Here is a 57671-nt window from a genome sequence, read left to right as displayed (position 1 = left end):
GGCAAGCTGCGGGTGGCGGCGCAGCACCGCGTCGAAGGCCCGTCCCAGCCGCTCCGCGTCCAGTGGCCCGTCGAGGTCGAGCGCGGTGAAGGCGTTGTAGGCGCTGGCCTTTCCGCCCAGCTGGCTCTGGAACAGCATGCCCTTCTGCAAGGGCAGCAGCGGCACCGCCGCCGCGACCGGGCCATGACGGGCCTCCAGCGTCGTCGGATCGACGGCGGGCGGCGCGGTGACGGTCCGGTTTTCCGGAACCAGCGCCTTCAGAGCGAGCGCCATGCGTCGCGGGTCGCGTCCGGCGAAGACATCGCGGGGGCGCAGCTCGAACCCGTGGGCGCGCAGCGCGCTGCCCAGCGCGATGGCGCTGATGCTGTCGCCGCCGAGCGCGAAGAAATCGGCGTCGGCGCCGACCATCGGCACCTGTAGAACCTTCGCCATGGCGCGGCAGAGCAGCGCCTCCCCGGGGGTGGCGGGAGCCGCACCGCCGCTCTCCGCCGCCGGGGCGGGCAGGCGCGCCCGGTCCACCTTGCCGTTGACGGTCAGCGGAAAGGCGTCCAGCACCACCAGCGCCGAGGGCACCATGTAGTCGGGCAGCCGCTCGCGCAAGCCATGCAGCAGGTCACGGGCCGTCCGATCCGACCCTTCGGCCAGGGTGCAGTAGGCGATCAGCCGGTGGCTGCCGTTCACCGCCTCCGCCACCACCAGCGCACCCGACACGCCGGGCAGGCGGTGCAGGGCGGCCTCCACCTCCGGGATTTCGATGCGGTAGCCGCGGACCTTGATCTGGTGGTCGGAGCGTCCGATGAAGTCGATCTGCCCGTCGCCGGTCCAGCGCACCAGATCGCCGGTGCGGTAGAGCCGCCCGCCCGTGCCGAAGGGGCCCGTGCTGAAGGGATTGGCGACGAAGCGCTGGGCGGTCAGCCCCGGCCGGTCCACATAGCCCGCCGCCAGACCGGCGCCGCCGATGTACAGCTCGCCGACGGCGCCGACCGGCACCGGGCGCAGCCGGGTGTCCAGCACATGCACCCGCACATTGCCGACCGGCCGCCCGACCACCGGCCGCTCCGCCGCGGTGACGGGGGCGCGCAGCGTGTCCACCGTGTTCTCGGTCGGGCCGTAAAGGTTCACCGCCATCAGATCCGCGTGGCCGCGGAGGTCCGCCCACAGGGCGGGGGAAGCCGCCTCGCCGCCGATCAGGATCAGCGTCGGCTGGTGGTGGCCCGGTTCCATCAGGCCGCAGGCCAGCATCTGCGCGCAGAAGGAGGGCGGGAGGTCCATGGCGTCGATGCGCCGGCTCCGCACCTCCCGCACCAGGGCGTGGGCGTCGCGCCGCATCTCCTCGTCGAAGACGTGAAGCTCCTGCCCCAGCAGCATCCAGAAGATTTGCAGCCAGGAGGAATCGAAGGCGAAGGAATGGGTGTGGGCGGCCCTGAGGGCGCGCGAACCGTGGCGCCGTCGGACGGCCTCCAGCGCCGGCCCATAGACCGTCGCCGTGTGCGACAGCAGCAGGTTCAGAAGCGCGCCGTGGGTGTTCATCACCCCCTTCGGGCGCCCGGTGGAACCGGAGGTGAAGATGATGGTCGCGATGTGGGCCGGCGTCAGGGGCGCCTTGCGCTCCGCCGCCGCGACGGATCCGCCGGGCAGGGCGGCGCAGGCGGCCAGCAGGTCGGCGTCGTCCAGGCAGAGCGCCTCCAGCCCGGCGGGCAACCGTCCCGCCACCGAGGTCCAGGTCAGCGCGCAGCGCGGCCCGGCGTCCTCGCACATCATCGTCAGCCGTTCGCTGGGATAGTCGAGGTCCAGCGGCAGATGGGTGGCGCCGCTCGCCAGAACCGCCAGCATGGCGACCACCGCGTCGGCGGAGCGCGGAACCGCCACCGCCACCACGTCGCCGGGACCGACGCCGCGCGCGATCAACAACCGGGCCAGCCGCGACACCGCGCCCGACAGCTCCGCGAAGGGGATGCGGGTGTCGCCGAACACCAGCGCCGTCGCCGCCGGCGTCTCGGCGGACTGGCGGTCCAGAACCTCCACCAGGGTCGCCGGGCGCTCCGGAGCGGCGAAGACGGGACCGCTGGACCAGGCGGCGATGGCTGCACCCTCATCGTCGTCCATCACCGGCAGGCCGTCCAGCGGAGCACCGGTCACCGCGGCGGCGAGCAGCCGGGTCAGGCGCCGGGCGTGGCGGGCCAGTTCAGCGGCGTCGTAGCGGGTGCGGTCGGCGCGCAGCTCCAACGCGATGCCGCCGCCGCGGGTCATCAGTCCGAACTCGAAGTCGTCCACCGGGCCGGTCGCCAGATGGTGGGTGATCGCCTTCACACCCGCGAAGTTGAGGTCGTAATCGAACAGGCGATAATTGACCACCGGACCGTAGAGCGCCTTTCCCGTCCCAACCTGTCCGAGGTCGCGGGGGATGCGCTCCGCGTCGTAGCGCTGGTGCCGGCGCGCCTCCCGCAGCGCGGCCCGCACCCGACCGGCGGCCTCGCCCAGCGTGCCGGCGCCGGTCAGGTCGATGCGCACCGGCAGCACATTGACCACCGGCGCCACCGCATGGACGGCGGCGGAGCCCATGCGCCGCATGAAAGGCACGCCCACCACCGGGCGGGAATTGCCGGACAGCCGGTGCAGATAGACGGCGATCCCGGCCATCGCCAGATCGGCAACCGATACGCCGGCTCGCTCCGCCAGTTGAGTCAGCGCGCGGGCCAGAGGGTCGGGCAGGGCGGCGGTGTGGGCCACCACCTCCGACGTGGCCTGCTGCTCGGTCGGCTTGGCGCCCTGCAACGAGAGGGTCAGCGGCGCCGGAAAGTCCCGGCACAGCCCGCTCCAATAGGCACGGTCGCGGGCCAAGGCGTCGGAGGCGAGATAGGCCGCCTCCTCCCCCGCCACCGCGGCGACGGAGACGAAGGGGCAGGGGGCCGGCGCCCGGCCTTTGATCGCCGCGCCGTACAACTCCGCGATGCGGCGGGTCAGCGCGTTGAAGCTGTAGCCGTCCAGCATGATGTGGTGATAGCGCTGGTACCAGATCCAACGCGGCGCCCCGTCCGCCCCGGTGATGTCGAACAGGATCTGGCGGCACAGCGGGCGGTCGCCATCGGCGGGCAGGTCGCCGGCCAGATCGTCGGCCATGACGGCGCGTGCCGCAGCCTCCGGATCGGTGGCGGTGCTCAGGTCCACGCGCTCCGGCTCCGCCACCGCACCGTCGCCCAGAATCTGGACGACGCTGCCGTCCCGTTCGGCGAAGCGCGCGGTCACCGTGTCGGCCTCCGCCAGCCCGTCGCGGATGGCCTGGGACAGGAGCGCGGCGTCGACGGCGCCGTTCAGCTCGATGGCGTGGGCGATGACATAGGCGTTCTTCCGGGCCGCGACCTGATCCGCCAGCCAAATGCCCAGTTGCGTGCCCAGCAGGGGGATGATGCGCATGGCCCTGTCCTCGTGAGTGCTTTGAAAAGCTGTCAGGCGGCGGCGGGGGTGAGGTCGGTCCAGGCGGCCTCGATGTGGTCGAGGCAGGCGGCGCGCCCGGCGGGGCCGAAGACCGCCGTCCAGCCCTCCGGCACCGCGGCGAAGCACGGCCACAGGCTGAACTGGCCGGCAGCGTTCATCAGAGCCAGAAAATCGTGACGTTCGTCGTCGAAGGGATTCACGTACTGGTCGTTGGTCATGATGATTCCTGGAAATGAAAGGATCAGCGCCCGAGCGTCGCCCCACCGTCCACCAGCAGGTCGGCCAGGGTGATGTGGCCAGCGGCGGGGGAGGCGAGGAAAACCACCGTCTCCGCCACGTCCCGCGGCGTGGCGAGCTTGCCGAGCGGAATGCCGAGCTTGTGCTGGCCGGGATTGCCCTGGATGGTCTTCGCCGCGCCGTCCGGCCCGCTCCACAGCGCACGCTGCATCGGCGTGTCGGTGGAGCCGGGCGAGACGACGTTGCAGCGCACGCCGTAGGGCGCCAGCTCCAGCCCCACCGTCATGGTCAGGCTGGTCAGCGCGGCCTTCGACGCGCCGTAGGCGGCCATGCCGATCCGCGGCACATGGGCGGCGTTGGACGACACGCTGACGATGGCGCCGCCGCTCCCGCCGCTTTTGAAGGCCGGGATCACCGCCCGCATCATGTGGAAGGGACCGGCCACGTTGACGGCGAAGCTGTCGCGCCAGTCGGCGTCGGTCGTCGTCTCCACCGGTCCCATGCGCAGGATGCCGGCGACGTTGGCCAGCGCGTCGATCCGCGTGCCCTCGGCGAACAAGGCCTCGCAGGTTCCGGCGACCGCGTCGGCGTCGGCGATGTCCAGCGTCACGGCGCGGTAGGGCCGCTCCCCGCCGTCGTTCCAGTGGCGGTCGAAGGCGACGACGATGGCGCCGCGGGCGTGGAACAGGTCGGCCACGGCCCGCCCGATGCCTTGCCCGGCGCCGGTCACCCAGACGGTCCGGCCCGCGAAGTCCGTCATGCCGCCACGCGCCCGGAAGCGGCCAGACGGGGCTCGATCAGCGCCCACCAGCCGTTGATGCTCGGCTGCGCGGCCAGCTCGGCGAAGCCGACCTCGACGCCCGCGGCCTTCCAGCGGTCCACCACCTGCATCACCGCGATGGAATCCAAACCGAAATCCATCAGGTTGTCGTCGTCCCCCGGCACCTCATCCAGGGAGGCGAGGAGGATGCGCCGCAGCCCCTCCTTGCTCAGCACCGCCGCGGGGGCCGCCAGCAGGCTGTCGGAATGGATTGTCCGCCCGGCGTTGCGCGCGACGTAGCGCAGCGCCATCATGTGATCCTCGCGCGAGAAGTCGGCGATGGCGTCGGCGACCAGGAAGGGCTTGATGCCGCGCATGAAGGCGTCCAACGCCGTCTGCATCACGCCGATGTGCGCGTAGATCCCGCAGATCAGGAGCTGGTCGCGGCCGGCCTCCGCCATGATTTCGGCCAGCGGGGCGCGGAAGAAGGCGCTGTAGCGCCATTTGGTCAACACTTGGTCGTCGGCGTCCGGGGCCAGCGGGGCGACGATGCCCGCGAGGTCCGGCTTGGCCGTCAGGCCCGGCCCCCACAGGTCGTTCAGCAGGCCGCGGTCGGCGTCGGACTGCACCGGCGGCTGGGCCGTGTAGACCACCGGCACGCCCAGCGCCTTCAGATGGCGCTTCAGCCGGACGATCCGGTCGATGCAACTGACGATGGCCGGGTTCGCCGCGCCGTAGAAGCCGACGAAATAGTCCTGCATGTCGTGGATCAGCAGGACCGCGCGGGCGGGGTCGACGCTCCAGGACACCTTGTCCTGCGGCAGTTCCGCGGCGGTGGGCAGGGCGTAGGGGGCGATGGATCGGATGGTCATGATGCGGTCATTTCCATGGAGGCGTTGTCTTTGCGCGCACGCTCGCGCAGGGTCTGTTTGTCGATCTTGCCGACGGCAGTCTTGGGGAGGTCCGGGACGAAGACGAAGCGGTCGGGCAGCTTGAAGTCGGCCAGCCCCTGGCCGCGCAGGAAGCGGCGCAGCTCCGACGGCCTGGTGCCGGGCGGGGCGATGACGAAGGCGCAGGACCGCTCGCCCATCAGCGCGTCGGGCATGGCGACGACGGCGGCGTGGCTCACCGCGGGGTGGGCGGCCAGCAGGTCTTCGACCTCCTGCGCGTCGATCTTCTCACCGCCGCGGTTGATCTGGTCCTTGTTGCGCCCGCAGACGACGAGGTTGCCGCCCGGCGCCAGGCTGACCAGATCGCCGCTGCAATAGAAACCCTCGGCGTCGAAGACGCGGGCGTTGTGCGCGTCGGCCTTGTAATAGCCGCGGAAGGTGTAGGGACCGCGGGTCCACAGCTCCCCCACCGCGCCGGGCGGGACCGGGTGCCCGGCGGCGTCGAGGATGCGGATCTCGTCGTCGGGGCTCATCGGGCGGCCCTGGGTGTTGACCACCGTCCAGGGATCGTCGTCGAGCCGCGTGTAGTTCACCAGTCCTTCCGCCATCCCGAATACCTGTTGAAGGCGGCAGCCCAGCCCCTCCGGCACCCGCTCGGCGACGGCGGGGCTGAGCTTGGCGCCGCCGATCTGGACGACCTCCAGGCTGGACAGATCCTCAGCGCCGCCGGCGGTCTCCAGCCAGACCGACAGCATCGGCGGAACCAGCGCGGCCCAGGTGACGCGGTGGCGCGCGATCAACGGGAAACAGGTCGCGGGGCTGGGGTCGCCGGCCATCACCACCGTGCCGCCGGCGTGGAACACGCCGAGCGCGCCGGGCGAGCTGAGCGTGAAGTTGTGCGGCGCCGGCAGGGCGCAGAGGAAGCGGCAGGACCCGTCCAGCCCACAGATCTCGGCGCTGCGGCGGACGCTGTAGAGATAGTCGTCGTGGGTGCGCGGGATCAGCTTCGGCGTGCCGGTGCTGCCGCCGGACAGCTGGAAGAAGGCCGCGCCGGACGGATCGGCGACAGGGGCCGGCCCGGCTGCGTCCTCCGCCAGCGCGCCGCCGTCGGCCCAGGCGAAGCCGCCGATCCCGTCGTCGGACGGAGCGCCGAGCAGGAGCAGCCGTTCCGGCCCGACCGCCTGCGCCATCAAAGCGACCAAAGCTTCGTCCGCCGCCGGCAGCACGGCCAGCGCCGGCGCGATCTGGCGCGCGTAGGCGGTCAGCTCATAAGCGCCGTGGCTGTTCAGCGCGTTGACCGGCACCACCCCGCAGCGCAGCAGGGCGAAGAAGACCAGATAGAATTCCGCTCGGTTGGGCAGCCGGACCAGCGCGGTGTCGCCGGGCCGCAGGCCGCGGGCGCGGAAGGCCGCCGCCAGACGGAGCGACAGGCTCTGCAGGTCGGCGTAGCGGAACCGGCGTTCCCCGCAGAGGATCGCGGTGGCCCCCGCCGCCGCGCCCCGGTGGCGGTCGATCACGTCGGTCAGCGGGTCGCCGGTCCAGTAGCCCTTGGCGCGGTAGCGCTCGACAAACTCGGCGGGCCAGGGCGTGAAGGGAATGGTCACGACGCCAGCTCCACCGGCACGTCCGCGTTGGAGGGCAGGGCGGAGCCGACGCCGAACAGGTTCAGCATGGTGGTCAGCTTCGCCGCCGTCTCCTCCCACTCCGCCGCGGGGTCGGAGTCCGCGACGATGCCGGCCCCGGCGTAGAGGCGCAGCCGCCGCCCCTGGACCAGCCCGCAGCGGATGGACAGCGCCCATTCGCCGTTGCCCCTGCTGTCCATCCAGCCGACCATGCCGCCGTACCAGTTGCGGGCGTAGCCCTCCAGCCGGTCGATGGCGTCGCGGGCGAGGTCGGTCGGCGTGCCGCAGATCGCTGGCGTCGGGTGCAGCGCGTGGGCGAGCCGCAGCGACGAAACCGCGGGATCGGCCAGTTCGCCGGTCAGCTCGGTGGACAGGTGCAGCATGGTCGGGGTGCGGATCACGCTGGGGGCGTCCGGCACGGACAACGGGTTGCAATGGGGGGCGAGCGCCGCGCGCACCGCATCGACGACGTACCGGTGTTCCGTCCGGTCCTTCGTGGACGCGAGCAGGGCGGCGGAGCGCTGGCGCTCCACCTCGGCGGACGGGCTGCGCGGGGCGGAACCGGCCAGCGGGTTGCTGACCACGGTCCGCCCGGTCTTGCGGATCAGCAGCTCCGGGCTCGCCCCAACCAGAGTCTGTCCGTAGGCGACCGGGGCCGCGAAGACGTAGGCTCCGGGATTCTGCCGCAGCAAGGCCCGCAGCAGGCGCCCTGGTGCGAAGGACTCGCGCGCTTCTACGTCGAGCGGACGCGACAGCACGACCTTTTTCAAAGCTGTGTCGCGAAACAGACCGATGGCCTGGGCCACCGCCGCTTCGAAGGCGCCGCGCCCCACCGTTTCCTCGATGGCGGTCAGCGCGACGGGGTCGGGGTCGGCGGCGATGCGGCCGGCGTCCTCGTGATCGCAGTGCTTGGGGATGAACAGGCGGGCGTGCTGGCGTCCGTCGAAGGGGACGGTGCCGACCAGGATGGGATTCTCGACACCCTGGGCCTTGCGGCGGCGGAAAGCGCGGTCCAGGGCCTCCTCCCACCGGCCATCGGCAAAGCTGCGGTCGTCGAGAGCCACGTCCAGCCGCTCGTCCACGCCGTAGGCTCTCAGGACGCGGCCGCGTGAGGCGAAGGCGAATTCCGGGTCGGAACGGCCGCCGAGCGGCCGCTCCCCGGCGGGCAGGGGTAGAACGTCCATGGAAACACGAGCCTCCACTGTCCATCCGCCAGCGCGGACGACGTTGACATGGTCGGAAAAATGCGCGCCGTTCGAAGGTCCGGGCGGGCGCGGGAATCGCCGCCGGCTTTCTGCCGGGACCGCGGATCGCGTTCGCATATATATGCGAATGATTATTATTCGCAATATAGGATTATGCTTCGAGGGTCGCAAGTATTTTTTGCATTACCGAATATGTTTCTCTCGCGTTCGGACTCAGTCGCCCGCCCCTGCCACCCTCCGGACGTGCGCAAGGGCGTTCAGCCGGTCGGACAGGCGGAAGACCAGCGACAGCACCACGGGCAGGACCGTCACCGTCACCAGACTGGAGATGAGAAGGCCGCACAGCACAACCAGCCCCAGCCCGCGGTACAGCTCCGTCCCGGCGCTGGACACCGCGACCATCGGGATCAGGCCGGCGACGGTCGTCACCGTGGTGATCAGGATGGGGCGCAGTCGGCTCTGCAAGGCGTCGGCGATGGCCTCCGCCCCGGACATGCCGTGCGCCCGTCGGTTCACGGCGGCCTGCTCAACGATCAGGATCGGGTTGTTCACCACCGTCCCGACCAGCACCAGGAAGCCCATCATGGTCAGCACGTCGAAGGGCTGGGGCGGGCCGAAGCCTCCGGACAGGCCGGCGACGAGGTTGTAGAGCCACAACCCGACCAGCCCGCCGCCGATCCCCGTGGGCACCACCGCCATGATGATCAGCGGATAGCCCCAGTGCGAGAAGACAGCGACCAGAACCAGATAGGTGATGGCGAGCGCCAGCAGGAATCCGCCGGCCAGGGAGGAGCGCAGCTCGTCCAGGGACCCGCCGGCCCCGGTGATGCGGGTGCTCATCCCGTCGGGGATCACGCCCTCGGCGCGCAACCGGTCCACCAGATCGGTCCGCACCGCGGCGATGCCGGATTCCAGCGCCTCCGACCTCGGCGGGATGATGGTCAGGGTGACCGTCCGGAACCCGTCGATCCGCGCGATGCTGGAGGAACCCACGGTTTCCCTAAGCTCGGCGAGGCTGGAGAGCGGCACCGGGGCGCCGCGGCCGGTGTGGAGCACCAGATCGGCGAAGCTCTGGCGGTCGCGGCCCAGGCCCCCGGCCAGCCGCAGATAAATGTCCAACGTCTCGTCATTCAGCAGATACTCGTCGGCGAAGGCGCCGTCCGAATAGGCGCGCAGCGTGTAGCCCAGCTCGGCCAGCCCGATGCCCATCTCGCCCGCGCGCTCCCAGTTCGGGTGCAGCTCCAAGAAGGGCTGCGACATGGCCAGCGTGGGCGGGGAGGGGTCGCTGTTGACCTGCCCGTCGGGGAACAGGTCGCCCGCGCGGTCGAGCACCGTCAGCGCCGTGGCGTAGAGCGTGGTCAGGTCGCCGCCGCTCAGCTCCAGCCGGATGGCACGGGCGCCGCCGCTGTTGCCGGAGAAGATCGACCCGCGCGCGGCGAAGCCGCGCATGCCGGGAATCGCCCGCATCCGCTTGGTGACGTTGGCGATCAGCGCGTCGGTGTCGGCGGGATCCACCGGCTCCGTCACGAAGCGGATAAAGCCGGGCCGGATGAAGCTCAGATTGACCCGCAGCGGCGGAATGCCGGTCTCGGCGTCGGTGCTTGCCGCGCCCACTTGACGGCTCAGCAGCGGGTCGATCTGCCGCCAGACCTCCTGCATCGACTCCATGCTGTAGCCGGGCGGGGCGGACATGAAGCTGAAGACGGTGGCCTCCTCGCCCTCCGGCAGATATTCGGCGGGCGGCACCATGGTGAGCATGACGGCCACCATGGCCGCGGCGGAGACGGCGAGGATCGCCAGCTCCCGCCGGGCGCTGCGCAGCATCCAGCGCACCGCCACACCCAACGCGCCCTCCTTCTGCGGAGACTTTCCTGCCGGGGACGCCACCGACCAGCGCCCGGCGACCACCGGAACCAGAACCAGGGCGGCGAACATCGACATCACGACGGCGCCGGTGATGGCGATGGCGATGTCGGAATAGAGCTGCCCGGCCTCCGCCGTGATGAAGAGCACCGGCAGGAAAACCAGGACGGTGGTGAGAGTCGAGGACAGGATCGCCGGCCACACCTCGGCGATGCCGTCTTCGGTCGCGGCGGCGCGCGATTTGCCCATGCGCAGGTGGCGGGCGATGGCGTCCAGCGCGACCACGCTGTTGTCCAGCGTCATGCCGATGGCGAAGGCGACGCCGGACAGCGAGATCACGTTGATGCTGCGCCCGGCCGCCGCCAGGACCAGCAGGGTCGCCAGCGTGCAGACCGGTATGCTCGCCGCCGCCGCCGCGGTCGCCGGGACGGAGCGCAGGAACAGCAGAAGCACCACCGCGGCCAGCACGCTGCCGGCGATCAGGTTGCTCAGCACATTGTCGATGGACCGTTCCATGTAGCGCACGTCCTCCGACAGCAGCCGCATGGACAGACCGCGCTCCTTCAGGGCGTGGCGGTTCAGCTCCTCCACCGCCTCGGTCACCGCGTCCTTGACGGCGATGACGTTGGCGCCGGCCCGTTTGCCGATGGTGACGAGCAGGGTGGGGCGCCCGTCGGCGAAGGCGACGCTGCGCGCCTCTTTCGTCGCCATGGTCACCGATCCGACGTCGCGCAGGCGGATGGCCGTGCTGTTCTCGCGCGCGACGATCAGGTCGGCCAGATCCTCCAGGTCGGAAAAGCGCCCGATGGTGCGCAGGAAATAGCGCCGCTTGCCGAAGTCACGGTCGCCGCCGGATACGTCGCGGTTGCGCGCCCGGACGGCGTCGCGCACCGTCCCCACATTCAGGTTCCGGGCGGACAGCTTCAGCGGGTCGAGCAGGATGTGGATCTCCTGCGCGGCCCCGCCGATCACCTCGGCCTTCGCCACGCCGGCCACACGCTCCAGCCGCGGGCGCAGGACGTTCTCGATCCAGTTGGTCTCGCGCTGGATGGATTCCGCGTCGGTAGAGCCGTCCAGCCGTTCGACGCCAAAGAACAGGAAGGGCTCCGCCGTCGCGGATTCGGCGACGATGCGCGGGCGGTCCACCGTCTCCGGATAGTCGGTGACCTGCGACAGCGCGTTGTCGATGTGGATCAGCGCCTCGTCGACGGAGGTGCCGGAGGGGAATTCCAACTCCACCTGACCGCCGCCGAACTCGGCGCCGGAGGAGAGGCGGACGAGGCCGGGGATGGCGCGCAGGTATTTCTCCTGCTCGATCAGGATTTCCTGCTCGACGTCCTGCGGGGTGGCGCCGGGCCAGTTGGTTTCCACCATGATCCGGCGCGGGCTGATGTCGGGGATCATCTGCACCGGAATGCGGAAGACCGACACCGCGCCCAGCAGGCACAGGATCAGGACCGACACCAGGGCGGCCAGCGGGTTGCGCAGGATCAGGCGGGTCATCGCGACTCCGGGTAAGGAAACTTGAATGCTCCCTCTCCCGCCCCGGGAGAGGGAAGGGGCCCACGCCGAAGGCGTGGGAAGGGTGAGGGTGCTGCCAAGGATTGGCGTCTTGATCCTCGCAGGACCCTCACCCGGCCCTTCGGGCCACCCTCTCCCGGGGCTCTCAGCGGCCAAAGGCCGCCTGACGCCGTCAGCGCCCGCATGCGGGCGCGAGAGGCGGGAGAGGGGTTTTTCACCCCACCATGTCCGGGACGACCGGCTGGTCGGGGCGCAGGCCCTCGTTGCCCTGGACGACCACCAGATCGTCGGGACGAAGCTCGGGACTGAGGACCTCCACGTGGTCGCCGGAATGGCGGCCCGTGCGCACCGCCACCGGGCGGGCCACCGCCCCATCGCCGCCGCGCTGGACCACCCAGACGCGGGCGCTGCCGTCGGGATGGCGCTGCACCGCGTCCGCCGGGACCTGGAGCGCGATCTCCGCCGCTCCCGGCGCCGGGCCGAGCGCGACTCTGACGCGCGCCGACATGCCGGGCATGAGCCGGCCTTCGGGGTTGGGAAGCGCGATGTGGATGCGGAAGCTGCGGCTGACCGGATCGGCGGCGGGCACCACCCGCTCGACCGCCGCACCGATGCCGGCCCCGTCCGGCGCGTCGGCGACCAGAACGGTGACCGGCGTGCCGGCGGTGATGCGCCCGTGCTGGCGCTCCGGCACATCAACGACGACGCGCAGCGGGTCGGTGGCGGTGAGCTGAAGCACAGAGACGCCCGCCCCCACCCATTGCCCGCGTTCGGTGCGCCGTTCGGTCACCACACCGGCGAAGGGCGCGGTCAGCGCGTGACGCGCCATCTGTTCCCTTTGAATGGCGACGGCGGCGCGAAGTTGGCGGACCTTGGCCTCCTCGATGGCGGCCTGGGCGAGCTGCGTGCGGTAGCGGGACTGCGAGACGCTCTGCACGCCGGCCAGCGCCTCCGCCTCGCGGGCCAGCCGCAGGGCGTCGCGTTGCAGGTGCTCCGCCTCGGCCAGGGAATGCTCCAGCCGTTCCAGATCCAGCCGGGCGAGGGTGTCGTCCAGCCGCAGCAGGGTTTGTCCAACCTCCACCCGGTCGCCGGCCTCGACCAGCAGGTCGTCCACCCGGCCTTCGACCTGGGCGGACAGGGCGCTGCTCTGCGGCGACACCAGCGTGCCGGGCAGGTACAGCGTCTGGCGGACGGGGGCGGCGACCACCGCCGTCACCTTCACCCGCGTCTGGGCGGCGGCGGGAAGCGCGGCGGCGAGCAGGGCGGCGGTCAGCAGGATCGGCATGGCGCGGGTCATCATCCGGTTCCCTCCAGGGCGGGGTCGCTCATCGGCGCTCCGCGCATCGTGGTGGCGGCGGCGGTCACGGCGGCGGCGAGCGTCAGCGCGCCCAGCCCCAGCGCCAGAATTCCGACGGCGGGGCTCAGCAGCGTCGCCAGCAGGCCCATGCCGATGGTCCCGGCGCTGTCGCCGAACACGTCCTGCGCGGTCCACAGGCTGTTGACGCGGCCCAGCAGATGGTCGGGCGTGTGGCCCTGCACCATGCTGTATTCCAGAAGCGAGGCGATGGAAGTGGCATAGCCGAACAGCACCAACACGGGCAGCGCCACATAGAAACCACTAGGGAAACCACTGGGGAAACCACTGGGGAAACCACCGGGGAGGCTTCCGGCGGCCCCGATCACGGCGACGCAGGCGAAGGCGGTCATGCAGGCGCCGCCCATCACCAGACCCGGACGCTCCAGCCGCGCGGCCCAGCCGCTGAGCGCGGCGCCCAGCGTCGCCCCGATGGGAACGGCGCTGTACATCAGCCCGGTCTCGACGGCGCCGCCGCCGAACGCCTCCTCGACCAAGGCCGGGAAGAGAATGCGGATGGAGGTGACGACCGTGGTCAGGCAACCGAGCGCGACCACGCTCAGGATGACCTTGTGGCCGAAGAGGAAGGCGAAGGCCTGTGCCATGGCGCGCAAAGGGTTCTCCCCGGCCTCGCCCTCCGGCGTCATCCGGGGCAGGCCGAGCAGGGTCAGAACGGTCAGTCCGGTGCCCAGCGCCGTCAGCAGATAGACCCAGCCGACGCCCATCCCGGCGATCAGCAGGCCGCCCAGCGCCGGCGACAGGATGGTGGCGATGCGCATCGACAGCATGCCCAGCGCGCGGGCCTGCACCAGATTGGCGCGCCCGACGAGATGGGGCATCGCCGCCATCAGGGCGTTGACGCCGATGGCTCCGAAGAAGCCGTCCCAGAAGGACAGGGCGTAGATCGCCGGCAGGGACGGGGAGGGCAGCGCCGCGTTGGCGGCCAGCCCGAGGAAGCCCAGGCCGCAGACGCCGCGGGCGACCAGGATCAGGCGGCGGCGGTCCATGCGGTCGGCCAGCACGCCGCCCAGCAGCAGGCCCAGGAACATGCCGACACCGTCGCAGGCGGCGGCGATCCCGACCTGAAGGCTCGACCCGGTGAGGGCGTAGACCTGAAGCGGCACCGCCACCGACAGCAGGCCGAGCGCCATCAGCGAGATCGTCCGGGCGATCAGGACGCGGCGGAAATCGGGGTTGGTTCTCAGAAGGCTGAGATCGACGAAAAGGTTCGACAGGATCATGGGCGGGCCTTTCCGGCACCGGCGCCCGCGGCAGAGGAACCGAAGGCGGCTTTCAGAAAGCGGGCGCGCCCGCCTCCGGAGCAAGCCGGGGGCGGGCGGCGGCGGATCAGAACCGGTAGTTGGCGGAGACGTAGTAGTTGCGCCCCACCTCCACCGACGTGAAGTTGACGTTCTTCTCGCTGAGGATGACGTCGGTGATGTTCTTGACGCCGGCCCCGATGGTCAGCGCCTCGGTCACGTCGGCGCTGACGCCCCAGTTCAGCAGGGTGTAGCCGGGCATCTTGCTGGTGCCCTGCAGCTGCGGGCCGGTGTAGCTGGTCGACACCGACGTGCTGACGGTGTCCAGCGCCTGCCAGGTCAGGGAGGCGTTGACCTTGTGGCGCGGACGGTAGTCCAGCTCCGCACCGTTGCTCTGCTCGGTGTAGAGGTAGGTGTAGTTGCCCGACAGCAGCAGCTTCGGAGTCAGGCTGACCGAGCCGGTCACCTCGACGCCCGAGATGTCCACATTGTTGATGTTGCTCCAGTTGCGGGAGGGCGGCGGCCCCGCGCTGTAGACCGCCTGGATCATGTCCTTGACCTTGTTGTGGAACAGCACGACGCTGCCGTCCCAGCGGTCATAGCGGGTTTCCAGGCCGATCTCGTAGTTGGTGCTGGTCTCCGGCTCGAGGTCCGGGTTGCCCGACAGGAAGCAGCGGCCGCCGCAGCTCACCACCCGGTATTCGCGGCTGAGCTGGTAGGCGTCCGGCGCCTTGTAGCCCTGGCTGACGCCGGCCTTCAGCGACAGCGCGTCGGTCAGCGCGTAGACGACGTTGGCGCGGCTGGTGAAGTTGCCGCCGAAGATCTCGTGATGGTCGTAGCGGGTGCCGACCGTCAGGGTCAGCCCGTCGATCAGCCCGATCTGATCCTGGAGATAGACGGCCTTCTGCCCAATCTCCGACTTGCCGGACTGCAGGAAGGTGTTGGGGTCCTCCACCGTCTGCTTGCGGTATTCCGCACCCGCGGTCAGCCGGTTGAAGCCGAGCTGGAAGTTGGAGCGGCCGTGCAGGAAGAGGTTCTTCTCCTTCAGGTGCCGCTGCTGCGGCGCGTTGAAGGACGAGTTGTAGTCGTCGATGCGGCCATCTTCGTAGTTGGCCTCCACCAGCGTGTCGCCCCAGCTCCAATTGCCGCGGTGGGCGGCACCGAAGGTGTTTCGGACGATTTCCTGCTTCTGGGAGGAGAGCCAGCGATCGTAATAGCCGCGGGGCCGGTTGTCCCGGTTCAGGCCGTAATTGGCCTCCAGCGTCTGGTTCTCGGTCACGTCGAAGGCCAGCGTGGTCAGCAGGTTCGCAAGGTTCTTCTTTTCCAGGACCGGAACGACGCCGTTGTAGCGGGAGTCGTCATACCAGGCCTGCCGGTTGTAGTACTCGGCGGCGACCGAGGCCGAGACCTTGTCCACGATCGGGCCGGCGGCGTAGAGGCCGGTGCGGTACTGGGTGCCGCCGCGGCCCGGCTCGACGACGCGGTAGTCGCCGTTGATCTCGCCCGACCACTTGTCGGTCGGCTTCTTGGTGATGATGTTGACCACGCCGCCGATGGCGTCGGAGCCGTAGAGCGACGACATCGGGCCGCGCACGACCTCCACCCGCTCGATGGCCGACATCGGGATCGAGTGGTAGTCGAAGTCGCCGCCGCGCCACAGCGCGTCGGAGGTGGACACCCGGCGCCCGTTCACCAGCACCAGCGAGTAGTTTTGGCCCATGCCGCGGATCACCACCTCGTCGCGGCCCGTGGCGTCGGTGCGGTCGTTCACGCCCACCGAGCGGCCCAGGATCTCCGGCAGGCCGGAGGAGGCCACGCCCTCCTTCTTCAGATCCTCCGACGTGATGACGGTGGTGAAGGCGGGAGCGGTCAGCGTGCTTTGTGCCGTGCCGGTCGCGGTGACCGTCACCGGACCCAACGTCTGGACCCCGGCGGGCGTCCCTTCCGTGGCGGCCTGCTGAGCCAGCGCCGGCGTTCCCCCCGCCAGCGCCGCCGCCAGAGCCGCACCCACCATGGTTGCGGATTTCGCCGCAACCATCGGACGGCTCGCTGCCGCCCCTTCCTCTGCACACGCCCCCGATGTGCGAATGGTCATGCTTGTATCCCCTGATTAGGCAAATCTGTAACTGCTAATGCGAATCATTCGCAATTACCTCTTTCGATTGTTAGTGCATATCCCTTTTCGCTGCAAGGGCTATGACTCGGTGAGGTTGTTTTTCAGGTGGGCCGCATCACTGGTCAGGGAATCACGTTCCTGGAAATCACTCTGCCGGGTGGGCCAGCGGCTGGATGCCCATCCCTGGGTCCGGGCCCTCAAGCGGGGCGGCCCAGACGCTGTCCTTCGGGCCGGTCTGGGCGCGCCGCTCCGCATTGCGGGCCATCGCGGCGAAGACCAGGGCGCCGGCCAACGCCACCAGATCGACACCGATCAGCCCATCCGACACCCAAAGACCCGGCATGACGAGACCGAGCAGCGAAGTCGCCGGAATGGCAGCGGTGGCCGCCGCACTGGCCCACAGAAGCTCCACCCCCGCACGGGACGCCCCGCGCAGGAAGGCCCAGGCGCAGGCGCCCAGGAAGGCCGCGTAGTAGACGCCCCAATGCCAGGCGTGCAGGTCGTCCACCAGCCCGCTCAGCCATTTTCCGGCGGCGATGGTCAGCGACAGGCCGCCGACGCAGCCCAGGCAGACCCCGACCGTCCCGGCGGCCAGCAGGCGGGTGGCGCGGCTCTGCTCGACCGGTCCGGTGCCCGGACGGCCTTTTGCCTGCCGCTCCGTCCGCCGCCGCGATTCGATCCACAGCAGGTTGCCGGTGTAGAACAGAGCCGCCCCGGCCAGCCCGAGCAGGAAGTAGGACCAGCGCACGATGCCGCCGCCGAAGGTCCCGAAATGCAGCGCGAAGAAGGCGGAGACGGTGGCCGACCACCCGTTCTGGTGGCCCGGCATGTATTGGGTGTCGATGATCCGCCCGTCCACCGCCCCCATCAGGACGAAGCCCTCCCGCCGCACCAGATAGCGCGGGTCGTGTCCCCAGACGCGCACGGTGGCGGCGCCGGTGCCGGCGTCGTGATACGCCAGGCTGACCGGCTGGAAGCCGGGGGCGAGGCTGTGGACGCGCGTCAGGAACTCCTTCGGCGGCAGCATGCCCGCCGGGCCCATGTCCTTCGACACCGTGCGGAAGGGGCTGCTGGCCGCCGCCACGGCACGCATCTGCCCGCCATAGACCACGCGATCCAGCGTGTCGTAGATGTGGTCGTGGAGCCCGAACACCACCGCCGACAGGGCGATGACGAGGTGGAAGGGCAGGCTGATCAACCCCAGCAGGTTGTGGGCGTCCAGCCACAGGCGCTTCACGTTCCGGGTGACGCGCAGGATCAGGAAATCCTTGACCAGCGACGGCAGCAGGATGATCACGCCCGACACCAGGGCCACGACGTAGAGCGCGCTGGCGATCCCCGTCACCATGGTGCCGATGTCGAGATCGCCTGGGATGCCCACGGTGCGGTGCAGGAAGTCCACCAGCAGGCCGATGCCCGACGGGTTGAGCTGCTCAACCGCCACGCTCCCGTCCGGCGCTAGTGTGGCGGCCCAGGGGGCCGGGTCGAAGCGTTCCTCCGTCCAGGTCAGGCGCAGCGGCGCCTCTCCAACCAGCGCCGGTTCGACCGCCAATGTGAAGTCCCGCACCTCCGGCCGCAGGGCGCGCGTGGCGGCGACCAGATCCTCTGCCCGGTCGAGCGTCGCCGGAGTCACCGCCACCGGCGGTGTGATCCAGCGTTCCAGCGGTTCCTTGAACATGGTGAGGGCGCCGGCATAGAAGCAGACGAACAGGATCAATCCGGTCAGGATGCCGGTCCAGGTGTGGACCTGCCGGTAGAGGCGCACGACGTCGGTGCGGATGGCCATGGCTCGGCTCGCGGCTGTGAGGGCGGGACGGGTGGGCGAAGGGTCAGTGCGGCAGCGAGCCGCGCGCGGCGAGCAGCGCCGTGTGGGCCAGGATGTTGGCGCAGCCCAGACACAGCCAGGCCTGACGCCCGCTGCGGAACAGGAAGCAGACGCTGACCACCCCCAGCCAGATCGGAACGACCAGCCACATGATGAATTGCAGCTTGTTCACCGCGGCCGGCCCGCCGGGGCCGATCCAGGCGAACAGTCCCGACAGGGCGATGGCCAGCGCGAAGCCCAGGACCACCCCGGCCAGGCTCTTGCTCCACCAGTCAGGGCGGATCGGCGTCGGTGTGTTGCGGGTGGAGGAGACGTCGGCCATCGCTCAACCCTCCCGGCGCGCGAGCATGGCGCCGCGGGCGGCGGCGGCGAAGGGCAGAATGGTGAGAAGCAGCATCGACACGGTGAGGCTGGTGAACAGCGCGGTCACCGGGTGCATCACCACCGACCACAGCAGCCACCCTTCCAGAAGAGCGAGCGTACCGACCAAGCGGCTGCGGCGGGCGGCAAGCGGGCGAGGCAGCCACTGCTGGCGCGGTGCCGAAAGGTAGAAGCAGGTGATTCCGGTCGCTGTCGCGGCCAATGCCAGCCCCTGACAGGCGGTTTCTGCCATCGATGCGCTTTCAATCATGGAGCGCCACTCCAATTTGGTGGATAAGCATCACGTTCTGCCAATCGGAAATTGAAATTGCAAGTGATTCCTATTTGCAAATGTAACCTCCCTTTGCAGGCGGCTGTGGTCGTCCGAGAAGACGATCCGGGCATTCCTTCTTGCGGAACAGGGGGGCAACGTTGAACGAGCGCAAGCTGGCGCTGCTTGCCTGGAACGAGACACTGGCGACCGGGGCGGCGTCCTGCCGGGAGCAGCTCGGCCTGGACATCCGGGCGGCCAAGGCGGTGACGATGCCAATCAGAATCGAGGGTGAACGGATTGCGGGCGTGCGCGGCGTGATGGTGAGGCCGTCGCGAATCTGAAGGGTCTTTGCGCCGCGCTTTACCCTCCTCTCCGAATTCCGAGACGGTCTCAATCGCAAAACCGGAACGGGACAGGAACATTCCTTCCCCGCTGCGGGCACGCTGCTGCTAGACTGCGGCCATGGTTGTGTTCGACGACTGCAAAGCCCTGTGCCGCGACTGTGCGGCGGCCCTCCGCGGAAGCGAACCGCGCTGCCCGAAATGCGGCGGCCGGCGGCTGGTCCGGCATGAGGAACTGCACGGCCTCGCCATCGGTCACATCGACTGCGACGCTTTCTACGCGACGGTGGAGAAGCGCGACCGGCCCGAGCTGGTCAGCCGCCCCCTGATCATCGGCGGCGACCGGCGCGGGGTGGTGGCCGCCTGCTGCTACATCGCGCGGATGGCCGGGGTGCGCTCCGCCATGCCGATGTGGCAGGCGATGGAGGCCTGCCCGGACGCCGTCGTGCTGCGGCCCGACATGGCGAAGTACAAGGCCGTAGGCCGGCAGGCGCGGGAGTTGATGCACGCCTTCACCCCGCTGGTGGAGCCGCTGTCCATCGACGAGGCCTTCCTCGACCTGTCCGGCGTGGCGGAGCGGCTGAGCATCAGCCCGGCCCAGGCGCTGGCCGAGCTGGTCCGCCGCTTCGAGAACCAGCTCGGCATCACCGCCTCGGTCGGGCTCAGCTACAACAAGCTGTTCGCCAAGATCGCCTCCGACCTGGAGAAGCCGCGCGGCTTCTCGGTGATCGGGCGGGGGCAGGCGCTCGACTTCCTGGCGCCGAAGCCGGTGTCGATCCTGTGGGGCGTCGGGCCGGTGCTCCAGCGCAAGCTGCAGTCGGACGGCATCCGCACGGTGGGCGACCTGCGCGGCTGGACGGAGATCGACCTCGTGCGCCGCCACGGCAAGATGGGCCGCCTGCTGCACCGCTTTGCCCGCGGCCAGGACGACCGCCGGGTGGAGCCGGAGTCGCCGAGCAAGAGCATTTCCGCCGAGACGACCTTCGACTGGGAGACCGCCGACAAGGCCGCGCTGAAGGACGCGCTGCTCCCGCTGGCCGAGACGGTGGCCCGCCGCCTGTCCGCCGCGGGTCTGCGGGGGCGCAGCGTGGTCTTGAAGATGAAGACCGTCGATTTCCAGACGATCACCCGCTCCCGCCGCGTCGATCCGCCGGCGAGGTCGGCGGGGCTGATCTGGCAGACCGGCTGCGAGATGCTGGACGCCGAGCCGGACGGGCGGTCGATCCGCCTGATCGGCGTCGGCTGCACCGACCTGCTCGACCCGGAGACCGAGGCGGAGCCGGGCCTGTTCGACGGATTCGGCCCGTCTCCGCCGGGTTGAAGCGAATTCGGACCAATCCGGTCCAGGGCCCGCTTGCCGCGGGACGGGGGAGGCGCCCACTCTTCGCCTGGACGTTTCGGAATGGAGAGACGGGATGAGTCAGGCGGTGTGCGCGGGGGCCATGATGACCTGCAGCTTCGGGGCGGCGCCGTCCGCGCTGGTGGTGCTGCCGATGAACCGGACGATGGCCGGCGGGCCGCCCATGGCGAACATCATGGACAACAAGCCATTCCTGAACGTTCCCCCGTTCGGTGTCTGCAGCAGCCCGGCCAATCCCAACGTTGCGTCGAAAATCCCGATTCCGCCGCCGGGAGTCATCAAGCCGCAACCCTGCACCCCTTGCACCGTCGCGCCCTGGGTCCCCGGCGCCCCGACCGTGATGGTCGGCAACATGCCGGCCCTGACCTCCACCAGCAAGCTGATGTGCATGTGGGGCGGGGTGATCCAGATCGTCGTGCCGGGGCAGTTCACGGTGCAGACGCCGTGAGGTGTGTGTTGGGGTGAGGTGTAGGGGGGAATTGCCCCCACCCTAACCCTCCCCCGCTATCGCAGGGGAGGGGACTGCCGCCGCTTCGCAGAAGGCCCCCTCCCCTGCGGCAGCGGGGGAGGGCCGGGGAGGGGGCAAGACCTCTCCAAGGGTTTCCCTCACCCCGCCGGGGGCTGCAGCACGGCGATTTCCTTGCCGTCCTCCGAATAGGTCCGCAGCGGTTCGATCAGCAGGCCGCGGCGGTAGACGCCGTGCTGCATCAGCGCGCCGGAGGGGAAGAAGCGGCGCAGCACCCCGTCCTGAAGCCCGTCCAGGAAGGCCGCGCGCTCGCTCACCGTGCCGTCGTCGTAATAGCCCAGCACCGGGCCGTGCAGGCGGTCGTTGGCGTAGCTCTCCCGTCGCATCGGACGTCCCTGCGGGCTGTGGAACAGCGCCTCGCCCTCGCGCTTGCCGTCGCAATACTGGAAGACGGCGGCCACCGTGCCGCTCTCGTGGAAGAAGACCGACGGGCCGTTGAGAAGCCCGTCGCGGTAGGTCATGCGGCAGGTCGGGCGGGCGTTGGCGTAGAAGGTGGTCTGGCCGTGCTGCACGCCGTCCGCATATTCCGCCACCTGGACCAGGGCGCCGCCGGGGGCGTAGTTGCGCACCTCCCCGTGCAGCTTCCCGGCGCGCAGCCGGGCGCGCAGGATCGGGTGCCCGTCCTCGCCGTAGGCGGTGAAGAGGCCGTGGAACAGCTCGCCATGCATCTCGCCGCTGCGCACGATGCGGCCCTGCTCGTCGCGCTCCTCCACGGGTTGGGGATCGGGTACAGGATCGTCCGCCATCTCAATTCACCTTCACCAGGGTGCCCTTGACGGTCATGACGGCGCCGGCGCTGACCTCGCCCATGGTCTGGGCCTTCAGCGTGGCGGACAGCCCCTCGGCGGTCAGGGCCATCCCGGCCTTCAGGTTCATCCCCATGCTGGCCTTGACGTCCATGCCCATGCCCGACTTGATCTCCATCGCCATGCCGGACTTGGCGTTGAAGGCGCCGCCGGCGTCGAGCTTCATGTCCGTCCCGGACTTGACGCCGACCTCGCCGGAGGTGGCGGTCACCTTGACCGACTTGCCCTTGATGACCACGTCGCCGGTCACGTCGATGGTCAGGTTGCCCTTCACCGTCAGGGTGTAGTCGCCGTCGGCCTTGTGGGTGAAGTCCGCCTTGTTGGTGTGGGTCTCGTTGCCCTTCACCGTCACGGCGCGCGTGCCCTTCGCGACCTCGTGCGTCTCGTTGCCTTCCGACACGGTGATGCTGTGATCGTTCTTCACGGTCAGCTTGCGGTCGTGCTGGATGTCGATGGTGCTGTCGTTCTCGACCGTCTCCACCTCGTCGTGCTTCACGAGGCGGGTCACGTCGTTCAACACCTCGACGTTCATGTCCTTCTGGGCGTGAACGAAAATCTCCTCGGCATCGGCCTTGTCCTCGAAGCGGATCTCGTTGAACTTGCCGGTGCCGTTCTTGGAGGTCTGGGTCTTGATGGTGCTCTTGGTCGAATCGTCGGGCAGCGTGTAGGGCACGGTCTGCTCGGCGTTGTAGACGGAGCCGGTGACCAGCGGGCGGTCGGGGTCGCCGTCGAGGAAGGTCACCACCACCTCCTGCCCGACGCGGGGGAAGAACATGATGCCGTAGTTCTTGCCCGCCCAGTTCTGCGCGACGCGGACCCAGCAGGAGCTTTTCTCGTCCTTCTTGCCCAGCCGGTCCCAGTGGAACTGCACCTTGATGCGCCCGTACTTGTCGAGCCAGATCTCCTCCCCGCTCTTGCCGACGACGATGGCGGTCTGGGTGGAGTGGATGCGCGGCTTCACCGCCGTGTCGAGGGGGCGGAAGGGCAGGTCCGGCGGGAAGGCGGTGAAATGAGCATTGAAATGGCCGCTCGCCCCGTCGATGCGCACGGAATGCAGGACATATTCGGCGTTCAGGTCGCTCTTGCGGTGGCCGGACACGGTGATGCGCGTCCCCGCCTCCAACGACCGGCATTCGCCGCTGCCGCGCACCCGGCGTCCGGGGAAGGCGAGCGCCTGCTGGCGCAGCTTGGCCATCGCCTCACCATCCGACGAGGTGGTGTGGCGGCCCATGTAGTCGCTGACCGTGCCGAAGCCCGACGCGCCTTCCGCCGTGGCGTAGAGGTCGGTCAAGGGCGTCTCGAAATGGTAGCCGTCGATGCCGTAGCTCTTGGTCGTCACGCGCCGCTCGACGCTGAGCCCGTTCAGCACATGGTCCTCGTCGTCGTGCCCTTCGGTGGCGCGGTATTCGAAGGCATCAAGCAGCGGGCTCTTGGCGAAGGCGTTGGCCCCGTCGCCCAGCACCAGCGTGTGCTTCCCGTCCTCATGCGCGAAGTAATAGAAGATGCCTTCCTCTTCGAGCAGACGGGCGACGAAGTTGTAGTCGGTCTCGCGGTACTGCACGCAATATTCGCGCTTGGCGTAGGTACCGGTCAGCGACTTCTTGAGGTCGGTGTAGCCGGCGCCCTTGCAGACCTCCTCGACGATTTCCGGGACCGTCTTCTCCTGGAAGATGCGGCAGTCGCCGGAATGGGTCAGCATCCACAGCCAGGGGTGAAGCTCCGCCTCGTAATGGGCGACCTGGCCGCGGTCGTCGACGTGGGTCAGCTCGATCCGCCCGACGATGGCGTTGATGTAGCGCACCGTCTCCTGGTCGCCGAGCGTGATGGCGACGGTCACCGCCTTGCCGACGACGCGGTCGAAGGCGATGTCCTCGTCCGACGAGATCATGGTGACGCGGTAGGTGAACAGCGACGACAGCCGCTCCTCGCCCACGATGGTGCGCAGCGCCAGCGCGTCCGCCCCCAGCGGGGTGGTGATGGACAGATACTGGCCGTCCTGGGAAAAGCGCTTCGCCATCCTCGCCGCTCCCCGGTCAGGCCGCCGTGCCGTCCACGCCGACGGTGAAGCGCCCGTCCGCGCCGTGGTCCACGGTGATGCGGCCCACCGGCTGGCCGGCGGCGACGCGGTCGAGGATGCGGATCGCCACCTCCGGCACCACGAACTCAGACAGCAGCGTGTCGATCATGCGTGCCCCAGCGTCGGAGTTCAGCGCCCGCAGCACGAGCGCCTCCACCGCCGCGTCGGTGACGGCCAGCTCGGCGCCGCGGTTGCCGGCGGTGCGGCGTTGCAGCTTGTCCAGCTTCATCGTCACGATGCGGCGGATCTGCGCCTCGCTCAGCGGGTAGTAGGGCACGACGGACAGGCGGCCAAGGAAGGCCGGGCGGAAGCGGCGGCGCAGCACGTCGGAGATGGCGGCCAGCCCCTCTTCCCGCGCCTCGCCGATGCGCCCGGCGTCGAGCGCCTCACGGCCGAGCGCGAACAGCTCCGTGTCGCCGAGGTTGCTGGTCAGCAGGATCAGCGTGTTGCGGAAGTCCACCTCCACGCCCTCGCCGTCCTCCAGCACGCCCTTGTCGAAGACCTGATAGAACATGTCCAGCACATCGGGGTGGGCCTTCTCCACCTCGTCCATCAGCACCACGGCGTGGGGACGGCGACGCACCGCCTCGGTCAGCACGCCGCCGCTGCCGTAGCCGACATAGCCCGGAGGGGCGCCGCGCAGGGTCGCCACCGCGTGGGCCTCCTGATACTCCGACATGTTGATGGTGATGAGGCTGTCCTCGCCGCCGTTCAGCAGCTCGGCGAGCGCCAGGGCGGTTTCGGTCTTGCCGACGCCGCTCGGGCCGCTCAGCAGGAAGACGCCGATGGGGCGCTGCGGCTCGCCCAGCCCGGCGCGGTAGCCGCGCACGGCTCGCGCGATGGCCTGGAGCGCCTGCGGCTGGCCGACGACGCGGGCGGCCATGCGGTCCTCCAGCGTGGCGACCACCTCCAGATCGTCCTTGGACATGGATCCGACCGGGATGCCGGTCCAGTTCGACACCACGGCGGCGACCACCGCGCCGTCCACCCGGTGCGGAACCAGCGGGCTGTCGCCCTGGACGGCCTTCAGCTTTTCCGTGGCCGCAGCGGCCTCCACCGCGTGGCCGGCCTTCAACGCGGCCTCCACCGCATCGACCAAGTCGCGCTCGCGCGTCCAGCGCTCATCCAGCGCGGCCTTCTCCAGGGCCAGCGCGCCGCGGCGTTGCGAAATCTGCGACAGGCGGGCGTGGTGGGCGGTGCCGGGTTCGGCCTCCAGCCGCTCGGCCTCGCGGGCCAGGATGGCGTCCTCGCGCTCCATCGCCTCGATGGCTTCGGGCTTGGAGCTGCGGGCGATGGCGACGCGGGCGCAGGCGGTGTCGAGCACGCTGATCGCCTTGTCGGGCAACTGGCGGGCGGGGATGTAGCGGGCGGACAGGGCGACCGCGGCGGCGATGCCGTCGTCGAGCACGCTGACTCCGTGATGCTCCTCGAAGCGGCGGACGAGGCCGCGCAGCATGGCCGCCGCCGCCGTCTCGTCCGGCTCCGGCACCGAGACGGGCTGGAAGCGGCGGGCCAGCGCCGGGTCCTTCTCGAAATACTTCTTGTACTCGGCCCAGGTGGTGGCGGCGATGGTGCGGAACTCGCCGCGCGCCAGGGCGGGCTTCAGCAGGTTGGCGGCGTCGCCTTGGCCGGCGGCCCCGCCGGCGCCGATCAGCGCGTGCGCCTCGTCGATGAAGACGACCATCGGCACGGGGGAGGCGGAGACCTCCTTGATGATCGACTTCAGCCGGTTCTCGAACTCGCCCTTCACCCCGGCTCCGGCCTGGAGCAGCCCAAGGTCGAGCGTGCGGATGACCATGCCGCGCAGCGGCGGCGGCACGTCGCCCTCGGCGATGCGCAGGGCCAGCCCCTCGACGATGGCGGTCTTGCCGACGCCGGGGTCGCCGACCAGGATCGGGTTGTTCTGGCGGCGGCGCATCATCACGTCGATGACCTGCCGGATCTCGCGGTCGCGCCCGATCACCGGGTCGATCTTCCCGGCCTTGGCCTGGGCGGTCAGGTCCTGGCTGTACTGGTCGAGCATGGCCCGCCCGTCCGAGGCGGCGGAGACCGGAGCGGCGGCGGAAGAGGACTCGGAGGCGGCGGCGGACGGTCCTCCCTCCTTCAGGACGCGGACCAGCTCCGGCAGGTCGGACGCGGTTCGCTCACGCGGCAGGGCGAGCAGGGAGGGGGCGGATTCCGTGACCACGGCCCGCACGGAATCGCAGGCAACCGCGGCCCAGAGGATCGCCGGAAGGACGATCTGCGGGCTGTCGAGGTGGGTGACGGAGATCAGCAGCGCCGTCTCCAGCATCTCCGGCACGCGGGGGGAGAAGGCCGGGGTGCGGCTGTTGCCGCGGCGGATGCGGTCCAGAGCCGCTTCGAGTTCCGTCTCCAGACGACCCGCCTCGACGCCGTAATGGCGCAGGATGCCGGCGACAGTGGAGTCCTTCAGCCGCAGCAACGCCAGCAGCACATGCTCCGCCTCGACGTCGTAATGGGTCTGCGAGACGCACAGCGCGGCGGAGCGTTCCAGCACCTTGCGCCCGTCGCGGTCGAGCTTTCCGATGAGGGACTTGATGTCGGCGGTCACGGGACGGCTCCCTGGGATGACGTTGCGGGCGGGGCGGGGGCGAGGGTCAGGCGCCCGTCCTTCAAATTCGGGCGGCCCGGCGCCCGCAGCCAGGAGGTCCAGCCGAGGCGGCTGCCCTCCTGCGGCTTGGTGGACAGGCGCGTCGGCGGCACCTTCGTGGCCTCCAGCACCAGCACGATGCGGAAATCCATCCCGTCCCCGGTGTGGAAGCGGGCGAGCGCGCAGAGCGTCTGGTGGTGCCGCCCGTCGGGCAGGAATTCGCGGAAACGCTCCAGGCTGTCGAGCGTCAATTCGATGGCGTAGCAGCTCTGCTGGTCCCAGACGCGGCGGCCCAGCACCACCGTGCGGCCCAGGCTGTTGTTCCGCGCGCCGAAGCCGCCCCCGATGCGGGTCCGGCTCTCCTCGTCCAGCGGCAGCCAGCGCCCGACGAAGCTCTCGACCCGGACCCTGACCCGAAAGACAGCGCCGAGGATCGCTTCCAGCCCGGCGGAGGAGCGGCGTCGGTTGGCGAGGATGCCGGAGAAGGCCAGCAGCATTCGGTCGGGCGTGCCGGGCAGGCGCTGCTCCAGGCCGGGCGTGCCGATGCCGGCCAGCGCGCGCAGCACGCGGGCCATCAGGGTGCGTTCCGGGTCGCGCTCCAGCAGGGGCAGGCTGCCCTGGCGCGTCCGGTAGAAGATCGACATCAGGCGGTGGTTGAAGATGTCGTAGAAGGCCGTGCCCGCCGTGTCGCGCCGCGCCGCCCGCTCGACGAGCAGTTCGGTGGCGACGTAGGGCAGGGGGCCGTTGATGCCCGCCACGCCCAGCACGGGGGAGCGCACGACGCCGCGCCCGTCCTCGGTCCGCCGCGCCTCGACGACGTCGCTGGCGGGGAAGACGAAGCTGGGGTCGTGCTCGATGCGGACGGCCTCCTGCTCCGGGTCGATGCCGGTGCCGAGCGGGGCCAGACCGGGGGCGGCGCGCTCCAGCAGGGCGATGGCCTGCAGCAGGTCGAAGCCCCAGGGCTCGGCCTCCAGCCGGTCGATCAGGGCGGGAGGCTGGGGGGCGCGGTCCGTCACAGGACCGGCTGGCTGCCGGCAAGGCGCGACCATGCCTTCCAAACCCCTTCCCGTTGCACCGAGCGCAGCCGAAGCTGGGCGAAGGCGTTGACGTTGACGTAGAGCCCGAGGAAGCGGCTGAGCACGCCGCCGAAGACCAGCGGGCTGGCCCCGACGAAGTTCCGCTCGTCCAGGGCCACCGTCACCTCCAGCCCGCGCACGAAGCCGCGCCAGGCGTCCTGCCCCATGCGGTGCAGCACCGGGCGGGAGGACAGGCCCTGCACGCCGCGGATCTGGTGCTGGGCGGACGGGTCGTCGGGCGCGTGCAGCAGCAGGATGGATTGCAGGGCGCGCAGCCCCTCGGCGTCGCCGGTCAGGCTGAGATGGTTGACCGACAGGTGCGAGATCAGCTTCCAGGCCGAGGAACCGCCCGCCGGGGCCGGGCGGCCGGGCGTCGGCTTGTGCAGGCAGCGGATAGTGGCGATGGGCGCCGCCTCCTCGATCATCAGCGCGGCGCCCGCCGGCACCTGTTCGGCCAGCGCCCGGTTGGTGCACAGCGTGCGCACCAGGAGCGTTTCGTCCGCCGGGTCGGTCGGCGTCAGGTCGAGGTGGTGCAGGCTGAGATGCAGGTCGGTGCCCGGCACGTCGTCGCGCTGGGTCGGCTCGCGCGCGGCCAGCCAGAAGCCGCGCGGCTCCGTCTCGGCCTCGGCGTGCTGGTGCGAGAAGAGCGGGACGTAGCGGTGGTGCATGCCGTCGCCGTCGCGCAGGCCGCTGACCTCCAGGATGGAGTGGACCTCGGTCGTCCGCTCGCGCAGGGCGTCGGGGACGACGCGGTAGGCGGTGCGCCGGTGATTCAGCCGGATCGGCTCCGCCGTGCGGTTGAACAGGTTGACGATGGGCGTGCAGCCAAGGACGAAGCTGTCCTTGCGCAGAGTCAGCCGGTTGGGCAGCGGGCGCGACACGGCGATCAGGATGTCCACGACCTCCCCCGACAGCCGCCCCTGGGGGATCGGCAGATCGTAGAAGTCGAACTTCTGCGGAAACTCGAAATACTCCTGCAGCAGGCCGTAGGCCGGCTGGGCATGCTTGGGGTGCGGCAGCACCGTCTCGTCCGGGCCGAAGCCCACGGGGGCGATCAGGTTCTCGCCGCGCAGCCGCACCGGCGGCTTGCCGGGCTGGACATAGGCGATCTCGACGACGCCGCACAGGAACAGCTCGTGCAGAGCGGAGGTGAGGATCGTCTCGCCGTCGATGAACAGGCGCAGCTTGTCGATCGGCAGATTTTCGAAGGACTGGTTGCGCGTCTCCAGCCGCAGCCGCAGCACCGAGGCGGTGGCGGCGCCGTCGAGGAAGTCGTAGCGGTCGGCGGGCTCCACCGCGGCGTCGGTCACCGCGACCGGCCACAGCGTCACGTCGTAGGCGGTGCGGAAACGGCAGCGGATGTTGTCCTCGGCCACGGCGTGCAGCGGGGTGCCGCGCGGGACGCGGAAGCCGCCGGTCAACCGCCCCTCGCCCGGCACCGGCTCCATCCGCGCGATGCCCATGGCCGGGATCGGCGCGATCATCTGCGGGTGCAGGATGCCGAGCAGCGCCTCGGAGAAGCGCGGGAACTCGCGCTCCAGATTGAGTTGGAGGCGCCCGGACAGGAAGGCGAAGGACTCGATCAGCCGCTCGACGTTCGGGTCGGCGGCCTGATCCGGTCCCAGCGCCAGCCGGCGCGCGATCTTGGGATAGCTGCGCGCGAAGGCTTCGCCCGCCCGGCGGACGTACAGAAGCTCGCGTTCGTAATGGTCGAGGAGATCCTCGCGCCGCATCCTGATGCGTCCTTTCAGCCGGACTGGCTTGGCTCGTTGGGGGCCGGACCACGCAGGCCCACGTCGAACTCCAGCCGTTCGGTGACGGTGCCCGCCACGACCTCGCCGGAGATGCTGGTGACCATGGTGCCGCGCCCGGTTCCGGCGCTGACAGTCACCCGCGGGCGCTTCAGCCGCGGCTCGAAATCGATGATGGCCTGGCGCACCATCCGCTCCACCAGACGGCGGTCGGCGTCGGAGGCGGCGTCCAGATGCGTGATGTCGGAAATCCCATAGTCCAGCGCCGTTCCGCCGAGGTCGGGGCGGCGCGTGCCGGTGCTGCGGCTGTCGAGGATGCGTGCGACCTCGCGCCGGATCGACGCCTTGAGATCGGGCATGGACAGCACCGTGGCGGACGGCTCGTCGCCCGTCGGGTGGTCCGGTTCGAAGTCGATCAGCCGTTCGAACAGCAGCGACCGTCCGCCGGTCATGGTCTTGGGCTGGGTCATCGCCGTGTCCGTTGGGGGTGAAGATATTCCCTCTCCCGTCCCGGGAGAGGGAAGGGGCCCGCGCGAAAGCGCGGGAAGGGTGAGGGTGCCGCCAAGGAAAGTGTGGCGATTCTCGTACGACCCTCACCCGCCCGCTGCGCGGGCACCCTCTCCCGGGGCGGGAGAGGGGGGTGTTCACCACCTCAGCTGTCGGAGACGGTGCCCTTCAGCAGGTTGAACTTCACGCCGCCACCGCCTTCGTGCTTCTGCTCCTCGGTGTAGCGCTTGTAGGTCCAGTAGATCTCGGTGGCGTTGATCTCGATGGTCTCGGTCGTGTCGCCCTCGTTGACGCTCAGGCTGTGCTTGGCGATCAGCGGGTTGGTCAGCTCGATCGTCAGGAACTCGCCCCACTGGTGGGTGTCGCCGATCGGCTTCAGACAATGGATGGTCCACTGCTTCTTCGCCGTGTCGGAGTTGGCCGAGCGCAGCAGCAGCGAGATCAGCTTGGGCGAGGCCCGGTCCCACTTGCGCTCGAGCGTGATGTTCTCGACCTTCGGGGTGTGGACCGTGCGGCGGGCGTTGGTCGACACTTCCATTTCGACGGTCATGTCCTGCGACAGGGATTCGCACAGGATCATGTCCTTGAACACCGTGCCCCCGGCGATCTCCACCGCGGACTCCCCCTGGACGTTGGGGATATCGAGAATGATCATAGACATGCGGATTTACTCCGGACGATGCGTTCGGTGGGGAGGGGATCAGGCTTCCGGCGCCGGCAGTTCAGCGACCATGCGGATGGAGGCCGACAGCTCTTCGAGCTGGAAATGCGGGCGCAGGAAGATGTTGGCGCGGTAGACGCCCGGACGGCCCGGCACGTCGTAGACGTCGATGCGGGCCTCGCGCAGCGGGAAACGGGCCTTCGTGCCCTGCGACGCCTCGTCGTCCAGCAGGACGTAGTTGGCGATCCAGGTGTTCAGGTGGTCCGTGATGTTGTTGCGCGTCAGGAAGGCGCCGATCTTGTCGCGCAGCATCACCTTCAGGTAATGGGCGAAGCGCGACGACACCAGCATGTACGGCAGCATCGCGGAGATGCGGGCGTTCGCGTTGGCTTCGTCGGTGTTGTAGACCTTCGGCTTGTTGGTGGTCTGGCCGCTGAAGAACGCCGCGTAATCCGTGTTCTTGCAGTGGACCAGCGAGATGAAGCCGAGGTCGTTCAACTCCTTCTCACGGCGATCGGTGATGGCGATCTCCGTCGGGCACTTCAGGGCGATGTCGCCCTCGTCCGTCTTGAAGGTGTGGCTGGGCAGACCCTCGACCTTGCCGCCGCCTTCCACGCCGCGGATGGCCGCGGTCCAGCCGTGCTTGGCGAAGCTGTCGGTGATGCGCGCGGCCAGCGCCCAGGAGGCGTTGCCCCACAGGTACTTGGAGTGATCGCGCCCGTCGGTGTCCTCGACGAAGTTCATGCCTTCGACCGGAACGGTGTTCGGGCCGTAGGGCAGGCGCATCAGGACGTGCGGCATGGTCAGCGAGACGTAGCGGGAGTCCTCCGACGCGCGGAAGGATCGCCACTTCACCATCTCGGCCGTCTCGAAGATCTTCGACAGGTCGCGCGGGGCGCCCAGCTCGCCGAAGCTCTCCATGTCGAACATCGCCGGCGACACGGCGCTGATGAACGGCGCGTGGGCGGCGGCGGCGAGGTTCGACATCTTCTCCAGCAGGGAGATGTCCTGCGGATGGCGGCCGAACTCGTAGTCGCCGACCAGCATGCTGTAGGGCGTGCCGCCCAGCGTGCCGTACTCGGCCTCGTAGACCATCTTGAACATGGCGCTCTGGTCGAACTCGACCGCGCTGTCCAGGTCCTTCTGGAGGTCCTTGCGGGAGACGTTGAGGACGCGCAGCTTCAGCGTCGTCGAGGTCTCGGTGTTCATGACGAGGTAGTTGAGGCCGCGCCACGTGCCTTCCAGCTTCTGGAAGTCGGGGTGGTGCATGACCTCGTTCAGCTGATCGCTGATCAGCTCGTCGATCTGCGCGATGCGCTGGTTGATCGCCTCGACCACGTCGACGGCGGAGGCGTCGCCGGTCTCGGCGAGGACCTGGTCGACGAATTCGGTCAGAAGGTCGCGGGCGTAGGGCCGCTGGCCCTCCTCGCGCGCCATCTTGCCTTCGACCATCATGCGGTCGAGCAGGGACAGACTGGCGGCGCTCTCAACGGACGTTTCCGTGCTCACCTGTTCGCTCCGTGAAGGGGGTTCTGGTTGGGCTTACCGGGAGGGGGGATCAGGCGGGCTCGCCCGCGGGCTCGCCGGCCGGGGTGCCGGCCACCGGGCCGAGGAGCTTCTTCAGCTCGTCCTGCTGTTCGGTGCTGGTGATGACGTCGTTCAGCAGGCCGTTCAGCTCGTCGTTGCCGTCCAGCTTGGCCAGCAGGTCCGACAGCTTCTGCCGGGCTTCGAACAGGCGGCTCAGCGTCGGCACCTGCTTCAGCACCTCCACCGGCTGGAAATCGTCCATGTGGCGCATGTTCAGCAGGATGTTCAGCTTGCCGCCGTCCTCCTGCAGCTTGTTGTCCACCTGGAAGGCGAGGCGCGGCCCGACGGAGGCCATCACGTCGTTGAAGTTGTCGCGGTCGATCTCGACGAACTTGCGCTCCTTCAGCTTGGGAAGGGGCTTCTCCGGCTTGCCGCTGAGATCGGCCAGGATGCCGACCAGGAAGGGCAGCTCCTTCATCTCCTGGGCGCCGCCGGTGTGGACCTCGTAGGTGAGCTTCACCCGCGGCGGGCGGACGCGCTCCAACTTCTTCTGACTGCTCTCGCTCATATCTGACGACCTCATAGGGTTGTGCGCGTCGCGCGCCGGCTGTCGAGCTTCGCCATCATTCGAAAGGCACCCCCGCGGAGGCCAGCCGAGATGGACCCCAATTGGACGACATCGCCCCGGAACACCTCCGTTTCGGAGGGAATGTCCGGCGTACGAAGCATCGCCCGCTCAGCTTCGAAGGTGCTGCAAGAGGAAGTTGCGGGCCTCCAAGAGTTGACTCATCCGCTCGGCGCTGGACAGCAGGCCGGTGTCGGGATGGAAGATCGGGGCCAGCGTGCGGAAGCGGCTGTTGACCGTCTGCGTGTCCAGCCCCCACTCGTGGGTGAAGCCCAGCACGTAGGTGGCCTGCCAGGGCTTGCGGATCGGCTGGCGCAGCGGGCGGAAGGCCAGCGTCTCCAGCGCCGCGGTCAACTGCTCCAGCCGCAGGCGGCAGCGGCTCATCTCGCTTTCCACGGCGTTCAACTCGCCCGCGGTGATGAGATGCGCGCCGTCGTCGTTGCCGATGGTGGCGGCGACCCAGGCGGCCTTGCGCACGGTCGCCGCGTCCAGCGGCGTGTCGTGGCGCACCCGCAACTTCGGCACCACCCGCACGCGGCGGGTGCCGCCGTTCTTCAGCGTCACGGTGCGGTGGGAGACGTCCACCGGCTCGGGGCTGCCGGGGTCGGGCAGATGGGTCAGCGCCTCCGGCCCGACCAGCGTCAGGCAGGAGCGGATCAGGGCGGGCACCGTCATGCCGCGCGCCGCCGCCGCGGAGTCCACGGCGGCGAAAAGGGCATGCTGACAGGGTGCTGTGATGGTGGGCAAAGGGCCTCCGGGTACGCACGGCGGTAATGCCCCGCAAGGTGTGCGATGGCGGGCCGCCGCGGAACGCCTTGTTGGTCCACTCCCGGAGTCACGCCGCCGGAACTGCGTCCGTTGCGGAGCGAAGGCGGTCAGACGTCCTTGCCGCCGCGGAACTCCTCCATCACGGCGCGGATGCCGGCTTCCAGCGCCCGGACGCGGCGGCGCTGCCGCTCCTCCCGCCGCGTGGCCTCCTGCGCCTCGCCGCGCAGGCGGTCGACCTCCTCGACCAGCGAGGGGGCGACGGTGCCGCGGTCGGTGTAGAACAGCCCGACCTGGATGACGTCGTAGAGGGAGGTCCCGGCGGGCATCAGCCGCTCCAGCGCGGAGAGGGCGGCCAGCCGTTCGCCGGGGGAATCGCTGCGCAGCCGGGCGAGGATCGCGTGCAGCCGGGCGTCCTGCTTCATGATGGACCGCGTCCTTTCTGGTTCGCCGGGGGAGTATCGCAGGGGCCGGGGAGCGGCAAAAGCAGATCAGACCAAGTTGGGCCAATCTGAACGGGATGCTCCCACGGAAAGCCGCTATAGCCGGACCCTTGGGAGGCTGGCCATGCTCTACGGTTTCGGGCGTCTGGCGCTTGTTTTGTGGCTGTGCGCCGTGGGCGGGCAGGCGTTCACCCTGTTCGCCTTTCACAACGCGGTGGCGGAAGCGCACACGGCGGAAATCGCCGCGCGTGCCTCGGCGCTGGCCAGCCGTGTCGCCGCCAGCGCGGCGGAGCGCGCGGCCATCGGCTTTCCGCTCGCCGACCAGAACGATCTGCAAAGGCTGATCGAGGTGGCGTCCACCGGCGGCGGGGGCTTGCGGCTCTATGTGGTGGACCCGCGCGGGACGGTGCTGTTCGCCACCGCCCAGGCGGCGGGGACGCCGGTGCCGGCCTCCTGGATGGGCGGCGCCGCGGGGCTGCCGGCGGAGCCCTGGGACCTCGCCGACCATGACGGCGTGCTGGTCGGCGTGCCGGTGGCCGACGCCCTGGGCAAGCCCGCCGGCGCCGTGCTGGGCCTCGCCCCGCAGCAGGACGCGCGGGTGGAGGTTCTGGCCGCGTTGCGCGAGACGGCGACGGTCACCGCCGTTTTCCTCGCCGCCATCGGGGTTCTCGCCGTTCTGGGCACGCGGCTGCTGCTGTCGGGTGTCTGCCGGTCCGTTCTGGAGCGGACGGCCTTCTACGCTGCCGAGGCGCGGCAGCTCCAAGCCGACGCGCCCGCCGCCGTGGCGGTGGGCGATCCGGCGCTGTCCGCCGTCCTGGCCGGGCTGCGCGCGGCGGAGACCGAGGCCGCCCGCATCGACGGGGAGGTGTTGCGATGAGCCGCCCGGCGACGCCGTTCCTCAATCGGGGGATGCTGCGGCGGTTCATCCCGCTGATGGCCGTGGTGGTCGTCGTGCCCTGGCTCGCCACCCTGGCGGCGGCGCTGATCGCCGCGGCCGGGCTGGCCGACCGGGGAACCGCCTCCCGCGCCGAGATCGTCGGGACGGGCATCGCGCATGACCTGGAAAAGGCGCTGGCGCTCGGCCTGCCGCTCGACCGCATGGCCGGGATGGACGACTATCTGGGCGAGGCGGGCGCGGTCTTCCCGGAGATCAAGCTGATCCTGGTGGTGGACGGCGCCGGGCGCCCGCTGTTCCAGAAATCCGACGCGGCGCGCCCCGACCTGTCGGTCCGGCTGGTGCCGGCGGAGACCGACTGGTCCGCGCTGGGGCTGGTCCTGCAACGCTTTCCCATCCGCCAGGGCGCCGCGACGGCGGGGGAGGTCCTGCTGGGCCGCAGCGCCGTGGCGCAGCCGGCCAACGCGCCGCGCATCCTGATCGACTTCGCGGTGGCGCTGAGCATCGCTTTGGCGCTCGGCGGGCTGGCGCTGCGCACCATGCTGAATGCCCAGGTGACGACGCCGTTGCGGCTGGCGGCGTCGCTGGAGGCCAACCTCGCGCGCTCCGCTTACGACCGCATCGCCCCGCCGGTGGAGCAGAGCCTGATCGGCACTCTGCTGGCCGAGATGAACCGGGTGGTGACGGGCGTGAACGACCGCTTCGCCCGCCTGCGCAGCTATCTGGCCGAGGTGCGCGACCTCAGCTTCAACAAGGATGCGGCGGCGGAGGTGGCGCCGCTGATCGAGCGGATCGAGCGTCTGGGCCGCTTCTCGCCCGATCGGCTGACCGCGCTGGCCCCGCCGGACGCTGGGTCGCTGCCCTACGCCACCGCCTTCTGCGCGGGTGTGGGAACGGCTGTCGCCGCGGCGGTCGCGGCGCGGCACCTGCCGCCGGGCGTGGCGCTCGGCGGCGTGGTTCTGGGCATGGCCGCGGCGGTGCCGCTCGCCTTCGCGCTCGGCCGCCGCACACCCATTGCGGGGGCGCTGGCGCTGGGCGGCTGGGCGCTGCTGAACGGGCTGGGCGACGCGATGTCGGTATGGCTGGCCGGTGCGGTGCTGGGCGGGCTGGCGGCGGCGCTTCCCTTCCAGGCGGTGCGGCCCGCCGCGGAAAGCCTGCGCGCCGGACCGGCGGTGTCCGCCGCGGGCGGTCTGGTGGCTGGAACGGGGTTGTCGGTTCTGTGCCTCGGTGGCGGTGTGCCGGGCGTTCTCATGGCCGGAGCGGTGCTGTCCGGACTGGCCGGTCTGCTGGCCGCCGTCCGGTTGGAGCGGCGCGCCGGCCTGACGCTGCCGCGCGTGACCCTTCGTGCTCTGCTGGCGGTGGACCGCTGGTGGGCGGACGGGACGCTGCGGCCGAAGGGCTGGGCGCTGTGGCTGGTCACCGCCCTCGCTTTGGCGGCGCTGAGCCGGGCCGACGGCGGCGGGGCGATGGATGCCCGACGGGTCGCTGAACTCTTCTGGCTGCACGCGGCTCCGGCTTGGCTCAGCGCCGCGCTGGTCGCGGTGCTGGTCCCGCGGAGCGGGGCGGCGCTGCTGAGTTTGGGCGGAACGGCTGTGGTCGGGCTTCTTCTGGCGCTCGGCCCGGTGGAACCGGGAACCGTCGTCGCGCTGAGCGCCGCCGCGGCTCTCGGCGCCGGGCACGCCGGCTTTGCGGCGTCCGGGGAATGGGGTGGGCTGACCGCGGTCCGCGCCGCGCTGACCCTGGCCGGAACGCTCGGCGTGCTGTGGCTGGTTGGCGGGAGCAACACGGTGGTGGCTTCCGGCAGTTTGCCCTCGCTCGCCCTGCTCGCCGGGATCGCCGCGCTGCCGCCGCTGGCGCTGGCCCTGTGGCGCCACGCCACGCCACGCCGGCGCGTCCCGGTCGAAGGGGAGGCCGCGCGATGACCGGTCTTCGCCAGCGCATGACGGTGGCCGCCGCCGCGGTGGTCCTCGCCGTGCTCGTCACCGCCGCGGTCTTCGCCCTGCTGCGCATCGAGAGCGGGGCCACCCGCCACGCCGAGGATGAGGGGCGGATGACCCTGCGGCTGTGGGAAGGGCTGCTCGACCAGTCCGCCGCGGCCGCGCGGGTGGCGGTGGGCGATCCCCGCCTCACCGACGCTTTGGAGCGCGGCAACGCGGCGGCGGCGGCGGAGCGGCTCGGTGCGCTGGGCTTCACCGCGGCGACGGTGGTCAACGGCGCTGGCCAGACCCTGCTCGCCGTCCCGGCCGACCAGCCGATCCGCCTTCTCGACGAGCGGCGCATCGGGCAGGTGCTGGCCCGCAACGACACGCAGGACGGTCTGGTTCTGACCGGCGGCGCCGCGCAGCTTCTGCTCGCCCGCCCCCTCGGCGCGCAGCGGCCCGCCGATCGGGCGCTGGTCGCGATCCGTCCGCTGACGGGCAGCCTTGAAGCGCTGGCCGGCGTCCTCGGCGGCTCCGCCTTCTTGGTGGGCAGCGACGGCCGTTTGTACGGCCACGCCGGACCGCTGGCCTGGGCCGACGTGCGCCCCGCCGCGGAGCGCGGCGAGGAGGTGCAGGCGACCATCGGCGCCCGCGGCTACGGCGTGCGCAAGCTGCGCCTGCCCAAGGTGGCCGGCACGGAGGGGGACGGCACTCTGTACCTCGTCATGGCGCGCGAGACCACGCTGGCCGCCATGGCCGACAGCCTGCTGGACAGCTCGGCCATCCTGGTGGTGCTGATGGTGCTGGTGGCGGGCACCTTGGGGCTGGACTGGTACTTCCGGCGCGTCTTCACGCCGGTCTACGCCTCGATGTCCGCCCTGTCGGCCCTGGCGGCGGGGGACACCGGCGTCGCCGTGCTGGGGGCGGAGCGCACCGACGAGGCCGGGCAGCTCGCCCGCACCGTGGAGGTCTTCCGCAGCCGCAGCCGCGCGCTGCGCGACGCCGAGGAGCGGCGCGCCCGCCACTGGCTGCGCCAGCAGTCCTTCATCCGCCGCCAGATGCTGCGCCTGTCGGAAACCCTACCGGAGCAGGGGCGGCTGGAACTCCTCGCCGACCTCGCCCGCATTGAGGCGGCGTCGGAAGGCCGGACGCCCTGCGCGCGCACCGACGATCCCGGCGCGCTCGCCGTCGCCTTCGAGGTGATGGCCGAGCGCGTGCGCGACCAGCACACGGCGCTCGACGGCATGGTCCGCCAGCTTCAGTCAGCGTTGGACACCCGCACCGAGCTTGTCGAGCTGCAGAAGCAGTTCGAGATCGCCCGGCGCATGCAGGCGGCGATCCTGCCGCCCGACCTGACCACCGCCCCCGATCTGGAGGCCGATCTGGAAGCGTCCGGCCTGATGCGCCCGGCGGCGGAGTTCGACGGCAGCTTCTACGATTTCTTCCTGACAGCGGACGGCTCGCTGGTGGTGCTGATCGGGCAGGTGTCGGGCGGCGGCTTGGCGGCGGGCTTCATGACGGTGACGGCGCGCGCCGCCTTGCGGACGCTGGCGGCGGCCGGGCTCGGGCCGGCGGCCTGCCTGACCGGCGCCAACCGGCTGCTGGCGGCGGACAACGCGGCGGGCCTGTCGATCGGCCTCGCCATGGGCATCGTGTCGCCGCGCTCGCGCCGGCTGGTCTTCGCCGCCGCCGGCGTGCCGGAGCCCTTCCTGCTGCGGCGCTTCGGCGATGTGGTGGACCTGCCGGTGGCCGCCAACCCGCCGCTCGGCCTCGATCCGTCGATGACGGCGGTGGAAACCGCGCTCGACCTGCCGGTGCCCTCCACCCTGGTGCTGTGCAACGGCGGGCTGCTGGACGGCGAGAACCGCTTCGGTGTCGCTTTCGGGCGGGCACGGCTGACCGGCATCCTCGGCAACCTCGACGACCTGTCCGCCGCGAGCGTCACTGCCGCGGTCTCCGCCGGACTGGCCGAGCATGGCGGCGGCGCCGCGATGGCGGTGGACCGGCTGTGCGTCGCCCTGCGGGTGCGGGCATGAGGGCGCGTGGCCTCCTGGCCGGCGCGCTCGCCCTGATGGGCGCCCTGCTGGCCGGTCCGGCGGCGGCGGAACTGGCCCCGGCGTCCGACGGTGGGCCGGCGCTGTTCCAATGCAGCCGTTACCTGCGCAACGGGGAGGCGCTCTACGGCATTCCGCCGGGCATCCTGCACGCCATGAGCGTCGTCGAATCCGGGCGGGCCGGGATGCCCTGGCCCTGGGCGCTGAACGTCTCGGGGCGCCCGCACTATCCGGCGACGCGGCGCGAGGCGCTGCGGCTGATGCAGGACGGCGAGGGCGGCCTGCGCGGCGACGTGGCGGTCGGCTGCATGCAGATCCACACGCGCTGGCACGCCGGGTCCTTCGCGGGGGGCGAGGACATGCTCGATCCCGCGGTCAACGTCGCCTACGCCGCCCGCTTCCTGCGTGAGCTGTACGACCGCCACGGTTCCTGGACGGAGGCGGTGCGCCGCTACCACGCCAGCGACCCGACGGCGCAGGACACCTACCTCTGCCTCGTGCTCGACCGGCGGGTGCGGCTCGGCTACCAGCGCGAGACGGCGGAGATGCGCCGGCTGTGCGGCGGCCCGGAATCGTGAGCGCGGTGCCATGAAGAAACTTCTGGTCGGCGTGCTGGCGCTGCTCCTCCTCCTGGTGGCCTTCGCGGGCGGCTATTTCCTGGCGGGCGGGGGCTTGCCGGGCGCCGCGGACGACCCTGCGCCCGCCGAAGCGAACGCCGCGCCCGCCGCCGCGCCGCAGGAGGCGGCGAAGGCGGAGCCGGAGAAGGCCGCTCCGGCCGCGGTCCCGGTCCGCCCGGTCGCGACCGTGAAGGCGCCCACGGCGCGCTTCTCCATCGAACTCGGCGTGTTCCGCTCCGCCGGGAACGCCCAGGACTTCGCGGCGGCGCTGGCCGGGCGGGGCCTGCCGGTGGAGATCGTCGAGACGATGGACGCCGCCGGCGGGCAGTGGCACCGCGTGCGCGCCGGTGCCTTCGCCGACCGCTGGCAGGCCGAGGCGCGCCGCCCGTCCTTCGAGCGCATCGCCGGGATCGGCGGGGTGGTGGTCGAGGAGCCGCTTGCCGCCGCCCAACCCGCGAAGGCCGGCGGCGGCGAATGATCCAGTTCGGACCAAGGGGGTAACCCGCCGGATTTGCGGGCTTCTCCGCACGGCGGGGCGGGCTTCCGGGCCATCCCCGCGAAACCCCCGCGGGACTACGCCAGAACGAACCAGACAGCGCGCGGATTTGGGCCTTCGGGATGCTTCTATCAGGCTGGGCCGCCGTCCTGTGGGACGGGCGGTCCATCCGACGGTTTCTTCCCCAGGGATTCCCGCGATGACCACGATCACGCTCGGACGATGGCAGGTGGCGGCTCTGGCCGCCGGCGTCGCCGTGCTGACCGTCGTGGCGCTGCTGGGGGGCGGGGTGATGGCGGCGCTGATCCTGACCGGCGGCGGCGATACGCCGATGGCACCGGCCCCACCCCCCGCCGCCGCGTCCGCTGCCACGACCGCCGCGGCGCCCGCCGCTGGCGGCGGACTGGGCGCGATGGCACGGAGCAACATCGCCGACAGCTTCGAGGCCCGCCAGGGCGTGATCGAGACGGCGGACATCTTCAGCGACGAGGCGCGCGGACGGGCGATCGCGGCGACCGAGCCGGTGACGCGCGGCGCCGCGGACGCGGCCCGCCGCTTCCTGCCCGGCTGGATGGCCGGCACCGCCGCCCACGTCATCGAGAAGACCGGCTACCGCGTCACCGAATTCGCCGGCAACAGCGTGGAAGGCATCGTCGAGGACACGCTGAACGACCGGCTGGACGCGATGAAGGAGGACGGCGGCGGGAACGGGCCGGCGCCGGTCCGCCATTACGCCATCGAACTCGGGCGCTTCGCCACCCCGTCCAACGCGGAGTCCTTCGCCGCCGCCGCCGCCCAGCGCGGCGTGCGCGGCACGGTCGATTTCGCGCCGTTGCCGGGCGGCAACGCCCCCTACGCCGTGCGCACCGGACGCTACGCCGCCGCCGACGAGGCCGCCCGCGCGCTGGACGCGCTGGCGCGGGCGAACGGTGTATCCGGGACCGTCGTCACCCTTGCCGAAGCGGGAGAGCGCTGAACGTCATGACTCCGGTGAACGGAAAAGGATTGGGATTGGCCGGTGCTCTGGCGCTGATGTTGCTGACCGCCGGCTGCGCGGAGAAGCCGCGCGCCGCGCTGGACAGCGTGTCCTTCACGGTCGCCCCGGCCGCCAACGACACCACGCCGGTCGCCATCGACCTCGTGTCCGTCCGCGACAAGGCGCTGGTGGACAAGTTGGGGGCGCTGACCGCCGCGGAGTGGTTCGGCCAGCGCGAGCAGTCCATGCGCGATCACCCGACCACGCTCGGCGTCGCGAGCTGGGAGCTGGTCCCCGGCCAGACGCTGAAGGCGGACCTGCCGCCGGGCGAGCCGGCCTGGGCGATCCTCGTCTTCGCCAACTATTCCACGCCGGGACCGCACCGCCTGCGCGTGCCCGACACACGAACGCTGACCCTCACCGCCGGGGACAAGGATGTCGAACTGGTTCCGTGATGTTCTTTCCTTCTCCATGAGGATCGCATGACCGAGGCGCGCGACATTCCCGACGCCATCGACTGGCACGACGGGATGCTGCTGGCCCCGCAGCATTTCCAGCAGCAGGCGCTGCGGCACGAGCGGCAGCTGACCTATCACGTCCGGCATGCGCGGCCCTTCCATTGGGGCGTCGTCCATCTCCAGGTCGACCGGGTGCAGCTCGTCTCCGGGCTGGTTCAGGTGCGGGAGCTGGAGGCGATCCTGCCCGACGGCCTCGTCGTGGACTACCGCGCCGGGACCGACGAGCCGCTGGAGGTGGACATCTCCGCCTACGCGGACCCGGTGGGGCAGACGCAGATCACCATCCACCTGATCGTTCCCGCCGCCCGTGGCGACCGCGCGCCGGGACCGGGGGAGACGCCGCGCTACGTCTCGGTCGAGGGTGCGCCGGTCGCCGACCAGCATGGCGGGGAGGAGCTGTCCATTGCCCGGCTGCGCCCGCGGCTGGCCCTGTTCGCCACCACCGGCCCGACCCAGAAGCCGCCGCAGAAGTTCGTCTCGATGCCGATCGCGCAGGCGACCTTCCGCAACGACGCCTTCGTGCTGACCGACTTCGTGCCGCCGGCGCTGACCGTCGCCGCCAACGCGCCGCTCGGCCGGCTGGGGGCGGAGGTGGTGCGGCGCGTGCGCGAGAAGGCGCTGTTCCTGGCCGAGCGCTCCGGCGTTGGCAACGGCAACCCGGCGACCGAACTGGCCGAGGCGGCGCGGGCGGAGATCCGCAGCCTCGTCACCGGCCTGCCGCCGCTGGAGGCGCAGCTCGGCGTCGGCGTCTGCCACCCGTTCGATGTCTACATGTCGCTGTGCACGCTGGCCGGGCACCTGTCGGCCTTCGCCAGCGGCGCCGTACCGGCCAAGCTGTCGCGTTATGACCACGACGACCCGATGGCGAGCTTCGGCGAGGTGCGCGACTTCATCCTGCGCATGATCGACCGCGTGAAGGAGGGCGTCGCCCGCATCCCCTTCACCTTCGAGGACGGCATGTTCGGTCTGGCCATGGACGAGGCCTGGCTGAAGGGCCGGCTGGTCGTCGGCGTGCGCGGCCCGGCCGCGGCTCCGGTCAGCGAGGTCGCCGCCTGGATGGAGAACTGCATCGTCGCCTCCCGCTCCCGGCTGGAGACGCTGTCCGGCCTGCGCGTGAAGGGGGCCGAACGCGTCGCGCTGGATGACAGCGGCGAGGGCGGGGTGGCCGCCCCGCGCGGCGTGGTGCCGTTCGAGATCAAGGTCGATCCCCGCTACATCGTCCCCGGCGAGCGGCTGGAGATCTGGAACCCGGACTCGCTGGGCAGCCGCTTCCGCCCGGTCGAGATCACCCTCTTCGTCAGCGCCTGAGCCGGGGAATGACCGCCATGCTGCACCGCCGGGATCTGGTCGATCACTTCCTCGCCTTCGCGCGGGAACTCCAGAAGCACCGCGCCGCCGTCGGCGCCGGGCGCCCTACAGCCGCCGCGAAGCCCGAGGGCGCCGCTGGGGAGACGGCGGACAGCCTGCCGGCCTTCCTGACCGAGGACGCCCTGGCGATCCCGGCGCCCCGCGGTGCCGCCGCGGCGTTGCCGGCCCTGGCGCTGGAGCCCGACGCCGAGATCATCATCCGCCGCCTTCAGGAGTTTCTGGAGGCGCAGGCGGTCCAGGTCGGGCGCACCGGCACCGACCTGATGATCAGCCAGCACCGCGAGGCGCAATACGCCATGGCGGCGCTGGCCGACGACCTGTTCATCCATGACGTGGAGTGGAACGGGCGGGAGCTGTGGCGCAGCGTGCTGCTGGAGCAGGCGGTGTTCCGCACCCGGCTGGCCGGCGAGCGGGTGTTCGACCGGATGGAGGCGCTGCTCGCCAGCAACGACCGGCGGCTGGTCCAGCTGGCGGCGGTCTATCTCTGCGTGCTCGGCATGGGCTTCAAGGGGCGCTGCCGGGTGCCGGGCGGCGAATCCACCCTGCGCGACTACAGCGCTCGGTTGTTCGAGTTCATCGCCGGCCGCGAGTCCGAGCTGGGCGCCGGGATGCTGCCCGGCGGGCGGACGCTGATCCCCGCCGCCTACGCCCACACGCTGACCGACGGCAAGGCGCGCACGCTGGCGCGCGGGCCGCGCTGGCCGCTGGTGCTGGGGGCCATCGCCGGGCTGTGGCTGGTCCTGGGTCAGGCGCTCTGGTGGATGTCCACCGCGCAGCTTTCCAACGCGGCGGACGCGGTGCTTCAGGCATCGGTTCGCGTGACCCGCTGACGGGAGAGGACGGTCATGGAACTCCTGGCAGCGGTCCTGTCCGGCATCGCCGGCAACCAGATCTGGGTCTTCGCGGGGCTTCTCGTCCTCGTGCTGCTGATCGTCGCTGTGATGGCGGCGATCCTGCTGCGCGCCCGTAGCGCGGCGCCGCCCGCCCCGGCGGAACCGGCGGCCCTGCCGCCGCCCGATGCGACGGCGGAGGAGGGCGGAACGGTCCCGGCGCTCGCGGCGACCGCGCCGGACGTCACCATCCGCGACATCCGCCGGCTGTTCCGCGACGGTCTGGCGGCCTATCGCGAGACGCTGTCGCGCAACGTCTATCTGGTGCCCTGGTACCTGCGCACCGGCGTCGCCGCGTCGGACGACGCCGGCCTGCTGTCCTGCGCGGAGGAGGTGCGTCCCCCGGTGGCCGCCGAGCGGCACGCCGGCTTCTCCTGGCGCTTCTACGACCGGGCGGTGGTCATCGACGTCGACGATCCCCGCGCCGCCTGGGCGGGCGTGCTGGACCTGCTGGGCCGCCGCCGCCCGATGCTGCCCGCCGACGGGCTGATCCTGACCATCCCATTGGCTGAGCTGGACGACGTGCGCCGCGCCACCGCGCGCGGGACGGAGCTGTACGCCCGGCTGTGGGAGATCCAGCGCACGCTCGGCTTCGCCCTGCCGGTCTATGTGGTGGTGACGGGCTGCGAGGAGGCCCCCGGCTTCGCCGCGCTGGCCGAGGCGCTGCCCCCTTCCCTGACCGGTGGGATGCTCGGCTGGTCGAGCCCCTACGCGCTGGAAACCGCCTTCTCCCCCGATTTCGTGAGCGAGGCGCTGCAGTCGCTGGCCGACGGGCTGCTGGCGGTGGAACTGGAGGTGTTCGGCGCGACGGCCACGCCGGACGGCGCCCCGCTGTTCGCCCTGACGGAGCGGCTGACCGGGACGGAGGCGGCGTTGCGCGCCCTGCTCGGCACCGCCTTCAAGCGCACCGCTTACCAGGAGACTCTCTACGTCCGCGGCCTCTACTTCACGGGCCGCCCCGATCCGGACGCGGCGGCGCTGTTCGGGCGCGACCTGCTGAACCGCAAGATCTTCCCCGAGGCCGGCCTGCCCAAGCCGACCCGCGCGCTGGCCGCGTCCCGCGCGTGGCGCCGCTACTCCTGGCCGGTGGGAACGGGGGCCGCCGCCGTTGCCGCCGTCCTGCTGCTGTGGATGGGGGTGCAGCGCGCCTCCACCCTGTCGGACCGGCTGTTGCCGGTCCTGGCCGACATTCCAGGCGGGCTCCAGCAGCTCGCCGACCAACGTCCGGCGGTCGAGGCCGGGGCGCCGATGACCGCGGCCTATGGCGATCCCGCCGCCCGCTTCGTGCAGGGCGTGACGATGCTGCCCACCGACTGGACCTTCAACCCGCTGCCGGCGTCGTGGATCAGCGGCGTCCCGGATTCGGTGTCGGGGGCGCTGGCCGTCGGCTACCGCCGCCTCGCCCTGTCGACCGTGCGCGACGTCGCCGAGGATCGGCTGCGCCGCCTGACCCGCGACGGCGGGGTCGGGCCGGCGGGGGCGGGCGCCTTCGAGCGGCTGCGCGCCTTCGCGGGCGAGGTCGGCATCGCCGAGGGGCTGGCCCGCGCCTACAACAACGTGGACGCCCGCGACCCGACCCTGCCGCTGGACGAGGTGCTGGACTTCGCGCTGGGCTCCGGCGTGGCGCGCGGCTTCTCCGCGCGGCTGCACGGCTGGGAGATCGACCAGCCGCCGGGCGGCACCGCCATTCCCGCGCCGGGACCGGGCGCGCAGCGCCCCATCGACCTGACCGCCCACCGGGCGGAGGTCAGCCGCCGTTTCCGGCAGTATGCCGACGCCTATCTGCGCGACCTCGCCATGGGCGGCCTCGCCGCCGCGCGGCTGTCGGTCGCCGCCAGCGAACTGGAGCTGCTGGCCGGCGGGGCGCGGTCCGGCGCCGACGCGGCGGCGGCCTACGCCGAGGTGCTGTCGAGCCTGGAGGACGCCGCCCGCGGCCTGGGCGCGGAGCGCGGCGCCTGGATCGGCGCCAACGGCCCCGTCCTGCCGCCGGAGTTCGAGGCGCTGCTCGGCCGGCTGGAGAAGTCCGACCTGCTCGGCCCCAACCTGCGCGCCGACATCCTGGATCTGGCGCAGCGCCGCTACGACGAGGCGGGAGTCGGTGCCCGCAGCCTGGATTCGGTGATCGGCCGCCTTCTGGAGCAGGCGCCGAATGGGGGCGCCCGCTTGGCTCCGGCGGCGGAGCAGCTTCGCCGCACCCTGTCGGTGTGGATGGCCCGCCGCTTTATGAAGACGGATGACAGCGGCGCGCTGGCGATGCCCGCCATGGGCGCCGGCTGGGACCGCGCCGCTCTGGACAGCATCCCGCCGCTGGTCGAGGACTATCTGCTGTTCGACGCCAAGGACCTGCCGCAGGCACCGGCCATGCTCCGCACCTCCATGCGGGCGGCGGCGCAGCACCAGCTCCGCCAGGGGGTGGAGCGCATCCTCGCCCGCGCGCTCGCCGGCAGCCCGGCGGGCGGCGGGGTGGACCGGGCGGGCGGGCTGGCGCAGCTCCGCGCCTCGGCCCACGCGTTGCGCACCGCCTTCCCGGTGCTGGCCGAGACCATGCAGTCCTTCCGCCAGATCGGGCTGATCACCTCCGCCGACACCATCCGCGACACCGTGGCCCGGCAGGCCAACGCCGTGCTGGCCCAGGCCGACCGGCTGCTGGAGGGCGACCAGCTCTACCGGCCCGACGCCCACGCGCTGGACGTCTGGGTGGACGGGCCGCTGGTGCCGCACCTGCTGTTCGGGCAGACCACACCGGCCGGACTGGCGCTCTATCTCGGCAACGCCCGGCAGGAGGTGACGGTGCTCGCCCGCGACATCGCCGCCCCGGTGGTGGAGATCCTGGAGCGCCCGGTGATGGGCGCCGGAACCGGATCGGGCGCCGCCTCCAAGTGGGCGCGCATCATCACCGAGCTGGACAAGTACGACGGCGGGCGCCCGAACAGCTCCCTGGCGCAGCTCGAAAAGTTCGTGACGGTGGAAAGCGCCGCTGTGGACGCCGCCGGTTGCCAGAATCTGGGCGCCATCGACGGGGTGCCGGACGACTTCTTCCGCAGCCGTCTGGCCGAGCTGAAGCAGTGGATCGCCACGCGCTGCGTGCTGGCCGCCGACGCCCGCGTCTACGACGCCTACGTCGACATGGCCGCCTCGTTCAACGAGATGCTGGCCGGCCGCTTCCCCTTCGCCGCTTCGGGAATCTCTGGTGGGACGGTGTCGGGCGAGGAGGCCGACCCGGCGGCGGTGCGCGCCTTCTACGAGCGGTTCGACGCCCGGTCGGCTTTCGTGCTGGAGGGCTTGCGCCGCGGCGAGCGGTTCGGCACCGCCGGGCGGGAGGCTCTGCGCTTCGTGGAGACCATGGAGCGGGCGCGTCCGCTGCTGATCGCCGCGGTGACCCCGGACCAGAGCGGCGGCTTGGCGCTCGACCCCGCCTTCCGCGTCAACCGCGGCCGCGAGGCCGGAGGCAGCGACATCATCGAATGGAAGCTCGCCACGCCGAACGGCGCCCTGTCCAGCGTGCTGCCGCGCACCCCGCTGCGCTGGTATCCCGGCGACAAGCTGAGCGTGACGCTGCGCTGGGCCAAGGACGGCACGGTGCTGCCGGTCTCGGGTGTCGGCGCGGGGGCGGCGGTGGACGGACCCTCGCTGCGCTTCGACTATGACGGTCCCTGGGCGCTGTTCGCCCTGGCCAGCCGGCAGGCCGCGCCGCAGCGCGACCGCCGCCCCGGCCCGGACACCGAACCGCTGCTGCTGTTCGAGGCCACCGCCAGCGGCCCGGTCAAGGAGGCTGCCGCCGCCCCGATGCCGATCGCTCCGGCCGCGCAGGCAGCGCCGCAACCCGCGGTGAAGCCCAACGTCCGGGTCTTCATGACGCTGGCGGTCAAGCGCACCGTCCTGGCCGACGGCAAGCCGCCGCGCGAGGAGAAGGTGGCTATGCCCGCACTGCCCGCGCAGGCGCCGCCGCTCGCGCCGGTCGGCACCATGCGGCGGATGCCGGGGCTGGCCGGCTGGCCGGCGCCGTCGGGCGCGGTGGCCCCGGCGGACCGCGCCTTCTTCGATCTGGGCACTCCCCCGTCCCAGCCCCCCATGCTCCGCCCCGCGGCCCAACGCTTCCCGTGAGCAGTCCCCCATGAGTTGCCAATGACCGCATCCCACCCGCTGATCGACATCGGCGCGTTGCTCCAGCCCATCCCCGGCGACGATCCGGCGGGCGACGACCTGCGCCATGGCCCGGAATTCGACGCGCTGACCGAGGCGCGCCGGATGGACGACGATCTCGACCAGGGCATCTGGCAGACCACCGTCAAGAAGGCGGACTGGAAGGGCGTCGTTAAGCAGGCGTCGGACCTGCTGACGACCCGCACCAAGGATCTTCAGGTCGCGGCGTGGCTCGTCCAGGCGCTGGGCCGCCTGCATGGTCCGGCGGGGCTGGCGCCGGGGCTTCTGCTGGTCCATGGGCTGGTGGAGGATTTCTGGGACGGCCTTTACCCGCGTCTGGACGACGGCGATCCGGAGCCGCGGCTGGCCCCCTTGGTCTGGCTGGACAGCCAACTGTCGCGCGATCTGATGGCGACCACCGTCACCCAGCCGGGGGCGAATGCCGACGAGACGCACCGCTTCCAGGATTGGCAGAACGCGCAGCGCCTGCGCAAGCTCGCCACCCGCGACCAGCGCGCCTTCCACGAGGCGGTCGAGGACGGGGAGGTGACGGTCGAGCAGATCCTCGCCGCCCAGGACCGCACGCCGCCCGGCTTCTACCAGACTCAGCACGGCCACCTGCGCGACACGGTGACGGCGGTGCGCACCCTGGCGGCGGAACTGGACGCCGTGGCCGGCCGCGCCGCCCCCGGCTTCAGCCAGCTTCTGAAGACGTTGGAGAGCCTGATCCAATTCCACCGCGAAGCGCTCGCCAAGCGCGGCATCGATCCGGACGGCGCCTCCGCCGTGACGGAGGAGGCCGAGGGCGGGGAGGAGGCCACCATGGACGCGTCCGCCGAGATCATTCCCGCCGCCTTCGCCCGCCCCGGCGGGCCGCGGACCCGGCAGGAGGCCTACGCGATGCTGCACCAGATCGCCGATTTCCTGGCGCGGGAGGAACCGCACAGCCCGACCTCCTACCTCGTCCGCCGCGCCGCGACCTGGGGGAACCTGTCCCTGCCGGAGCTGTACGCCGAGCTGCTGGGCGACCGCGGCGAGGTCGGGCGGATCTTCGGCCTTCTGCGGCTTGAGGAGCGCTGAGCCATGCCCCGCATCCTGCTCGACTACCCCGGCATCAAGGGCGAGTCGCTGATCCGCAACTACAAGAACCTGGCCGACTGCGTGAGCTTCGACCTGTCCTCGGGCAAGCGTGAGGTCGGCGGCTTCAACTACGACGACCCGGTCGAGGACAACTCCTCCTTCAGCGGCCGAAAGGCGAAGAAGCAGGACAAGCTCGGCGTCGACAGCCTGAAGCTGGAGCGTCACTTCGACCTCGCCTCGCCCAAGCTGATGCAGGCGGCCTTCGACCCGCAGAAGAAGGACGTCACCGCGACGATCCATTTCTTCCGCACTTTCGCCCAACTGCAAGGCGGTGAGCATTTCGGCGAAAGCGACATCTTCGCCGAACCGTACCTGACCATCATCCTAAAGAACACGCAGATCACGGAGTATGTGCTGTCGGTCGACAACGACGACAGCAGCAACGGCACCGAGACCATCTCGCTGGCCTTCGACCAGTTGCAGATGACCTACCAGCACCAGATCGACGGCCGGAAAATCGGCCAAATCCGTGGCGACATCACATTGGCGAGCAAGTCATGACCCAGTCGAACCCGTCGGCCCTGGCCGGCGACCCCACCGTCCTGTCCCGCAACGGCGCGGAGCGCCGCGGACCAGGGCGCCGGGCCGAGCATTTCCTGGAGCAGGTGATGTTCCAGAGCCGCTGGCTCCTGGCGCCGCTCTATGTCGGCTTGGTGGGCGCGCTGCTGATGATCGGCTGGCGCTTCGCGCTGGAGTTGGTGCACGCGCTTCCTCTCCTGGTCCATGGCACGGAAAACGACATCATCCTGATCGTGCTGGGGTTGGTCGACCTGACGATGGTCGGCAACCTCGTGCTGATGGTGATCTTCAGCGGCTATGAGAATTTCGTCTCGAAGATCGACGTCGCCGGCCACGCCGACCGTCCGGAGTGGATGGGCAAGCTGGATTTCAGCGCGCTGAAGGTGAAGCTGATCGCCAGCATCGTGGCGATCTCCTCCATTCAGATCCTGAAAACCTTCATGAACGTGTCGGAGGTGTCCGACCGTGACCTGATGTGGCTGGTCGCCATCCACGTCACCTTCATCGTCTCCGGCGTGCTGCTGGCGACCATGGACGTGCTGGTCAAGAAGAGCCACGCGCACTGACATCCGGCAGGAAAGGAGAGGGCATCATGATTCGGTATGCACTGGCGTTCCTCGCCGTTCTGCTGGCCGGTCTGCCCGGAGCGACGCGAGCGGAGCCGGCCAAGGTGGTGGTCGGCACCTACGTCAACCAGATCACCGGGGTGAACCTTCGCGACAACCAGGTCAATGTGGACTTCTATGTCTGGTTCCGCTGGGACGACGACTCCCTGAACCCGCTGGAGACGTTCGAGCTGATGAACGGGCGGATCGAATCCCGGACGCCCACCCCGATCCGCAAGCTGAAGGACACGAACTATGGGCAGGCGCGCGTCCAGGCCGTGCTGAATCAGCCCTGGGACGTGAGCCGCTTCCCGCTGGACACCCAGACCATTCGTCTGGTGATCGAAGACAGCGACCTGACGGCCGAGAACTTCGTCTATGTGCCGGACACCGACAACAGCACCATCGATCCCGATGTTGACGTCTCGGGTTACACTCTGACCAGCAACGGCGCCGCCATTTCGGCGCACCGCTACCGCACCAATTACGGCGACATCACCCTGCCGAAGAACCACGAGTCCGTCTATTCCCGCTACACCCACACGATCACTCTTGAGCGGCCGGATTCGGTCTATTACATCAAGACCTTCTCGACCATCTTCATCTCCTCGGTGGTGGCCTTTCTGGCCTTCCTGGTGAAGCCGGTCGACCTTGATCCCCGTTTCGGCCTGGGCATCGGCGCGCTGTTCGCCGTGGTCGCCTGCTACTTCGTCATCGCCAGCGATCTTCCGCGCAGCAGTGGCTTCACCCTGTCGGACCGGGTCAACCTCGCCTCCATGGGCATGATCTTCCTCAGCCTGATGCAGAGCGCGGTGTCGCTGATGATCTACGAGCGGAACGCGGCGAAGTCCCTGCTCCTGGACCGCTGGTCCCTGGTGGTCTTCCCCGTCGCCTACGCGCTGCTGTGCGTCTGGCTGACGACGGTGTGATGCTGGTGATCTGACACCGTCGCGGGGCGCCGTTCCGGCCTGAGCTTCGCCACAATCCTTCGTCATGCTCCGCAGTGAGCGACGAGGGGGAGTGGCATGATCGGAAACCGGACGGCGTTGGCTGCGGCGGCGTTTCTCGCCATCGGGATCGCGGTGGCGGGCTGGTCGGCGGGGCGGGAGGTGGCGCAGGTCCGGCTGGCTGACCGCTTCGTCACCGTGAAGGGCTCCGCCGAGCGCGAGGTCAAGGCGAACTTGGCCCTTTGGCCGGTGCGCTTCGTCGCCACCGGCGACGATCTGTCAGCCGTGCAGGCGAAGACGGCGGCAGACGAGAAGGCCGTCCTTGCCTTTCTGGAGCGGTATGGGTTGGGCGCCGAGGCGGTCGTCTCACGCTCGCTCGATCTCGTGGACCTGCTCGCCCAAGCCTACCGTCAGGGTCCGGCGGATCAGCGCTATATCCTCACCCGCACCCTGATGATCCGCAGCCCCGACGTGGAGCGGGTCGACCGCGCCAGCCAGAATCTGGCGGAGCTTCTGGACCAGGGCGTCACTCTGGGCGGGGAGCCGGGCATGGGCTCTGGCCCCAATTACCTGTTCACGCGGCTGAACGACGTGAAGACTGAGATGATCGCGGAGGCGACCGCCAAGGCGCGCGAGGCGGCAACCCAGTTCGCGACCGACAGCGGCGCGACGTTGGGCGGCATCCGCCGCGCCAATCAGGGCCTGTTCCAGATTCTCGCCCGCGACGAGGCGCCCGGAATCATGGAAAACCGGCAGATCGACAAGATCGTCCGTGTCGTGTCCACACTCGACTGGGAACTGGTGGATTGATGGGGTGTCCGCGCGCCGCCCGCCTCCGTCGCTGTATAGATCACCTACATATTGGATTCGCTGCGCCCGGCCCTTTCCTGACAATGGGGGGCGGACGGCATTGCTTGTTATCGGCCTGTGAGGCGTGATGACGTCGAAACTGACAATCCCGTCTCTGTAATTCGCCGATTTCGGCGCCAGGCAAACAGTAACGCCTGTTCAGACGCCAAAGTACGCTTAGAAAATCGGCATGATGAGCGAATGCCGTGCATCGTTTGCACGGTGCATGTCGTGGACTGATCCGATGTTCAAACCGGCGTCGCGTACCCCCCTCACCGATATCCCTCAAAAATCGATGGCGTTGGCAAAAAGCGCTGGTTCACCTGCACGGAGCATGGTTATATAGCCAATGTATATAGCGAATTTGAGGTGCCCGCTCATGTCCGTCCAACCGCAGGTGTCGTTCGCAGGGCCGCACGCGTCGCCGATCGGCGTGGAGCGCATCCGGCTTCTGGAGGCGGTGGGGCGCGAGGGCAGCATTTCCGGCGCGGCGCGGTCGGTCGGCATCACCTACAAGGCGGCCTGGGACGCCATCGACGCCATGAACAACCTGTTCGGCCGCCCTTTGGTCGAGGCGCAGGCCGGCGGAAAGCGCGGCGGCGGAACGGCCCTGACGCCGGACGGCGTGCGGCTGGTCGCCACCTTCCACCGTCTGCAGAGCGAGATGGTCCGCGCCTTCCAGGTGCTGGAACCGGAACTGAACGGCACCGGCCTGTCGGCGGCCAGCTTGATGTGGGGATTCTTCATGCGCACCAGTGCCCGCAACGCCCTTCGCGGAACCGTCACCGCCATCACCGATGGGGCGGTGAACGCCGAAGTCACCCTGACCGTCTCGGACCGGACCTCGATCGTTGCGATCATCACCCGCGACAGCGTGCGCGACCTGGGCCTGTTCCCAGGGCGTGCGGCGACGGCTCTGATCAAGGCGCCTTTCGTGATCCTCGCCCCGGCCGACGAGGCGAAGCGCACCTCGATGCGCAACCGCGTGGAAGGCGTGGTGGCCCGCCGCGAGGACGGAGCGGTCAACAGCGAGATCACCCTGGACATCGGCGGCGGCAAGACGCTGACCGCCATCATCACGCTGCGCAGCGCCGACGACCTCGGCCTGAAGGTTGGCGCGCCGGCCTGCGCGCTGATCGACGCATCGCACATCATTCTTGCGGTGGAATGACGATAGGATCGAAAGGAGTTTTCGAATGACGCGTGTCCTGCTTGCCGCCGTCGCGCTGCTGTCCATCTCGGCGACGGCCCGTGCCGACGAATTCAACGTCGCGGTCGCTGCGAACTTCACCGCCCCGGCGAAGGAGATCGCCACCGTCTTCGAACAGAAGACCGGCCACAAAGCCGTCCTGAGCTTCGGCGCGACCGGCCAGTTCTACGCCCAGATCAAGCAGGACGCGCCCTTCGTCGTCTTCCTCGCCGCCGACGACGAGACCCCGAAGAAGGCGGTGGAGGAGGGCTTGGCCGTTCCGGATTCCCGCTTCACCTACGCCGTCGGCCGTCTGGTGCTGTGGACCAAGGCCAGCGAGGCGCCGCTGGGCGAGGACACGCTGCGCAAGGGCGCCTTCGAGAAGCTGTCCATCGCCAACCCGGCGACCGCGCCCTATGGCGCCGCCGCGGTGCAGGCCATGAAGAAGATGGGCGTTTACGAGGCGATCCAGCCGAAGATCGTCCAGGGCAACAGCATCGCCCAGGCCTTCCAGTTCGCCGAGACCGGTGCCGCCGAACTGGCCTTCGTGGCCCTGTCGCAGGTGATCGCCAAGCCGGACGGCACCCGCTGGCCGGTTCCGGACGCGCTGCACGACCCGATCTTCCAGGACGCCGTCCTGCTGAAGAAGGGCGCCGGCAACGAGGCCGCCACGGCCTTCCTCGCCTTCCTGAAGGGGCCGGAGGCCGCGGCGGTGATCTCCAAGTACGGCTACGGCACGAGGGCGCCGAACTGACCGTGCCGGCCTCCCTGGTAAGGACAGCCCGCCGATGAGCTGGCAACCGATCATCCTGACGCTGGAACTGGCGGCTCTGACCACGGTCATCCTGCTGATCGTCGGCACTCCCTTGGCCTGGTGGCTGGCGCGGTCCGGAGCCTGGTGGAAGGAGGCGGTCGCCACGGTGGTGGCGCTGCCTCTGGTCCTGCCGCCGACGGTCCTGGGCTTCTATCTGCTGATGCTGCTGGGGCCGAACGGCCCCGGCGGATGGCTGGCGTCCCTGTGGGGCGCCCGCTCCATGGCCTTCACCTTCGAAGGGCTGGTCATCGGGTCCGTGCTGTACTCCATGCCCTTCGTGGTGCAGCCGATCCGCAACGCCTTCGAGGCGTTCGGCGACCGCCCGCTGGAGGCGGCGGCGACGCTGCGCGCCTCGCCGCTCGACACCTTCTTCACCGTGGCGGTGCCGCTGGCCCGCCGCGGCTTCCTGACCGGCGCCGTGCTGGGCTTCGCCCACACCATGGGCGAGTTCGGCGTCGTCCTGATGATCGGCGGCAACATTCCCGGCCAGACCAAGGTCCTCTCGGTGGCCATCTACGACTATGTCGAGACGCTGCAATGGGACGAGGCCCATCTGCTGGCGGGAGGCATGCTGGTCTTCTCCTTCACGGTGATCCTGACGATGATGATGCTGGAGAAGCGCATCGGGCGGGGCGGGCGATGAGCCTGTCGGTGCATTTCCATGGGACGCTCGGCCGGTTCGAGCTGGACGTGGCGTTCGAGGCGCCGGGCCGCGGCATCACCGCGCTGTTCGGTCCGTCCGGCTGCGGCAAGACCTCGGTGCTGCGTTGCGCGGCCGGGCTGCAGCGGCTGAACGGGCGCTTCGCCCTGGACGGCGATGTCTGGCAGGAGGGGCGGACCTTCCGGCCGACGCACAAGCGGCCCATCGGCTACGTCTTCCAGGAAGCCAGCCTGTTCCCCCATCTGTCGGTGCGCACCAACCTGCTGTTCGGCCATCGCCGGACGGTGGGGCGGGGCGTGCCGGAGCACATCCGCCTGGACGACGTGGTCGATCTGCTGGGGTTGGGGCATCTGCTCGACCGCTCGCCCGAGCATCTGTCCGGCGGCGAGCGCCAGCGGGTCGGCGTTGGCCGCGCTCTGCTCTCGCAACCGCGGCTGCTGCTGATGGACGAGCCCCTGGCGGCGCTCGACCGCTTCAGCAAGGAGGAAATCCTTCCCTATCTGGAGCGGCTGCACGGCGTCCTGTCCGTCCCCGTCCTCTATGTCAGCCACGACATCGCGGAGGTCGAGCGGCTGGCCGACCATCTGGTGCTGCTGCGCCAGGGACGTGTCGTCGCCGCCGGTCCGATGCAGGAGCTTCAGGCCGATCCCACCCTGCCCATCGCCCGCATGCCCGAAGCCGGGGTGACCCTGCCCGCGGTGGTGGCGGGACGGGAAGACGCCTATGGCTTGACCCTGCTGCGCCTGGACGGCGGTCAGCTGCTCGTTCCGGGCGACCTCGGCCCGCAGGGGACGGCGCGGCGCGCCCGCATCGCCGCGTCCGACGTCAGCCTCGCCCGCAACCCGCCGGAGGGCAGCACGATCCTGAACGCGCTTCCCGCCCGCATCGTCGCGGCGGAGCGGCAGGACGAGGTTCAGATGATGGCCGTCGTGGCTTTGGGCGAGGAGGGCAGGGGAGCGCGCATGCTCGCCCGCGTTACTCGCAAGAGTTGGGACGCCCTGGGACTGTCTCCGGGCCAGCCGGTTTACGCCCAGGTCAAGGGCGTGGCCCTGGTCCAGGAAACAATGTGATTCGGATGGGCGCTGCGCCTACCCCGGCGTGAAGCGCTTCGGCAGGCGCAGCGCCCCCGTCCCCATGGCGATTCCGAACAGAACGCACAGCAGCCCCGCCGCGTGGGCGAGCGTGAAGGACTCGCCCAGGAACAGCACGGCGGCCAGCACGCCCGCCGCCGGAATCAACCCGGTGAACAGCCCGGCCCGGTTGGCCGGCACATGGGCGATCCCGCGCATCCACAGCACCACCGCCAGCAAGCCGCCGGTCAGGCCGGACGCCACGAACAGCAGCCAGACCCAGCCGGGCACCGCGGTCGGATCGAAGCCGCCCAGCGTCGCCAGTGCGCCCGGCGCCATCATCGCCGCGGCCAGGATGTTCGCCAGACAGGTCAGCGTCAGAGGCGGAATGCGCCCGCCGAGCTGCCGCGCAAAGACTCCGTACAGCCCCTCCGACACCACCGCGCCCAGCACCAGCGCGTTGCCGACGACGGAGTCGTCGGGTCCACCGCCGCCACCGGGGCGCAGGTTCAGCGCGACCATGCCCACGACCGCCAAGGCGATGGCCGCGGCGCTGCCGGCCCCGATCCGCTCGCGCAGGATCAGCGCCGCCCCGAGAGCCGTCATGGCCGGGATGGTGCTGGTGATGATTCCGGCGGCCACCGCGCTGGTCTCGCGCAGCCCATAGAGAAGGAACAGGTTGAACAGCACCATGCCGAACAGGGAGAGCAGGGTAAGGCTCGTCCAGTCCCGGCCATTGCGCGGCAGCGCCGCCGCTCCACCCCTGAGGGCAAAGGGCGCCAGCAGCGCCGCGACCAGCGCGAAACGCATTTCCGCCGCCACAAGCGGTGGGATATGGGATACGATCACCTTGGACGCCGGAACGGACAGCCCGACCAGGGTCATCGACAGGGCGAGGTTGAGATAAGCGGCGCGCATGGGCCGCATTCTATGGACGCCGCCGCCGTCTTACGGAAGCGGCATTTTCACGCAATGAATTTGCAAAGAATGCGTGCCATTCTTCGCGCCAAGGTCGCGGTACACAAGGGGCGGGGTATGTCGGAGCCGATCCTCGGGATCACCAACTGGATGCATCTGTTCCGCTGGATCGTGAAGCTGATCCGCGACGAATACGGCGTGGATGAAAAGGTCCTGACCCGCAACGCCGCGCTGGACGGAGGAATCGGTCTGACCGCCGAACAGCTCGAGCAGGTCCTGGACCACATTGCCGAGACCTTTGAGCTGACCTTCCCCGAGAACACCCTGAATGAAACCGTCCGGCTGGAAGACCTCTGCACGTTGACCGCCTGGATGCGCGGCCTCTACAAGAAGCCGGACTTCGTCACTCCGCTGTTCGAAGAGCGCTGCCGGTCCCTGAACAACGTGCCGGCCTGACTCGCGCCAAGCACCTCACGGCTGGAAACGCTGTTGCGGATTCCCATCTGCGGCAGCGAACCCGTCCCGCCAACCTTATATTTCCTTGAGTCGTCCATGCCGTTGCATCTCATCAAGCTGGCCGTCGGCATCGACGACCTCGACCATCTGGCCGCGGTACAGGCGCGCCGTGCGCAGGCCGTCGAGGGGCGGTCGATGATTCCCGTCTTCACGCGCCGCGTGCCGAAGCGCGGGGAGGAAATCCTCGCCGGCGGTTCGATCTATTGGGTGGTCCGCGGTTCCGTCGCCGCCCGCCAGCGGGTGATCGCCATCGACACCACCGTGGACGAAGAAGGGGAGAGCTGCTGCATCCTCGGCATGGATCCGCAGCTCGTCGCCACCGTGCCGACGCCCCACCGGCCGTTCCAGGGGTGGCGCTATCTCGACCCGCAAGCCGCGCCCAAGGACCTGTCCGACGTGGGCGGGCAGGGCGACCAATTGCCCGCCCATCTGGCTGCTGAACTGCGCTCTCTCGGCCTTCTGTAACCCGCTCGTCCGGCTGCGGCCCGCCAAGCCATTGATTTTTCACGGTTGGGCAGAATTTTCATCAGCCTGTCAAAAAAGCGCTTGCGTGTTCGTGGGGGAGGCGCCTATAACCCGCTCCACCGACGCGGTGGCCGCCAACGAGGCGCCGACGGGTCGGGAACACAGAGACATTCTGGCCCTGGCGGCCCACTCCTTCAAGGGAATGGGCGCGGGGTGTTGCGGTTCTCCTGGGGCCGCGGGATCTTGGATATCGTTGATACCGTGTTGTGAGAAGGGATGCGCAGGCGGCGGTTTTGGCCGTTGGC

General features: G+C 70.3%; 49 protein-coding genes (1 of these 49 running past the window's edge). 24 read left to right on the top strand and 25 right to left on the bottom strand.

Annotated elements, in window-relative coordinates; translation table 11 throughout:
• From H0B54_RS24705 to H0B54_RS24645, 13 genes are all read right to left on the bottom strand, one after another.
• Positions 1-3414, bottom strand: the start of a protein-coding gene (locus tag H0B54_RS24705; RefSeq protein ID WP_188262523.1) for a non-ribosomal peptide synthetase. Its footprint begins 3780 nt before the window's first position; the window shows 3414 of its 7194 coding nt (coding positions 1-3414); its start codon is at positions 3412-3414; its stop codon lies beyond the left edge, outside the window.
• 32 nt (positions 3415-3446) lie between these two features.
• The gene (locus tag H0B54_RS24700; protein ID WP_188262522.1) at positions 3447-3653 is read right to left on the bottom strand and encodes an MbtH family protein; all 207 of its coding nucleotides are present in this window, start codon (positions 3651-3653) and stop codon (positions 3447-3449) included.
• Between the two features lie 23 nt (positions 3654-3676).
• Complete coding sequence (gene dhbA / locus H0B54_RS24695; RefSeq protein ID WP_188262521.1) at positions 3677-4432, bottom strand: 2,3-dihydro-2,3-dihydroxybenzoate dehydrogenase; 756 nt, start codon at positions 4430-4432, stop codon at positions 3677-3679.
• Positions 4429-5304: an isochorismatase family protein gene (locus H0B54_RS24690; RefSeq protein WP_188262520.1), complete on the bottom strand. Its 876-nt coding sequence runs from the start codon at positions 5302-5304 to the stop codon at positions 4429-4431. Before H0B54_RS24690 ends, dhbA begins: the two co-directional genes overlap by 4 nt.
• The gene (locus H0B54_RS24685; protein ID WP_188262519.1) at positions 5301-6926 is read right to left on the bottom strand and encodes a (2,3-dihydroxybenzoyl)adenylate synthase; all 1626 of its coding nucleotides are present in this window, start codon (positions 6924-6926) and stop codon (positions 5301-5303) included. Before H0B54_RS24685 ends, H0B54_RS24690 begins: the two co-directional genes overlap by 4 nt.
• Positions 6923-8128, bottom strand: a complete 1206-nt coding sequence (locus H0B54_RS24680; RefSeq protein WP_188262518.1) for an isochorismate synthase — start codon at positions 8126-8128, stop codon at positions 6923-6925. The genes H0B54_RS24685 and H0B54_RS24680 overlap by 4 nt, the downstream gene beginning before the upstream one ends.
• A 234-nt stretch (positions 8129-8362) precedes the next feature.
• Positions 8363-11515, bottom strand: coding sequence for an efflux RND transporter permease subunit (locus H0B54_RS24675; RefSeq protein ID WP_188262517.1), 3153 nt, complete (start codon positions 11513-11515; stop codon positions 8363-8365).
• Positions 11516-11747: 232 nt separating this feature from the next.
• Positions 11748-12833 carry an efflux RND transporter periplasmic adaptor subunit gene (locus tag H0B54_RS24670; RefSeq protein ID WP_188262516.1) on the bottom strand — a complete coding sequence of 362 codons (1086 nt, stop codon included), beginning with the start codon at positions 12831-12833 and terminating at the stop codon, positions 11748-11750.
• Positions 12830-14128: an enterobactin transporter EntS gene (gene entS, locus H0B54_RS24665; RefSeq protein WP_188262515.1), complete on the bottom strand. Its 1299-nt coding sequence runs from the start codon at positions 14126-14128 to the stop codon at positions 12830-12832. The genes H0B54_RS24670 and entS overlap by 4 nt, the downstream gene beginning before the upstream one ends.
• 106 nt (positions 14129-14234) lie before the next feature.
• The gene (locus H0B54_RS24660; RefSeq protein ID WP_246472773.1) at positions 14235-16184 is read right to left on the bottom strand and encodes a TonB-dependent receptor domain-containing protein; all 1950 of its coding nucleotides are present in this window, start codon (positions 16182-16184) and stop codon (positions 14235-14237) included.
• A 223-nt stretch (positions 16185-16407) separates the two neighbouring features.
• Positions 16408-18048, bottom strand: coding sequence for a PepSY-associated TM helix domain-containing protein (locus H0B54_RS24655; RefSeq protein WP_188262513.1), 1641 nt, complete (start codon positions 18046-18048; stop codon positions 16408-16410).
• A 43-nt stretch (positions 18049-18091) separates the two neighbouring features.
• On the bottom strand, positions 18092-18409 hold the full coding sequence (locus H0B54_RS24650; RefSeq protein WP_188262512.1) for a hypothetical protein: 318 nt from the start codon (positions 18407-18409) through the stop codon (positions 18092-18094).
• A gap of 3 nt (positions 18410-18412) precedes the next feature.
• Positions 18413-18718 (bottom strand): hypothetical protein, encoded by a 306-nt coding sequence (locus H0B54_RS24645; protein WP_246472770.1) that lies wholly within the window; start codon positions 18716-18718, stop codon positions 18413-18415.
• Between the two features lie 161 nt (positions 18719-18879).
• Between H0B54_RS24645 and H0B54_RS24640 the strand changes: the two genes are divergently transcribed.
• The 3 genes from H0B54_RS24640 (at position 18880) to H0B54_RS24630 (ending at position 20870) form a co-directional block, all read left to right on the top strand.
• Entirely contained in the window at positions 18880-19062 is a 183-nt protein-coding gene (locus H0B54_RS24640; RefSeq protein WP_188262511.1) for a hypothetical protein, read from the top strand.
• Between the two features lie 121 nt (positions 19063-19183).
• Complete coding sequence (locus H0B54_RS24635) at positions 19184-20383, top strand: DNA polymerase IV (RefSeq protein WP_188262510.1); 1200 nt, start codon at positions 19184-19186, stop codon at positions 20381-20383.
• A gap of 94 nt (positions 20384-20477) precedes the next feature.
• Positions 20478-20870, top strand: a complete 393-nt coding sequence (locus H0B54_RS24630) for a DUF4280 domain-containing protein (protein WP_188262509.1) — start codon at positions 20478-20480, stop codon at positions 20868-20870.
• Positions 20871-21028: 158 nt separating this feature from the next.
• On the opposite strand, the gene H0B54_RS24625 is transcribed toward H0B54_RS24630, so the two are convergent.
• The 11 genes from H0B54_RS24625 to H0B54_RS24575 all read right to left on the bottom strand — a co-directional run bounded on the left by H0B54_RS24625 (position 21029) and on the right by H0B54_RS24575 (position 33779).
• Positions 21029-21694 carry a toxin-antitoxin system YwqK family antitoxin gene (locus H0B54_RS24625; protein ID WP_188262508.1) on the bottom strand — a complete coding sequence of 222 codons (666 nt, stop codon included), beginning with the start codon at positions 21692-21694 and terminating at the stop codon, positions 21029-21031.
• Position 21695: 1 nt separating this feature from the next.
• A complete protein-coding gene (locus H0B54_RS24620) occupies positions 21696-23771 on the bottom strand; it encodes a type VI secretion system Vgr family protein (RefSeq protein WP_188262507.1) in 2076 nt (691 codons plus the stop codon).
• A gap of 16 nt (positions 23772-23787) precedes the next feature.
• On the bottom strand, positions 23788-26403 hold the full coding sequence (gene tssH, locus H0B54_RS24615) for a type VI secretion system ATPase TssH (protein ID WP_188262506.1): 2616 nt from the start codon (positions 26401-26403) through the stop codon (positions 23788-23790).
• A complete protein-coding gene (tssG, locus tag H0B54_RS24610; protein ID WP_343069028.1) occupies positions 26400-27458 on the bottom strand; it encodes a type VI secretion system baseplate subunit TssG in 1059 nt (352 codons plus the stop codon). Before tssG ends, tssH begins: the two co-directional genes overlap by 4 nt.
• Complete coding sequence (gene tssF, locus H0B54_RS24605) at positions 27455-29251, bottom strand: type VI secretion system baseplate subunit TssF (protein ID WP_188262504.1); 1797 nt, start codon at positions 29249-29251, stop codon at positions 27455-27457. The genes tssG and tssF overlap by 4 nt, the downstream gene beginning before the upstream one ends.
• A gap of 14 nt (positions 29252-29265) precedes the next feature.
• Complete coding sequence (gene tssE / locus H0B54_RS24600) at positions 29266-29739, bottom strand: type VI secretion system baseplate subunit TssE (protein WP_188262503.1); 474 nt, start codon at positions 29737-29739, stop codon at positions 29266-29268.
• Positions 29740-29921: 182 nt separating this feature from the next.
• Entirely contained in the window at positions 29922-30437 is a 516-nt protein-coding gene (locus H0B54_RS24595; RefSeq protein WP_149471034.1) for an Hcp family type VI secretion system effector, read from the bottom strand.
• Between the two features lie 39 nt (positions 30438-30476).
• Positions 30477-31946 (bottom strand): type VI secretion system contractile sheath large subunit, encoded by a 1470-nt coding sequence (gene tssC / locus H0B54_RS24590; protein ID WP_188262502.1) that lies wholly within the window; start codon positions 31944-31946, stop codon positions 30477-30479.
• A gap of 49 nt (positions 31947-31995) precedes the next feature.
• The gene (gene tssB, locus H0B54_RS24585) at positions 31996-32532 is read right to left on the bottom strand and encodes a type VI secretion system contractile sheath small subunit (protein WP_094306710.1); all 537 of its coding nucleotides are present in this window, start codon (positions 32530-32532) and stop codon (positions 31996-31998) included.
• A gap of 168 nt (positions 32533-32700) precedes the next feature.
• Positions 32701-33264 (bottom strand): hypothetical protein, encoded by a 564-nt coding sequence (locus H0B54_RS24580; protein ID WP_211104950.1) that lies wholly within the window; start codon positions 33262-33264, stop codon positions 32701-32703.
• Between the two features lie 200 nt (positions 33265-33464).
• Positions 33465-33779 carry a hypothetical protein gene (locus H0B54_RS24575; RefSeq protein ID WP_188262501.1) on the bottom strand — a complete coding sequence of 105 codons (315 nt, stop codon included), beginning with the start codon at positions 33777-33779 and terminating at the stop codon, positions 33465-33467.
• Between the two features lie 142 nt (positions 33780-33921).
• On the opposite strand from H0B54_RS24575, the gene H0B54_RS24570 reads away from it, so the two are divergent.
• The 19 genes from H0B54_RS24570 (at position 33922) to modC (ending at position 55467) form a co-directional block, all read left to right on the top strand.
• Complete coding sequence (locus tag H0B54_RS24570; protein WP_246472768.1) at positions 33922-34674, top strand: hypothetical protein; 753 nt, start codon at positions 33922-33924, stop codon at positions 34672-34674.
• On the top strand, positions 34671-36614 hold the full coding sequence (locus H0B54_RS30000) for a hypothetical protein (protein WP_246472765.1): 1944 nt from the start codon (positions 34671-34673) through the stop codon (positions 36612-36614). The genes H0B54_RS24570 and H0B54_RS30000 overlap by 4 nt, the downstream gene beginning before the upstream one ends.
• Complete coding sequence (locus H0B54_RS24560; RefSeq protein WP_188262500.1) at positions 36611-38647, top strand: PP2C family protein-serine/threonine phosphatase; 2037 nt, start codon at positions 36611-36613, stop codon at positions 38645-38647. Before H0B54_RS30000 ends, H0B54_RS24560 begins: the two co-directional genes overlap by 4 nt.
• A complete protein-coding gene (locus H0B54_RS24555) occupies positions 38644-39243 on the top strand; it encodes a lytic transglycosylase domain-containing protein (protein WP_246472763.1) in 600 nt (199 codons plus the stop codon). The genes H0B54_RS24560 and H0B54_RS24555 overlap by 4 nt, the downstream gene beginning before the upstream one ends.
• A gap of 10 nt (positions 39244-39253) precedes the next feature.
• Complete coding sequence (locus H0B54_RS24550) at positions 39254-39760, top strand: SPOR domain-containing protein (RefSeq protein ID WP_188262499.1); 507 nt, start codon at positions 39254-39256, stop codon at positions 39758-39760.
• A gap of 217 nt (positions 39761-39977) precedes the next feature.
• The gene (locus H0B54_RS24545; protein WP_188262498.1) at positions 39978-40754 is read left to right on the top strand and encodes an SPOR domain-containing protein; all 777 of its coding nucleotides are present in this window, start codon (positions 39978-39980) and stop codon (positions 40752-40754) included.
• 35 nt (positions 40755-40789) lie between these two features.
• Entirely contained in the window at positions 40790-41209 is a 420-nt protein-coding gene (locus tag H0B54_RS24540; protein ID WP_246472761.1) for a hypothetical protein, read from the top strand.
• Positions 41210-41236: 27 nt separating this feature from the next.
• Entirely contained in the window at positions 41237-42580 is a 1344-nt protein-coding gene (gene tssK, locus H0B54_RS24535) for a type VI secretion system baseplate subunit TssK (protein WP_188262496.1), read from the top strand.
• Between the two features lie 17 nt (positions 42581-42597).
• Positions 42598-43470: a DotU family type IV/VI secretion system protein gene (locus tag H0B54_RS24530; RefSeq protein ID WP_246472759.1), complete on the top strand. Its 873-nt coding sequence runs from the start codon at positions 42598-42600 to the stop codon at positions 43468-43470.
• A gap of 15 nt (positions 43471-43485) precedes the next feature.
• Entirely contained in the window at positions 43486-47634 is a 4149-nt protein-coding gene (locus H0B54_RS24525) for a type VI secretion system protein (protein WP_188262494.1), read from the top strand.
• A gap of 21 nt (positions 47635-47655) precedes the next feature.
• Positions 47656-48753: a type VI secretion system protein TssA gene (tssA, locus tag H0B54_RS24520; RefSeq protein WP_188262493.1), complete on the top strand. Its 1098-nt coding sequence runs from the start codon at positions 47656-47658 to the stop codon at positions 48751-48753.
• Positions 48754-48756: 3 nt separating this feature from the next.
• Positions 48757-49314 carry an Hcp family type VI secretion system effector gene (locus tag H0B54_RS24515; protein WP_094306698.1) on the top strand — a complete coding sequence of 186 codons (558 nt, stop codon included), beginning with the start codon at positions 48757-48759 and terminating at the stop codon, positions 49312-49314.
• Positions 49311-49898 (top strand): TIGR00645 family protein, encoded by a 588-nt coding sequence (locus H0B54_RS24510; protein ID WP_188262492.1) that lies wholly within the window; start codon positions 49311-49313, stop codon positions 49896-49898. The genes H0B54_RS24515 and H0B54_RS24510 overlap by 4 nt, the downstream gene beginning before the upstream one ends.
• 26 nt (positions 49899-49924) lie before the next feature.
• Entirely contained in the window at positions 49925-50866 is a 942-nt protein-coding gene (locus H0B54_RS24505) for a ligand-gated ion channel (protein WP_188262491.1), read from the top strand.
• A 96-nt stretch (positions 50867-50962) separates the two neighbouring features.
• A complete protein-coding gene (locus H0B54_RS24500) occupies positions 50963-51694 on the top strand; it encodes an SIMPL domain-containing protein (protein WP_188262490.1) in 732 nt (243 codons plus the stop codon).
• 418 nt (positions 51695-52112) lie between these two features.
• Positions 52113-52904 (top strand): TOBE domain-containing protein, encoded by a 792-nt coding sequence (locus tag H0B54_RS24495; protein WP_188262489.1) that lies wholly within the window; start codon positions 52113-52115, stop codon positions 52902-52904.
• A gap of 25 nt (positions 52905-52929) precedes the next feature.
• Complete coding sequence (gene modA / locus H0B54_RS24490) at positions 52930-53676, top strand: molybdate ABC transporter substrate-binding protein (protein WP_188262488.1); 747 nt, start codon at positions 52930-52932, stop codon at positions 53674-53676.
• A 34-nt stretch (positions 53677-53710) separates the two neighbouring features.
• Positions 53711-54379: a molybdate ABC transporter permease subunit gene (gene modB / locus H0B54_RS24485; protein WP_014198586.1), complete on the top strand. Its 669-nt coding sequence runs from the start codon at positions 53711-53713 to the stop codon at positions 54377-54379.
• The gene (modC, locus tag H0B54_RS24480; protein WP_188262487.1) at positions 54376-55467 is read left to right on the top strand and encodes a molybdenum ABC transporter ATP-binding protein; all 1092 of its coding nucleotides are present in this window, start codon (positions 54376-54378) and stop codon (positions 55465-55467) included. The genes modB and modC overlap by 4 nt, the downstream gene beginning before the upstream one ends.
• 18 nt (positions 55468-55485) lie before the next feature.
• On the opposite strand, the gene H0B54_RS24475 is transcribed toward modC, so the two are convergent.
• Positions 55486-56385 carry a DMT family transporter gene (locus H0B54_RS24475; protein WP_188262486.1) on the bottom strand — a complete coding sequence of 300 codons (900 nt, stop codon included), beginning with the start codon at positions 56383-56385 and terminating at the stop codon, positions 55486-55488.
• A 117-nt stretch (positions 56386-56502) separates the two neighbouring features.
• Here H0B54_RS24475 and H0B54_RS24470 point away from each other — a divergent pair, with 117 nt between their 5' ends.
• Together H0B54_RS24470 and H0B54_RS24465 are read left to right on the top strand one after the other, a co-directional pair.
• The gene (locus H0B54_RS24470) at positions 56503-56841 is read left to right on the top strand and encodes an acyl carrier protein (RefSeq protein ID WP_188262485.1); all 339 of its coding nucleotides are present in this window, start codon (positions 56503-56505) and stop codon (positions 56839-56841) included.
• Positions 56842-56937: 96 nt separating this feature from the next.
• Positions 56938-57366: a DUF1489 family protein gene (locus H0B54_RS24465; RefSeq protein ID WP_188262484.1), complete on the top strand. Its 429-nt coding sequence runs from the start codon at positions 56938-56940 to the stop codon at positions 57364-57366.
• The last annotated feature ends 305 nt before the right edge of the window (positions 57367-57671 follow it).

Origin of the sequence: Azospirillum tabaci (assembly GCF_014596085.1) — a bacterium.
Taxonomy (GTDB): Bacteria; Pseudomonadota; Alphaproteobacteria; order Azospirillales; family Azospirillaceae; genus Azospirillum; species Azospirillum tabaci.
Note: the sequence above shows the minus strand (reverse complement) of the source record. Positions and strands in the feature narration are given on the sequence as shown.

Bases quoted from the DNA above. Each gene is read 5' to 3' on its own strand.
- H0B54_RS24700 (WP_188262522.1), bottom strand. From the start codon at position 3,653: ATGACCAACGACCAGTACGTGAATCCCTTCGACGACGAACGTCACGAT.
- dhbA (WP_188262521.1), bottom strand. From the start codon at position 4,432: ATGACGGACTTCGCGGGCCGGACCGTCTGGGTGACCGGCGCCGGGCAA.
- H0B54_RS24690 (WP_188262520.1), bottom strand. From the start codon at position 5,304: ATGACCATCCGATCCATCGCCCCCTACGCCCTGCCCACCGCCGCGGAA.
- H0B54_RS24680 (WP_188262518.1), bottom strand. From the start codon at position 8,128: ATGGACGTTCTACCCCTGCCCGCCGGGGAGCGGCCGCTCGGCGGCCGT.
- H0B54_RS24675 (WP_188262517.1), bottom strand. From the start codon at position 11,515: ATGACCCGCCTGATCCTGCGCAACCCGCTGGCCGCCCTGGTGTCGGTC.
- H0B54_RS24670 (WP_188262516.1), bottom strand. From the start codon at position 12,833: ATGATGACCCGCGCCATGCCGATCCTGCTGACCGCCGCCCTGCTCGCC.
- entS (WP_188262515.1), bottom strand. From the start codon at position 14,128: ATGATCCTGTCGAACCTTTTCGTCGATCTCAGCCTTCTGAGAACCAAC.
- H0B54_RS24660 (WP_246472773.1), bottom strand. From the start codon at position 16,184: ATGGTTGCGGCGAAATCCGCAACCATGGTGGGTGCGGCTCTGGCGGCG.
- H0B54_RS24655 (WP_188262513.1), bottom strand. From the start codon at position 18,048: ATGGCCATCCGCACCGACGTCGTGCGCCTCTACCGGCAGGTCCACACC.
- H0B54_RS24650 (WP_188262512.1), bottom strand. From the start codon at position 18,409: ATGGCCGACGTCTCCTCCACCCGCAACACACCGACGCCGATCCGCCCT.
- H0B54_RS24645 (WP_246472770.1), bottom strand. From the start codon at position 18,718: ATGATTGAAAGCGCATCGATGGCAGAAACCGCCTGTCAGGGGCTGGCA.
- H0B54_RS24635 (WP_188262510.1), top strand. From the start codon at position 19,184: ATGGTTGTGTTCGACGACTGCAAAGCCCTGTGCCGCGACTGTGCGGCG.
- H0B54_RS24630 (WP_188262509.1), top strand. From the start codon at position 20,478: ATGAGTCAGGCGGTGTGCGCGGGGGCCATGATGACCTGCAGCTTCGGG.
- H0B54_RS24625 (WP_188262508.1), bottom strand. From the start codon at position 21,694: ATGGCGGACGATCCTGTACCCGATCCCCAACCCGTGGAGGAGCGCGAC.
- H0B54_RS24620 (WP_188262507.1), bottom strand. From the start codon at position 23,771: ATGGCGAAGCGCTTTTCCCAGGACGGCCAGTATCTGTCCATCACCACC.
- tssF (WP_188262504.1), bottom strand. From the start codon at position 29,251: ATGCGGCGCGAGGATCTCCTCGACCATTACGAACGCGAGCTTCTGTAC.
- tssE (WP_188262503.1), bottom strand. From the start codon at position 29,739: ATGACCCAGCCCAAGACCATGACCGGCGGACGGTCGCTGCTGTTCGAA.
- H0B54_RS24595 (WP_149471034.1), bottom strand. From the start codon at position 30,437: ATGTCTATGATCATTCTCGATATCCCCAACGTCCAGGGGGAGTCCGCG.
- tssB (WP_094306710.1), bottom strand. From the start codon at position 32,532: ATGAGCGAGAGCAGTCAGAAGAAGTTGGAGCGCGTCCGCCCGCCGCGG.
- H0B54_RS24580 (WP_211104950.1), bottom strand. From the start codon at position 33,264: ATGACGGTGCCCGCCCTGATCCGCTCCTGCCTGACGCTGGTCGGGCCG.
- H0B54_RS24575 (WP_188262501.1), bottom strand. From the start codon at position 33,779: ATGAAGCAGGACGCCCGGCTGCACGCGATCCTCGCCCGGCTGCGCAGC.
- H0B54_RS24570 (WP_246472768.1), top strand. From the start codon at position 33,922: ATGCTCTACGGTTTCGGGCGTCTGGCGCTTGTTTTGTGGCTGTGCGCC.
- H0B54_RS30000 (WP_246472765.1), top strand. From the start codon at position 34,671: ATGAGCCGCCCGGCGACGCCGTTCCTCAATCGGGGGATGCTGCGGCGG.
- H0B54_RS24560 (WP_188262500.1), top strand. From the start codon at position 36,611: ATGACCGGTCTTCGCCAGCGCATGACGGTGGCCGCCGCCGCGGTGGTC.
- H0B54_RS24555 (WP_246472763.1), top strand. From the start codon at position 38,644: ATGAGGGCGCGTGGCCTCCTGGCCGGCGCGCTCGCCCTGATGGGCGCC.
- H0B54_RS24550 (WP_188262499.1), top strand. From the start codon at position 39,254: ATGAAGAAACTTCTGGTCGGCGTGCTGGCGCTGCTCCTCCTCCTGGTG.
- H0B54_RS24545 (WP_188262498.1), top strand. From the start codon at position 39,978: ATGACCACGATCACGCTCGGACGATGGCAGGTGGCGGCTCTGGCCGCC.
- tssK (WP_188262496.1), top strand. From the start codon at position 41,237: ATGACCGAGGCGCGCGACATTCCCGACGCCATCGACTGGCACGACGGG.
- H0B54_RS24530 (WP_246472759.1), top strand. From the start codon at position 42,598: ATGCTGCACCGCCGGGATCTGGTCGATCACTTCCTCGCCTTCGCGCGG.
- H0B54_RS24525 (WP_188262494.1), top strand. From the start codon at position 43,486: ATGGAACTCCTGGCAGCGGTCCTGTCCGGCATCGCCGGCAACCAGATC.
- tssA (WP_188262493.1), top strand. From the start codon at position 47,656: ATGACCGCATCCCACCCGCTGATCGACATCGGCGCGTTGCTCCAGCCC.
- H0B54_RS24515 (WP_094306698.1), top strand. From the start codon at position 48,757: ATGCCCCGCATCCTGCTCGACTACCCCGGCATCAAGGGCGAGTCGCTG.
- H0B54_RS24510 (WP_188262492.1), top strand. From the start codon at position 49,311: ATGACCCAGTCGAACCCGTCGGCCCTGGCCGGCGACCCCACCGTCCTG.
- H0B54_RS24505 (WP_188262491.1), top strand. From the start codon at position 49,925: ATGATTCGGTATGCACTGGCGTTCCTCGCCGTTCTGCTGGCCGGTCTG.
- H0B54_RS24500 (WP_188262490.1), top strand. From the start codon at position 50,963: ATGATCGGAAACCGGACGGCGTTGGCTGCGGCGGCGTTTCTCGCCATC.
- H0B54_RS24495 (WP_188262489.1), top strand. From the start codon at position 52,113: ATGTCCGTCCAACCGCAGGTGTCGTTCGCAGGGCCGCACGCGTCGCCG.
- modA (WP_188262488.1), top strand. From the start codon at position 52,930: ATGACGCGTGTCCTGCTTGCCGCCGTCGCGCTGCTGTCCATCTCGGCG.
- modB (WP_014198586.1), top strand. From the start codon at position 53,711: ATGAGCTGGCAACCGATCATCCTGACGCTGGAACTGGCGGCTCTGACC.
- modC (WP_188262487.1), top strand. From the start codon at position 54,376: ATGAGCCTGTCGGTGCATTTCCATGGGACGCTCGGCCGGTTCGAGCTG.
- H0B54_RS24475 (WP_188262486.1), bottom strand. From the start codon at position 56,385: ATGCGCGCCGCTTATCTCAACCTCGCCCTGTCGATGACCCTGGTCGGG.
- H0B54_RS24470 (WP_188262485.1), top strand. From the start codon at position 56,503: ATGTCGGAGCCGATCCTCGGGATCACCAACTGGATGCATCTGTTCCGC.
- H0B54_RS24465 (WP_188262484.1), top strand. From the start codon at position 56,938: ATGCCGTTGCATCTCATCAAGCTGGCCGTCGGCATCGACGACCTCGAC.